Here is a 57,671-nt window from a genome sequence, read left to right on the forward strand (position 1 = left end):
CCGGTCGTTCTCGTGCACGTTCACGCTCGACCCGGGAGCAACGGCGCGGGTCGACATCCGTCTCTTCGCCGACCCGCTCAACGCACCCGATATCGCGACCCAGCAGATCGAAGCGGCCTCATCCCTCACCGGTCAGGGCAACGCGGTCACGATCTCGACGGATGTCGCCCGCAACCGAGACACCGACAGCTGGGCGGCGTCGCTCACGACGTTCGACATCACGACCTTCCCCGGCGCGTTCCTGCCGCTGCTGGCGATGCTGCTGCTCGCTCTCGCAGCGACCGCGGCAGAGGCCGAGCGCCGCCGTTCCGCTTCACGACCATCGACGACCGCAACCGAATCCAGACGGAGTGCATCATGACGAACCTCGACCGAACCGAGACCCGCCGTCGCCGCAATCCGGCGCCGATCATCCTCGGCGTCGTGCTGATCGTGCTCGTGGTCTACTACGTCGTCGTCGCGCTGTCGGGCGTGCTGCAGAGCAGCACCGACGTCAAGATCGACGGTGACAACGAGCCGACGAGCGCCGACTACCTGACCCTGCGCATCTCGACCCAGGACGTCGACCTCACCAATCGGGTGATACTCGCGAACGTGCAGCCCATCCCGCACGCCGACCTGGTCGGCGACAAGGCGGGTGAGATCGCCGAGAGCCTCCGCATCGAGGTCAACAGCGGCGGAGTGACCACCTCCGTGGTCACGTTCCCCGGGGAGTCGATCGTGGATCCGACGGCGCTCACCCTCAGCCTCGATCGCGGCGACAGCGACTATCCGTTCGACCAGCCGTTCGCGAACTTCAGCCTCAGCGTGCAGAACGACGAGACCGGCCGAGCCGTGCCGTTCGAACTGCAGATCTCGAACTCGGCGCGACCGTGGGTGCTGGCCGCACATCGGGGCGAGGCGTCGAACGAAGGGGACCGCACCCTCTACCCGGTCACCATCGACGGAAGTCGCGATGCGCTCACCGTGACACTCGTGCTCTTCTACGTGCTCGCGATCCTGCTGACCACCCTGATGGCGGTGGTCATCATCGGCAGCGCCATTCTTCGGCGCAAGCTCGAGTTCTCGAATGTCATCTGGCTGTCGGCGACCCTGCTCTCCTTCCCTGCGTTGCGCAGTGCGATGCCCGGCGCCCCGCCGATCGGCACGGCACTCGACTTCATCGTGCTGTTCCCGTGCCTCTGCCTCATCGCCGGCATGCTCGTCTGGACGGGCGCGTACCTGCTCTGGAAAGAGAGCTCTGTCCTCCGGCGCCGGCACCTCGACGACGATGATGCCGCGGCGGTGGCGGTCGCAGCAGCGGACTGAGTGCGCCGAACCGCGCCCCCCGGCGGTGGCGCCGTTCGGTGCTCGCGGCATGTCGGCGGCCGGTGCGAGACTGAGCCCGTGCTGCTCGATGAACTCGCGCTGACCGCCGACACCGTCGCGTCGACCCGTTCGCGCCTCGCGAAGGTCGACGCGCTCGCCGATGTGCTGCGCCGACTCGAACCCGACGAGATCGCTCCTGCCGTCGGCCTGCTCGTCGGCAAGCCCCGGCAGGGCCGGGTCGGCGTCGGATGGCGCGGCGTAGCGGCTGCGACTGCGGCGCCGGCAGACGAGCCCAGCATCACCGTCGGCGAACTCGACGCCGCGCTCGAACGACTGGCCGCGGCATCCGGTGCCGGGTCCTCGGGCGAACGCGCCCGTGAGCTGAGCGAGCTGATCGGCCGCGCGACCACGCGGGAGCAGGGGTTCATCGGTCGTGCGCTGCTCGGCGAGATGCGCACCGGCGCGCTCGAGGGCGTGCTCGCCGACGCCGTCGCGCGGGCGTCAGACCGCCCTGGTGAGGTCGTGCGTCGAGCCGCCATGCTCTCGGGCGACCTCGGCGAGACCGCACGGCTCGCGCTCACCGGCACCGAGGCCGAACTCGCCGCCGTCGGCCTCGTCGTGGGCCGACCGGTGCAGCCGATGCTGGCGGCCACCGCGTCGAGCGCGGCGGCCGCCCTCGAGACCACCGGCGAGGCCTCCGTCGAGTACAAGCTCGACGGGGCGCGCATCCAGGTGCATCGTTCCGGTGACGAGGTGCGGGTCTTCACCCGCAACCTCGCCGATGTGACGCATCGTCTGCCCGAAGTGGTCGACGTGGTGCGGGGGCTTCCCGTGCGCGACGTGATCCTCGACGGCGAGACGCTCTCACTCGACGAAGACGGCGTGCCCCGGCCGTTCCAAGAGACGATGTCGAGGTTCGGCGCCGACGCCGCGCGTGAGACCCTGCTGCATCCGTGGTTCTTCGACGTGCTGCACGTCGACGGGCGCGACCTGCTCGACGAGCCCCTCTCGACTCGGCTCGGCGAACTCGAGCGCATCGCACCGGGTCATCGCATCCCGGGCGAGGTGACCGCCGACGCCGACGTCGCCGAGCGGGTGTCGCGCGAGGCGCTGGCGGCGGGCCAAGAGGGCGTCGTGGTCAAGGCGATCGGTTCGCCGTACGCGGCCGGCCGTCGCGGGTCGAGCTGGGTCAAGGTGAAGCCCGTGCACACCTACGACCTCGTCGTGCTCGCGTGCGAGTGGGGTTCGGGGCGGCGCACGGGCTGGCTGTCGAACCTGCATCTCGGCGCGCTCGACCCGAAGGGCGAGTTCGGCGAGCCCGGCGACTTCGTCATGGTCGGCAAGACGTTCAAGGGGCTCACCGACGAGCTGCTGCGATGGCAGACCGAGCGGTTTCCAGAGATCGAGACGCGGCGCACCGCGAACACCGTGTGGGTCGAGCCGAGCATCGTCGTCGAGATCGCGATCGACGGAGTGCAACGCTCGACCCGGTACCCGGGCGGCGTCGCGCTGCGGTTCGCACGGGTCAAGCGCTACCGCGACGACAAGGCGCCCGGCGACGCCGACACCATCCAGACACTGCGGGCGATGCTCCGCGAGTGAGCGTCGCGAACTGCACTCGGGCTGCAATCGCCCGAGCCCGCTACGGCGTGATCGAGTCGACGAATATGTAGGCTTCGTCGACGATCGCGTGCCAGCGGTCGGCGCCGTCGCCGAACCGCACGACCGCCCACTCGCGCATCGGCCGGCCGCGCATCACCATGTTGTCGAGTTCGAGAGCCTCGATTCGCTCGGCAGGCAGCTTCACCACCAGGCCGCCGCTGTTCGCGACGAAGGCGAACAGCTTGCCGCGCACCGAGACGCCGTCGGAACCGAACATCCTGCCGATCGCGACACCCGGACGCGCGAGAAGTTCGGGCGCCATCTCGTCGAGCCGACGACGCCCCGCTTCGCGCTCGCCGACCGGCTCGTCGTTCATGCCTCGAGGCCCTCGGCGGCCATGTCGACGCCGGTGATCGGCTCGCCGGCCGGCGCGTACACGAGGTGGATCGCACCCTTCGGCGAGACCGTCGGGGGCTCCGCGAGCGTGAAGGCCGACGGCACCAAGCCGTCGCTCCAGAGCCGCTTTCCGCTGCCGAGCGTGATCGGATACACCCACAGGTTCAGCCGGTCGACGAGATTCGCCGCGAGCAGGCTGCGCACCAGGTCGCCGCTGCCGATGACGTGGATCTCGTCGAAGCGGTCGCGGATCGCGGCGACCTCGGTCGCGACATCCGACACGACCGTCGTTCCGGCCCAGCTCGGGTCGGTCAGCGTGCGCGAGGCGACGAACTTCGGCACCGCGTTGAACTTCGCCGCAATCGGCTCATCGTCGCTCACCCGCGGCCAGTAGTCGGCGAAGATGTCGTACGTCTTGCGCCCGAGCAGCAGTGCCTGCAGGCGATCGATGCCTTCGCCGATCGACGTGCCCGTCTCCTCGTCGAGGTACGCGCCCTGCCAGCCGCCGAGTTCGAACCCGCCGGACGTGTCTTCTCGGGGGCTACCGGGCCCCTGATACACCCCGTCGAGGGTGATGAAGAGGTCGGCGACGATGACTCCCATGATCTGCTCCTTCGAATGAGCGGCGGCGGATGCCGCGCCGACGTGCAGCTCGAACGGGGACAGGGCAGCGACGGCATCCCCGCTGACCAATGTTTCGCGATGCTCCTCGGCTGTCAACCCTCGGCGCACGCGACGCTCACTCGACCGCCACCGGCATCCAGACCCGCATGGTCGACGGGCCGCGGTTCGCCCAGTCCTTGTAGGGCCGGATCTTCGCCGTGAAGCGCTCGCCGAGCTCGTCGATCGTCGTCGCGTACGGCCACTCGTCGTCCGAGGTCGAGCGGTGGCGGAGGCCGATGATCGCGCCGTCGACGTCGTCGACGAGTCCGAAGGCGGCGTCGAGCTCCACGTGCTCGACGTCGATGCCGTCGGGCAGGTCGACATCTTCGAGGGCGAGCACGAGCGGGCCGCGCTCCACAGCGGCCTGGCCGCGTACGGCGTCGATGCGCGGGTGAGCGTGGATGAAGCGCGGCTCCATCGGCAGACGGAGCTCGATCACGTCGCCGGTCGAGAACACCCGCTCGACCGTGAAGACGGCGTCATTCGCCGTGATCGTCTCGCTCGCACCTCCGTTCACGCCGGCGAGGACGACCTCGGCCCGGCCGCGAGCCCAGAGGGGAACCCGCACCGTGATGGGCAGCGGGCGGGCGGGCGCGTCGACGACGGTGACCCGCACCGCCCCGTCGTTCGGGTAGTCGCTCTCGACGCTGAGCGCGACGCGCTCGCCGTCATCGAGTGTCGTGTCGACGGCGTACGAGCCGTATTGGTGCAACTGCACCCCGCTGCCGTCGGTCGTGGCGAAGTAGCCGCCGACGGATGCCAGCGTGCGGGCGATGTTCGTGGGGCAGCACGACACTTCGAACCAGGGCGCACGCATGCTCGCCTCGGCCCGCTCGCTGAGTTCGTCGTCGGTGGTCGCCGCACCGGCCGCACGCCGGTGCAGCGTGTTGGCGTAGTAGAACGCTCGGCCGTCGGCGCGCGGCGAGACGAGCACCGCGTTCAGCAGCGTTCGCTCCATCTGATCGGCATAGCGGGCGTCGCCCGTCTGGACGAGCAGTCGCCAGCTCAACATGACCGACGCGATGGCGGCACAGGTCTCGGCATAGGCGCGGTCCGACGGCAATTCGAAGTCGTCGCCGAACTCCTCGTTCTGGTGGTGGGCGCCGACGCCCCCGGTGAGGTAACTGCGGCGAGCGATGGTGCGCAGGTACTGCGATTCGACGGCGTCGAGCAATTCGTCGTCGCCCGTCTCGACCGCGATGTCGACGGCGCCGGCGGAGAGATAGAGGGCCCGCACCGCATGCCCCCGAAGCACCTCGGCATCGCGAACCGGAAGGTCGTCCTGGAAGTACTCGTGCCCTTGGAACAGGGTCGTGCCCAGCGTGCCGTGGCCTCGACGTTCGACGAACAGTCGCGCGAGTTCGAGGTACCGTCGTTCGCCGGTGGCGCGGGCGAACTCGGCGAGGGCGACCTCGATCTCCGGATGCCCGCACACCGCCGCCCGGCCATCGGGACCGAACTCGGCATACAAGTGGTCGGCGAGTCGGCGAGCGATTGCTGGCAGCTCATCGTCGTGTCCGGTGCGGAGCCGGGCGACGGCGGCCTGGATGAGATGCCCGTGGCAGTACAGCTCGTGCCCCCATTCGAGGTCGCTGTAGCGGGCGCGTTGCCCGGCATGGCCGAAGCTCGTGTGCAGGTACCCGTCGTCGTCTTGCGCCGCGCCGACCCGGGACACGATGGCCCGGTAACGCGCCTCCAGAGCGGCATCCGGTCGCCGCCCGAGCTCCCAGGCCATGGCCTCGAGGAGCTTGTAGACCTCGGAATCGACGAACTCGATACCGGAGTGCTCGCCCCGAGCGGTGCCGGCCACGCGATCGAAGTTCGCGACCCACCCGATGCGATCCATCCAACCGAGGCAGTGGTCGATGATGACGTCTGCATTCAGGGCCTGCATTCGGCCCCAGAGGCCGCCCGTGATCGTCACGTCGCCGAGGCCGAGCGGGCGCAACGCTCCTCGAGAGGGGGCGATCGGCCCGCCGATCGTGGTCGGCACGGAGGTGAGCTGGGCGGAGGCGGGGCTGTTCACGGCGTTGTGGGTCCTCATCGATCGTGCGAATCAGGTCAGGTGTTCCCGGGGACTTGTATTGTCGAACCGGTTCGACTACCGTAACGTCTTGTCCAGGCGGATTCAAGGCACTCGTTCGACGACTCGAAGCACTATTCTCGAGTTCGACGACACGATATGGCGGCGAATCAGCCGAAATCCGATGAGAATCATCGAATCGGTTCGAAGAAGAACGGAACGAGTGTGGCGACGATCGGCGATGTGGCCAAGGCGGCGGGGGTCTCCCGCAGCACCGTCTCGTACGCCCTGTCGGGCAAGCGCACGATCTCGAGTGAGACGCGCGAGCGCATCGAGTCCGCGATCGATCAGCTCGGCTTCACCCCGAACGCTGGGGCGCGAGCGCTGGCGACCTCGCAGACCATGGTCATCGGGCTCTTCGTGCAGTTCTTCCGAGACGAGTTCTCGCCCGCCATGCTGCAGTACGTGCTGCCGATCTCCGATGCCGCCCGAGAAGCGGGCTACGACATCCTCATGGTCACCGAAGACGACGGTCCACGGGCGTTGCGCCGCATCACCGACTCCGACATGGTCGACGGGGTGGTGCTCCTCAACGTGGCCCATGAAGACGAGCGCATCCCCCCGCTTCGCGCCGCGCGCCAGCCCGGGGCGCTCGTGGGCCTCCCGAAAGACACCGAGGGCCTCGATGTCTTCGACCTCGACTTCGGTGAGGCCGCACGCATGCTCGTCGATCACCTGCACGACCTGGGTCATCGCGAGATCGTGCTGATCTCCCCGCACGAGCACGTCGCCACCCGAGGCGGCGCCTACGCGTGGCGCTTCCGCGAGGCCGCGCTCGAGCGCGCGGCGCGATACGGGCTGCGCATCTATCCGCACAACGGCGAGACGGAGCAGCCGGCCATCACCGAGGCGCTGAACGCGATCCTCGATCAGCGGCCCACCGCAACCGCGATCATCGTGCACAACGACGCCATGATCGCCGGGCTCCCGCCCGTGCTGAACGCCCGCGGCGTGCGGGTTCCCGACGACCTCTCGGTCGTCGGGATCTTCTCCGAAGACTTCGGTCGACTGTTCTCGCTGCCGTACACGGCGATCGAGACGTCGCCCGACAAGCTGGGCCGCGCAGCGGTCCAGGCACTCGTGCAACGAATGCAGGACCCCCACAGCGCCGGTGCGCCCGTGGTCCGGTTCATCGCACCCGAACTGACGGATCGAGGCAGTACCCGCTGACCCGTCGTTCGCACGTCGGCGGCATCCGTCGGCTCGAACGTCGAACCGGTTCGACAGCACCAAGAATCACCACCGCATCATTCAAGGAGGAATATCGTGGCAACACTGCAGAAGGCCCGCGTGCTCGGCGCCGCCATCATCACCCTCGGCGTCGCAGCCGCTGCGCTCACCGGATGCTCGACGTCGGGCGACGGCACGGCAGCCGCGTCCGACGAGTACACGCTCTGGGACCCGTACCCCGACCGCGACGCCGAGTCGACCTGGGCCAAGGCCATCGACGCCTGCGCCGCCGACCTCGACATCACGATCAAGCGAAACAGCGGCAACACCGGCGACACCGTGAAGGACCTCACCACGGCGGCCGGAAACCTGCCCGACATCGCCATGGTCGACAACCCCAAGGTCGCGACGCTCGCCGACGCCGGCCTGCTGACGACGACCGACGACAACGGCTTCGACGTCTCGAGCATCGAGGAGAACATCCTCAGTGCCGGCGAGATCGACGGGAAGGTCTACGGCGTGCCGGTCGGCGCGAACACCCTCGGCCTCTACTACAACCCCGAGGTGCTCGAGGCCGCCGGCGTCGACATCGCATCGGTGACCGACTACGCGTCGCTCACCACGGCGCTCGAGCAGATCGTCGCAGCCGGGAAGAAGGGCATCACCTTCTCTGCCGTCGGCACCGAAGAGGGCACGTTCCAGTTCCTGCCCTGGTTCTGGGGAGCCGGCGCCGACCTCACGGCGCTCGACTCCGCTGAGGCGGAGAGCGCGCTGCAGCTGTGGACCGACTGGGTGAACGCGGGCCTCGCCCCGAACTCCGTCATCTCGAACACGCAGGGCACCAGCTGGGACGAGTTCCTCACCGGTGAGTACGGATTCGCCGAGAACGGCTCCTGGTTCAAGTCCGCCGCCGACGAGGCCGGCTACGAGTCCATCCAGATCCCCGGCATCGACGGTGGTGTCGCCCCGGCTCCGACCGGCGGCGAGTTCATCACGATCCCGGTGCAGAAGGACACCGCCCGCTACGAGACATCCGCGAAGATCGTGGAATGCCTGAGCAGCGGCGACACCGGTGCGACTGCGCTCGGCTACGTCGCGCCGACGGCCGACGGCCAGGCAGCCCAGCTCGAGGCCGACCCGACGCTCGAGTTCTGGGCCGGCGCAGTGGGCGACGCGAAGCCTCGCACGGCCGACAACCTCGGCATCTCGTACGGCGTGATCTCGGAGCAGCTCTACACCGCAGTGCAGAACGCGCTGAGCGGTGCGTCGTCTCCGGCGGACGCACTCGCCGAAGCGCAGGCGACGGCAGCCGAGAAGCTCGCGAAGTAGCCCGTAGGAACACCCGCACCGCCCCTCGATGGGAGAACGTCACATGACCGCGACGCACACCACCTCCACGGTGACGGTGCGCGGCGAAACGGGGGAGGCGGCGCAGATCGTTCGCGCCGCCTCGCCCGCCCGTCCGCTCCCTGCTCGCCCGCTTCGCAATCGGCAACGCCTGAGGGCGCAGTTGACGGCGTGGGCGTTCATCGCGCCCGTCGTCGTCTACCTCGCCGTGTTCTACGCCTACCCGCTCTACCGCAACCTCGACCTGAGCTTCCGCGACTACACGCTGCGTTCGTTCATCGACGGAACGGCGCCGTTCGTCTGGTTCGACAACTACGTCGAGGTCATCCAGAGCTCGACGTTCACGCCGGCGCTGATCAACACCGCGGTGTTCACGGTCGTGTCGATCGTGTTCCAATTCGCGATCGGCCTCGCGCTCGCGGTGTTCTTCTTCAAGCGATTCCCCCTCGCTGCGACCCTCCGAGCGCTCTTCCTGGTGCCGTGGCTGCTTCCCCTGCTCGTCTCCGCATCGATCTGGGCGTGGATGCTCAACAGCGAGTCGGGCATCGTCAACGCCGGCCTCGAGGCCATCGGCCTCACCCAGGTGAACTGGCTGACCTCCCCGCAGTGGGCGATGGTGTCGGTGCTCATCGCGAACATCTGGATCGGCATCCCCTTCAACCTCGTCATCCTCTACAGCGGGCTGCAGAACATCCCGGGGGAGGTCTACGAGGCGGCGTCGCTCGACGGCGCCAACGGCTGGCAGACGTTCTGGCGCATCACCCTGCCGCTGCTGCGGCCGGTGTCGGCGATCACCATCCTGCTCGGCCTCGTCTACACGCTGAAGGTCTTCGACATCATCTGGATCATGACGCGCGGCGGGCCCGGCACCTCGTCGACCACGTTCGCGATCTGGTCGTACCAGCTCGGCTTCGGCGGCGGATCGCCCGAGCTCAGCCCTGCGGCGGCCGTGGGCAACCTGCTCATCGTGCTCGCGTTCGTCTTCGGCCTCATCTACATCCGCACCCAGCGTCGATCGGAGCGCGCATGACCTCGGCGAAGAAGCTCGGGAACACCGTGATCGGCGTGATCCTCACCGCGCTGATGCTCTTCCCGCTCTACTGGATGATCAACGTGTCACTGACGCAGCCGACCGAGCTGCGGAAGGACCCGCCGAACCTCTTCCCGGTGAACCCGACCTTCGACGGGTACACGCGGGTGCTCAGCGAGCAGCTGCCCTACCTCGGCACGAGTCTCGTCATCGGGCTCGGAACGGTCGCCGTGACGCTCCTGCTCTCGGCGCCCGCCGCCTTCGCGCTCGCGAAGCTCCGCCCGCGCGGCGGCACGGCGCTGAACTTCGTGCTCCTCATCGCCCAGATGATCCCCGGCATCATCATGGCGATGGGGTTCTACCTCATCTTCCACAACTGGGGCATCCTCGACACCGTCCCCGGCCTGATCCTCGCCGACTCCACGCTCGCCGTGCCGTTCGGCGTGCTCATCTTCACCGCGTTCATGGCCGGGATCCCCGAAGAGCTGATGTCGGCCGCGAAGATCGACGGCGCCGGCCCGTGGCGAACCTTCCAGTCGATCGTCATGCCCATCAGTCGCAACTCCGTCGTCACGGTGTCGCTCTTCACCTTCCTCTGGGCGTGGTCGGACTTCATCTTCGCGTCCACGCTCAACCGGGGCGGTGAGTTCCAGCCGATCACGATGGGCATCTACAAGTACATCGGCAACAACACGCAGGACTGGAACGCCATCATGGCCACCGCGGTCGTCGCGTCGGTTCCGGCCGCGGTACTGCTCGTCGTCGCCCAGCGCTACGTCGCGGCCGGCGTCACGGCAGGGGCGGTGAAGGACTGATGGCGACCCTCGAGTTCTCCCTCGACGAGGTGCCGTTCAGCATGCGCGGCTCCTGGCTGTCGGTCTCGCGCGTGGTCGGGCTGCACCGCTCCGCCGAACTCATCCACCTCGTCTCGCACCAGACCGGCATGCACCCCGTGCTCTCCTTCCAGCCGCTGGCGGGTGGGGCACCGGTCGAGACGACCGAGTCCGCAGCGCCCGAACGGCTCCGCTGGGTCGGCGGCGCCGGTGAGTTCGCCGCCGCCTTCGCCGACGTCGGCACCGTCCGGGTACGCGGCACGGGCCTCGGCTTGCGCCTTGCGGATGCCTCGGACGGCCTGACGCCGTTCACCGGCACGTTCCTCTTCACCGCACCGCACGACGGTGCCGCAGTCTTCACCTCGTACGAGACCGGACGCCGCTACCGGGTCACCGCCCTCGCCGGTGCGTTCTCGGTGATCGGCTCCGAGCGCCTGGGCGCAGGGGAGCGGGCGGTCGAGGTCGGCGGCGACGGTGGCGAGTGGGAGATCGCGATCGAGGAGGTGAGCTCGGAGCCGGCTCCGTTGCGATCGACCGAGTCGTTCGATGAGCTGGTCACTGCGCGGGCATTGGAGTTCATCGCGTTCGCCGACGGCGTTGCGCCTCGGCCCGACGATCACTCCGGCGCCCTGCTGGCGGCGTACGTGATCTGGTCGGCAACGGTGCATCCGCTCGGGTTCGTCACCCGCGAGACCGTGCTGATGTCGAAGCACTGGATGGACAAGGTGTGGAGCTGGGATCACTGCTTCAACGCCCTCGCGCTCGCGCCGTCGCATCCCGAGCTCGCGATCGACCAGTTCCTCGTGGTGTTCGATCATCAGGTCGCGACCGGGGCGCTGCCGGATTCGGTCACCCACTCCGAGGTGCTGTACAACTTCGTCAAGCCGCCCATCCACGGATGGATGTGGGGGCAGTTGCGGCGACGCCTTCCCGGTGCGGTGCCCCCCGATGTGCTCCGCGAGGTCTACGGGCGGCTCGCGGCCTGGACGCGGTACTGGCTCGATCATCGTCGTGCCCCGGGTGCAACCCTTCCGTTCTACGAGCACGGCAATGACAGCGGATGGGACAACTCGACGGTGTTCGATCTCGATCGGGTCGTCGAGTCACCCGATCTCGCGGCGTTCCTGGTGCTGCAGCTCGACGAGCTCGCCGAGCTCGCCGACGAGGTGGCCCCGGATGCCGCAGCCGGATGGCGTCGCGAAAGCGAGCTGCTCCTCGGTGCGCTGATGACCGAGCTGTGGGACGGCGAGCGGTTCACCGCACGGTCCGTCGTCGGCCGGAGAGCGGGCAGCGCGTCGAGCCTGCTTACGGCGCTGCCGCTGCTCGCTGCTCATCGGCTGCCAGACGACGTGACGGCACGGCTCGTCGAGAAGGTCGCGGCGCACCTCACCGCCTTCGGTCCAGCGACCGAGCTTCCGAGCTCCCCGCGGTACGACGCCGACGGCTACTGGCGCGGGCCGATCTGGGCGCCGTCGACCATCATCGTCGAGGCGGGCCTGCGGGCTGCCGGCTACGACGACCTGGCCGACGACGTCAGCGAGCGTTTCCGCCGCCTGTGCGAGCGCAGCGGCTTCGCCGAGAACTTCGACGCGCTCACCGGCGCCGGACTCCGCGACCGGGCCTACACCTGGACGGCGAGCGCGTACCTGCTGCTCGCGGGGCAGGCGTCGGAGCGATCGTCGTCGAGGTCGGAGCTGGCGAGCGATCTGGCTGGAGGAACGTAGCAGCGGCGATCGGTGCGGGCGGCCGCGATCCCTCGAGGATCGCGGCTGCACGGCGTGCATCGCGCGCGGAAAAACCCAGATCAAGCCGCAGTTAATCACCCGCAACACCCTTGACCGCATCACGCGCGGCAGGCTAGATTCAGCGATCGAACCGGTTCGACATCGTTGGTGTCGAGCGGAACCTACGGGATGCGAGGAGGCAGACCATGAACCCTTCCAGTCGACGAAGCGCCATGCGGCGCGCGGGCATGGGAATGGGGGTGACGATCGCGCTCATCGGCTCGGGCGTTGCACTCGGTGCAGCACCGGCGATGGCCGCGGCATCCGACATCCCCGATGGCCACGAGGTGGTGCACTACGCATTCGACGATGCCGCCGGAAGCAGTGTGGTCGCCGACAGCTCGGGCAACGACCGCAACGCGACGCTCGTGAACCCGGCGACCGCGACCTCGGTCGAGGGCGCCGACGGCACGCAGGCCCTCGGCCTGCCGGGCGGCGCATCCAACGCCGCGGTCGCCTATGTCGACCTGCCCGCGTCGATCCTCCAGGGCCGCACCGACCTCACCGTCTCGACGCGCGTGAACTGGACCTCGTCGAACACCGCCTGGCAGTGGATGTACGCACTCGGCGACAACACGGCGCGCTACCTGTTCAGCACCCCGCGCAACGGCGACGGCCTGCTGCGTTCCGCGATCACGACGAACGGCGGCGGCGCTGCCGAGAACATCGTGACGGGATCGGCCGCGCTCCCCGGCGGCGAGTGGAAGACCCTCACGGTCACGCTCGACACCACCGCCGACCTCCTGACGAGCTACCTCGACGGCGTCGCGGTCGGATCCGTGCCGACCACCATCACGGCGTCGAGCCTGCTCACGTCGACGACGCGCGCGGGCTACATCGGCCGTTCCTTCTACCCCGACCCCTACTTCGCCGGCGCGGTCGACGACTTCGCGGTCTACGACATCGCACTCTCGCCCGAGCAGGTCGCGGGGCTCGTGGAGACACCGCCCAGTGCCACCGGCATCGCCGACGACACCCTCGACGTCCGCACCGCGGTCGGCACCGCGCCGGTGCTTCCCGCGACCGCGCTCGCCCACTACAGCGACGGCTACGACCGTCCGGCTCCGGTCGTCTGGGACGCCGTCGACCCCGCGTCGTACGCCCAGCGCGGAACCTTCGACGTGAACGGCGTCGCCGTCGGGCAGGACGTGACCGCCACGGTCACCGTCTTCGTCCCGGACGAGATCACCGTCGACCTCGGGAGCGACACCGGGGCGTTCCACGGCGGCGCATCCGGCACGCTCTACGGCGTCTACGGAGAGGACATCCCCTCCGACAACCTGCTCGAGGGCATCGACCTGCGCACCGTCTCGACGAAGGCGCAGGACGGGCCGCAGCATCCGGGCGCCGACGCGCTCGAGATCGTGAAACCGCTCGCCGATGCGACCGATGGCGACGTGTACATCTACATGACCGACATCCACCGCGGATTCCCGTACGAGTGGGCGGGCTCCACGCCCGCCGAGAAGCTCTCGATCTACTCGGAGAAGCTCGCGAAGCAGGTCGACCAGGTGCTCGAGCTGCCGGTCGAGTACCAGGACAACATCGTCTTCGTGCCGTTCAACGAGCCAGAGGGCAACATGTTCGGTACCGGCACGTGGAGTTACAACCGCGTCAGCTGGCTGAACAACCCCGCGGACTTCTTCGCCGCGTGGGACGACGCGTACCGGCTCATCAAGGGCAAGCTGCCGACCGCGCGCATCGCCGGGCCCAACACGAGCATCCTCTACTCGCAGGTGAAGGGATTCCTGCAGCACACCGTCGCCGAGAACACCGTGCCCGAGGTCATCACCTGGCATGAGCTCAGCAATCCGGCACAGGTGCGCTCGAGCGTCGTGAAGTACCGCGCCTGGGAGACCGAGGTCTTCGCCGGCACCGCCTTCGAGGGCACGGAACTGCCGATCAACGTCAACGAGTACGCGTTCAACTACCACACCTCGGTGCCGGGCCAGATGATCCAGTGGATCTCGGCCATCGAGGAGTCGAAGATCGACGCCGACATCGCCTACTGGAACATCGACGGCAACCTGAGCGACTCCGCCGTCGAGGCCAACCGCGGCAACGGCCAGTGGTGGCTGCTCAACGCCTACGCGCAGATGTCGGGTCACACGGTCGCGGTGACCCCGCCCTCGCCGAACACGAGCTACACCCTGCAGGGCGTCGCCACGCTCGATGAGGAGAAGCGGCAGAGCCGCGTCATCATCGGTGGCGCAGCGGGCGACGCCTCGCTCGCCGTGGCGAACGTGCCCGAGGGCGTCTTCGGGTCGACCGTGCACGCGCTCATCAGGGAGATCCCGTGGACGGGTCAGCTCGGCGACTCCGCTGAGCCCGAGGTGATCGCCGAGGCCGACCTCCCGGTCGAGTCCGGCGTGGTCGACTTCGGCTTCGGAGGCGGCGCCTTGCCGCAGTTGACGGAGAGCTCGGCGTACGAGATCATCCTGACGCCAGGCGGCCACTCGACGTCACCGTCGGTCGCGCCCAAGCTCTGGGCCTCCACGTACGAGGCCGAGGACGCCGCGCACAGCGGTTCGGGCTACACGAGGAACGGTCCCGAGGGCACGCCGTCCGACGTGAGCAAGTTCTTCACCTCGGGCCAGTACAACGTCGGCGGCCTGCGGACCGGTTCCGACACGGTCCTCGACTTCGAGGTGACGGTCCCGCAGGACGGCACGTACGACCTCTCGGTGTTCGCGAGCTCGCTCAACACCTACCCGGCCGCGGCCGAGCAGGGGCCGACGAACGTGTTCCTCAGGGTCGACGGCGGTGCCGAGCAGGAGCTGTTCCTCACGCTCGGGTACAAGTGGGTGGTCTGGGATCACACCGACACCACGGTCGAGCTGAGCGCCGGCACCCACACCATCAGCCTCGCGGCGCAGAGCCTCGACGGTGCCACGGTGACGAAGGGCGACGCGATCGTCGACAAGATCGACCTCTCGCTCGCCAACCCCGATGCGGCATCGATCTACGAAGCCGAGCACGCCGAGCTGCGCGGCACCCAGCCGAGCTACGACCACGACGGGGCATCCGGATCGGGTGCTGTGGCGCTCGACGAGGGTGACTCGGCGACGTTCTGGGTGTACGCCCGCGACGACGCTCCGGCCACGCTCGCGGTGCAGACGCTCGAGGGCGGCACGGCATCGCTCTCGGTCAACGGCGTCGACGTGACGGAAGTCTCGGCGTCTGCTGACGTACCCGTATTCCTCTCGGGCGGCGTCAACAAGGTCGTGCTCACGGGCCTGCAGGGAACCGCGCTCGTCGACCGGGTGCGGGTCGGCTCGTCGAACGAGGTGCTCGCGACGCAGCGCTACGAAGCAGAGGACGGCGCGCTCGCCGGCACCGCGCAGGTGAGCCCGCTGTCGCTGGCCTCCGGTGGTTCGGCGGTCACGGGCGTCGGCGGTGAGCCCGGAAACGGGAACACCCTCACCTTCGACGACGTCGAGGTCGCGCGCGACGGGACATACGCGCTGACGTTCCGCTACTCGAACGAGGAGCAGTCGCCGGCATCGCACTACAACCCCGACCCGCTCGCCCGTCACGCCGACGTCAGCATCAACGGGGAGCCGACGCGAGTGTGGTTCCCGCACTCGTTCCACCAGAACAACTTCTGGGAGCTCACCGTTCCGGTCGAGCTCGAGGCGGGATCGAACACCATCGTGGTCTCGTCGAGCGAGCTGCCGAACTTCGACGGCGAGACGTACATCTCGGACACGTTCCCCGATGTGCTCCTCCGATCGCAGCTGGCGCCGAACCTGGACTGGATCTCCGTGACCCCGTTCACGGCGACGGCGCCGACGGCACCGGATGCCCCGACCGCGGAGAAGGCGTCGTCGACGTCGATCGCCGTGCACTGGTCGGCTCCGGCCGATGCGGGCGGCAGCGCGCTCACCGGCTACCGCGTGTACGAGGTCGGTGGCACCGTACCGGTCTGCGAGGTCGCGGCGACCGTGACCGAGTGCGCCGTCGGGGGGCTCGCGCTCGCGAGCACCCACGCGTACGAGGTCGCGGCGGTCAATGCCGTCGGAGAGGGCTCGCGTTCCGAGGCATCGGCGGCGGTGACGCTCCCCGAGGTCTCCGATGACGACGGCGCCGTCACCGCTCCGGCCACTGCGAAGCTGTCGGCGAGCGGGGGGCCGAAGGACGGCGCCTTCACGGTGAAGATGACGCTGAAGAAGGGTGAGAACGGCTCGTTGTTCAAGCTCTACGAGAACGGCGTGCTCGTGTCGACGCAGGCGCTCACCCCGTCGAGCCCGAACCCGCAGACCGCTTCGGTCGACATCTCGGGTCTGCAGCGCGGCGTGTACCAGTACGTCGGCGTGCTCGTGAACTCGAAGGGCCAGGCGGAGACCAAGGCGCTGAAGGTCAGCGTCTCGGGGAAGTGAGGCCGCGGCCCACGCGCGGCTGAATGGGGTCCGTGGTCTTCCGACCGCGGACCCCGTTTTCGTCATGTGTCGAAGGCCACCAGCCCGACCTTCCCAATGTTGACGTCAACATGTACGCTCGTGCTCGGGCGTGTTGACGTCAACACGCCCGAACGACCGATCACTGATCTTCCAATGGCGAAAGAGGACGACGTCGATGACGATGTACGGCAGACGGCTCACCGCGCTCCTGACGAGCGCCGCGCTGACGGCGGTGGCACTCGCAGTGGTGCCGATCGCGGCGGCGCCCGCACCCGCTTCCGCAGCGGATGCGCTCACGATCACCCCCAACCCGGCGTACGCCGGCGAGGCGTTCGAAGGCTGGGGCACGAGCCTCGTCTGGTTCGCGAGCGCCACCGGCGGCTACCCCGCCGAGCTGCGTGAGGAGCTCTACCAGGCGGTCTTCGGCGACGACGGCCTCGACCTCAACATCGCCCGCTACAACATCGGCGGCGGCAACGCCTCCGACGTCACCGACTACCTGCGCCCCGGCGGCGCGGTCGAGGGCTGGTGGGCGCCGAACCCCGACGGCGATGACGGCACCTACGGCGGCGTCTCGACCGACTACGCCGACCGCAACGCGCTGCTCGCCGCCTGGAACGCCGACGACCCCGACTCGTACAACTGGTCGGCCGACGAGACCCAGCGCTGGTGGGTCGAGCGGCTCGCCGCCGAAGGCCAGATCACGCACTGGGAGACCTTCGCCAACTCGGCGCCGTACTTCATGACCGAGAGCGGCTACGTGTCGGGCGGGTTCAACTCCTCGGCCGAGCAGCTGAAGCCCGCCGCCGAGGCGCAGTTCGCGAAGTACCTCGTGAACGTCACCGAGCACCTCGAAGACGAGTACGGCATCGAGGTCGAGACGCTCGATCCGTTCAACGAGCCCAACACCAACTACTGGGGCACGACGCTGAGCAACGGCAAGCCCGTCGGCGGTCGCCAGGAGGGCATGCACATGGGGCCGGCCCGCCAGGTCGCGCTCATCGACGACGTGCGCGCCGCACTCGACGGCCCGGACTCCACGACCGAAGCCGGGCTCGCCGCGATGGATGAGACGAACCCGGGCATCTTCGCGACGAACTGGGCGGGCTACCCGGCCGCCACGCGCGAGATGGTCGACCGCATGAACGTGCACACCTACGGCACCTCGGGCCGGCTCGTGGTGCGCGACCTCGCCAAGCAGGCCGACACCGACCTGTGGATGAGCGAGATCGAGGGCAACTGGGTCAGCGGCTACAACCCCGTCAACATCGAGAACGGACTCGGCATCGCCGGCCGCATCATGGACGACCTGCGTGAGCTCGAGCCCAAGGCGTGGGTGCTGTGGCAGCCCGTCGAAGACCTCTACAACATGGAGCCGCAGGGCGAGAACCTGAACTGGGGATCGATCTTCATCGACCTCGATTGCCAGCCGTATGACGAGGCAGAGGGCACCGTCTGGAAGTCGGCTCGCCGGGTCGCCGATGCCGGCGGCGACTCGACCGCCGCCCCGGAGTGCGGCGTCGAGGTCAACTCGAAGTTCAACACCATCCGCAACTTCACGAAGTTCATCCACGAGGGCGACCACCTGATCGCCGTCGACGACGGCTCGAGCACCGCCGCCGTTCGCGCCGACGGCACGGGGGCGACGATCGTGCACCGCAACACCGCGGCATCCGACCGCCAGGTCACCCTCGATCTCTCGAACTTCGGCGACATCGCCGAGGGCGCAACCGTCACCCCGGTCGTGACCACCCAGGCTCCGTCGGCGGATGCCCCGACCGCGAACGCGCTCGTCGAGGGCACGCCCGTCGCCATCGACCGGGTCGCGCGCACCGCCACCGTGACGGTGCCGGCGAAATCGGTCACGACGTTCGTGATCGACGGCGTCACCGGCGTCTCGACGGATGCCCCGGCGCTCGTCGACGGGCACCGCTACCAGCTCGTCGGCGCGCAGAGCGGCAAGGCGTTCACCGCGGGGGGACCCACCGCAGCCACCTCCATCACCGGGCTCGCGACGGATGCCGCCAAGGCGGCGACCCAGGCCTGGACCGTGCACGAGGTCGCCGCCGGTGAACGCGAGGCGACGAAGCGCGTCGTGCTCGAGGCATCCGACGGCCGAGTACTCGGCGCGACGAGTGCCGGCACCGAGCTGCGCCAGGTGACGCCGGATGCCGCGGCGCTCGAGCCGGCGACCCGGTGGATCGTGAACACGACCGACGGGCATCGATACTCGCTCGTCAACGAGGCGCTCGGCCTCGCGTTGGAGGTCGGCGGACAGTCGACCGCCGAGGGCGCCGGCGTCGGAGTGTACGGCTCGAACGGCGGGGCGAACCAGTCGTGGGAGCCGCGGGACCTTGCACCACTCGCCGGGCAGACGGTCGCGGCGCGCACCCTCGTCGGCGTGCCGCCGGTGCTGCCCGAGACGATCGCGCCGCGATACACCTGGGGCGCGGGCGCACCCGTCGCCGTCGCCTGGCAGCTGCCGGATGCCGCGGCGTGGGCCGAGCGCGGTCGCGTCGAGGTGCCCGGCACACTGACCGACCTCTTCGGGCAGGCGCTCGAGGTCGCCGCGCTCGTCGACGTCGGCGGGCTGACGGGCACGGATCCCGTCTCGATCAACGTGGCCGAAGGCGCATCGCTCAGCGGCGTGCAGGGCGCAGCGCCCACCGTCGTGCCCGCTCGGGTCGGGGCTTCGGAGAACACGTTCGACGTGCCGGTGGTCTGGGACTGGTCCACGGTCACGGTCGACCGGTTCGCGGAGGTCGGCGTGGTGCACGTCGGCGGCGTCGCGACCGCCGACGGCGCAGAGCTGCCGGCGCAGCTCGCGGTGCTCGTGACCGAGGGGACGCTGCGCAACTTCAGCCCCGACGCCGGCAACTCCGCCTCGGCGAGCTCGACCGAGTCCGGGTACCCGGCCGACCGCACGCGCAACGGCGACATCAGCGACAAGGGCTGGTCGAACTGGGTCTCGAGCAACAAGCCGGCCCAGAGCACGCTGAGCTACGCCTTCGCGGTGGCTCACCAGGTCGAGCGCGTCGCGGTGCACTTCTTCCGTGACGGCACGAACAGCTGGGCGCAGACGATGCAGGTGCAGGTGCGCGATGAAGCCGGCGTCTGGGCTCCGGCCTCCGGCTGGGAGACCGCGCAACCGGTGGTCTCTCCGGCAGACGGCAGCGCCCCGGTCGTCGTCGCCGAGTTCGAACCGGTCACCGCCACCGGCGTGCGCGTGGTGATGAACGCCTACCCGAACACGCACCTCATCGTCTCGGAAGTCGAGGTGTTCGAGTCGACCGCGGCGGCCGCGGCAGTGAGTGAGCTCGCGGCGCTCCGGCTCGACGGCACGCTCATCGACGGCTTCGACCCGGCGACGATCGCGTACGAGCTCGACGTCGATGGCGGACGCCTGCCCGTCGTAGACGCCGTCGCGCTCGACTCCGATGCGAGCGTGCGAATCAACCAGCCGACGACCGAGAACGACGGGGTCGCGACGATCGTCGTGGTCTCGGCCGACGGCTCGAGCGAGACGGTGTACACGGTCGCGATCCGGCGCCACGCGGTCATCGCCGAGCTGCAGATCGTCGAGCGCCCGCGCGTCGGCACCCCGGTGCATGCGACCGCGACGATCGACCCGGGCGACGGCGAGATCACCTGGCAGTGGTACCTGAACGGCACGCCGATCGCGGGTGCGACCGGGCAGAGCTACACGCCGGTCACGAACCAGGCCGGCAAGCTGCTCAGCGTGCGAGTCTCGGTCGCGGCCGACGGCGTGGAGCCGGCGAACGCCGAGACCGAGTCGCAGCGCGTCGTCTCACTGCACTCCCGCAAGCCCTGAGCGACGACGCGAGCGTCCGGCCCCATCGGCCGGGCGCTCGCGTACGCCGGTGGATCGACGTGCGACCCTCGGGGATCGGGCCCGCTGCGGTCAGCGTGGCGGGCGCGCGGTGCTCTCGCGCACGACGAGCTCGGTGTCGACGTGCGTCATGCCCCGCGGCTCGCCGTCTTCGACCTCGTGCAGCAGCGCTTCGACCGACTGCGACCCGACTTCGCCGAAGAACTGACGCACGGTCGTGAGCGGCGGCCAGAAGCTTCGCGACTCCTCCATGTCGTCGAAGCCGACGACGCTGACGTCGGCGGGCACCGCGCGACCCGACTCGTGGAGGGCGCGGAGTACGCCCAACGCCATCTGGTCGTTGGCCGCGAAGATCGCCGTCACCTCTGGGTTGCGGGCGAGTTCGAGGCCGATCTCGTGGCCCGACTCGCTCGACCAGTCACCGACGCGCACCGGCGGCACCTCAGCGCCGTGGGCGCGGAGCGTCGCCTCCCATGAGGCGCGCCGCCGTTCTGCGGAGTACGAGCGCTCTGGTCCCGCGACATGCCAGACCGTGCGGTGCCCCAGTTCGAGGAGGTGCTCGGTCGCGAGCTTCGCGCCGTGCGCCTGGTCGGTGTCGACGACGGGATAGCGATCGCTTTCGGTGGAGTCGATCACCACCACCGGAAGCCCGGCGGGCAGCTCGACATCGCTCTCGTCGAGCAGGTGCGCTTCGACGACGATGATGACGCCGTCGACGGCCTCTTCGCTCAGCCGGTTGAACGCGACCGAGACCTCGCCTCGCGTCGGGTGGGGCACCGGGATCAGGGTGATCGAGTAGCCGGCGTTGGTCGCAGCGCTCGCGATGGCGTCGAGTGTGCGCATGTTGCCGAAGCTCGAGAGGGTGAACATGATCACGCCGATGCTGTGGAAGCGGCCGGTGCGGAGGGCGCGCGCCGCGCTGTTCGGGCGGTAGCCGAGCTTCTGCATCGCGGCGAGCACGCGCTCGCGGGTCTCGGCGTCGACGTTCTCGCGCCCGTTCGAGACGCGGGAGACGGTCTGGCCCGAGACGTTCGCCTCGCGCGCGACATCCGCCATCGATGGCCCGCGGCGTCGCGCTGTTGCCTCTGCCGTGCCGGTGGCGGTGGTCATCGCTGCTCCTTCGTCACGGGCGAATCCATGCTCATAGTGTTGCATGTTCACGTCAACATGCTACGGTGGCGACACAGCATGTTGACGTGAACATGCCCCGATTGGAAAAACGTGATGACAGCGACGTCCCTCCCGACACCGACGCGCGATGCCCCGACGCCTCGCCCACGTGACCTCCGTGTGCGCAACCGCAGCGAGTGGAAGGGCCTCGCATTCGTCGTTCCCTTCCTCGTGGTGTTCCTCCTGGTGTTCATCGCGCCGGTCGTCTACTCGATCTACCTCAGCCTGTTCCGCGAGCAGATGATCGGCGGCAACGCCTTCGTCGGCCTCGACAACTACGCCGAGCTCTTCGGCGACGCGCAGTTCTGGGAGGGCTTCGGCCGGGTCGCGCTCTTCCTCGTCGTGCAGGTGCCGGTCATGCTCGCGCTCGCACTGTTCGCAGCGCTCGCCATCGACAGCGCGCGTCTGCACGCCTCGGGCTTCTTCCGCATCGTGGTCTTCCTGCCCTACGCGGTGCCCGCCGTCGTGGCAGTGCTCATGTGGGGTTTCATCTACGGCGACAACTTCGGGCTCGCGGCGAACATCAACGACTGGCTCGGTTCCGACGTCATCACGCCCTTCGCGCGCGACTGGATCCTCGTCTCCATCGGCAACATCGTCACGTGGGAGTTCGTCGGCTACAACATGCTCATCTTCTACTCGGCGCTCCGCACCGTTCCCACCGATCTCTACGAGGCGGCCGAACTCGACGGCGCAGGCCCGATGCGCGTCGTCACCGCCATCAAGCTGCCGGCGCTGCGCGGCGCCATCGTGATCGCCACGATCTTCTCGATCATCGGCAGCTTCCAGCTGTTCAACGAACCGAACATCCTGCGCACCCTGGCCCCCAACATCATCACCACGTACTTCACGCCGAACATGTACGCCTACAACCTGTCGTTCGCCGGGCAGCAGTACAACGCCTCGGCGACGGTCGCGATCGTGATGGGTGTCATCACCGCGGTGATCGCCTACGTCGTGCAACTCCGCGGCGCACGGAAGGAAGAGCGATGAGCACCACGGCCACTCGCGCCCTGACCACCCCATCGACGCCGCGGCGTCGCGGCATCCGCCCCGATGCCCAGCGCAGCAGCGGCACCCGCCGGCGCGGCACCGCGCTGCAGCCGCGCAAGTCGATCGCCTTCACTCTGCTCATGCTGATCCTCGTCGTGTACAGCCTCGTGCCGATCCTCTGGCTCGTCATCAACGCCACCAAGACGCAGAGCGGCCTCTTCACGAGCTTCGGCCTCTGGTTCGATGATGAGTTCGTGCTCTTCCAGAACATCTGGGAGACGCTCACCTACCGCGACGGCATCTTCGTGCGGTGGCTCGGCAACACCCTGCTCTACGTCGTGCTCGGTGCCGGTGGCGCGACCCTGCTCGCGACCCTCGCCGGCTACGGGCTCGCGAAGTTCCGCTTCGCCGGGCGACGCGCGATCTTCGCCGTCGTGCTGGGAGCGATCGCGGTGCCCGGCACCGCCCTCGCGGTGCCGACCTTCCTGATGTTCAGCCAACTCGGGCTCACGAACACGCCGTGGGCGATCATCATCCCCTCGCTCATCAGCCCCTTCGGCCTCTACCTGATCTGGGTCTACGCGGTCGACTCGGTGCCGACCGAGGTGCTCGAGGCGGCCCGCATGGACGGTGCGGGGGAGTTCCGCACCTTCTTCACGATCTCCATTCGGCTGCTGGCGCCCGGCATCGTGACCGTGCTGCTCTTCACGGTCGTCGCGACGTGGAACAACTACTTCCTGCCGCTCATCATGCTGAGCGACCCGACGTGGTACCCGCTGACCGTCGGCCTCAACCAGTGGAATGCCCAGGCCACGGGCGCGGCCGCCCAGCCCATCTACAACCTCGTGATCACGGGCTCGCTGCTCACGATCATCCCCATCGTCGTCGCGTTCCTCGGCCTGCAGCGGTTCTGGCAGTCGGGACTCAGCGCCGGAAGCGTCAAGCAGTGACCGAGCGGCACCGCATGACGTACGCACCCACCTCGCTCACCCCGGAGCGTCCTGCCCCGGAACAGAAGGCACACAACGAAGTGAAGGGAAGCACCACATGACCATCGCCCGCACCGCCCTCCGGCGGACCCTGGCAGTCGCAGCGACCGCCGCGCTCACGGTCGGCGCACTCGCCGCGTGCGCGACCGACAGCGGCAGCAGCGCCGGCACCGGCACCGACCTCGACGCAGCGCTCGAGGCCGGTGGCAAGCTCACCTACTGGAGCTGGACGCCCAGCGCCGAGGCGCAGGTCGCCGCGTTCGAGAAGGCCTACCCGAAGGTCGACGTCGAACTCGTCAACGCCGGCACCAACACCGAGGAGTACACGAAGCTGCAGAACGCCATCAAGGCGGGCTCGGGCGCGCCCGACGTCGTGCAGGTCGAGTACTACGCGCTTCCGCAGTTCGCCCTCTCCGACGCGCTCGTCGACCTCAGCGAATACGGCCTCGACTCGCTCGAAGACGACTACAGCGCCTCCACCTGGGGCAGCGTCAACGTCGACGGCAAGCTCGTCGCCCTGCCGCAGGACTCGGGCCCCATGGCGCTCTTCTACAACAAGGCCGTCTTCGACCAGTTCGGCATCGCAGTCCCGACGACGTGGGACGAGTACATCGCCGCTGCGAAGCAGCTGCACACCGCCGACCCGACGAAGTACATCACTGCGGACACGGGCGACGCCGGATTCGCGACGAGCATGATCTGGCAGGCCGGCGGCCGGCCGTTCGGCATCGACGGCACCGACATCAGCGTCAACCTCGCTGACGAGGGCACGCAGCAGTGGACCGGCGTCTGGAACCAGCTCGTCGAGGGCGACCTGCTCGCCACCACCCCCGGGTGGAGCGACGAGTGGTTCAAGGGCCTCGCCGACGGGTCGATCGCGACGCTGCCGATCGGCGCCTGGATGCCGGGCGTGCTCGAGTCGAGCGTGGCCGACGCCGCAGGCGACTGGCGCGTCGCGCCGATGCCGACCTACGACGGCACCCCCGTGACGTCGGAGAACGGCGGCGGTGGCCAGGCGGTCACGAAGCAGAGCAAGAACCCGGCGCTCGCCGCGGCCTTCCTGCGCTGGTTGAACAACGACCCGGCGTCGATCGAGGTCTTCCTGGAATCGGGCGGGTTCCCTTCGACCACCGCCGACCTCGAGGACCCCGAGTTCAAGGCCTTCGAGTCGGAGTACTTCGGCGGCCAGAAGATCAACGAGGTGCTCACCCAGGCCTCGGCTGACGTGGCACCCGGCTGGTCGTACCTGCCCTACCAGGTGTTCGCGAACAGCATCTTCGGTGACACCGTCGGGCAGTCGTACGCCAACAAGGTCGATCTCAACGAGGGCCTCGCCGACTGGCAGAGCCAGCTCGTCGAGTACGGCAACAAGCAGGGCTTCTCGGTCTCCGAGTAACCGCTGCGCGGCGGGGCCGGCCGAGTCCGCTCGACCGGCCCCGCTCATCTCACCTCCCTGCGCGGCCGCCCGCGCCATCACCCAGAACGGATGCCCCGTGACCGCCCCTTCCCGCTTCGCCATCGGCGCCACCGACTTCGAACTCGATGGCCGGCCGCACCAGATCCTCGCCGGGGCGTTGCACTACTTCCGCGTGCACCCCGAGCTCTGGGCCGACCGCATCCACAAGGCGCGGTTGATGGGCCTGAACACGATCGAGACCTACGTCGCGTGGAACGCCCACGAGCTGCACCGGGGCGACTGGCGGGCCGACGGCGGTCTCGACCTCGGCCGGTTCCTCGATCTCGTGGCAGCCGAGGGCATGCACGCGATCGTGCGCCCGGGGCCGTACATCTGCGCGGAATGGGACAACGGCGGGTTGCCCGCCTGGCTGTTCCGCGACCCGGAGGTCGGCGTGCGGCGTTCGGAACCCCACTACCTGACCGCGGTGAGCGACTACCTGCGGCATGTCTACGAGATCGTCGCCCCACGCCAGATCGACGCAGGCGGTCCCGTCATCCTTGTGCAGATCGAGAACGAGTACGGCGCGTACGGCACCGACAAGGCGTATCTCGCCGAGCTCGTGCGGGTCACTCGAGAGGCGGGCATCACCGTGCCCCTCACGACGATCGACCAGCCGACCCCGCAGATGCTCGCCGATGGCGGCCTGCCGGGCCTGCACCTCACCGGATCGTTCGGGTCTCGCGTGACCGAGCGCCTCGAGACGCTGCGCGAGTTCCAGCCGACCGGGCCGCTCATGTGCATGGAGTTCTGGTGCGGGTGGTTCGACGACTGGGGCTCGCACCATCACACGACGGATGCCGCGGCATCCGCTCATGAGCTCGACACCCTGCTCGCGGCGGGCGGCTCGGTGAACATCTACATGTTCCACGGCGGCACGAACTTCGGCCTCACGACCGGAGCCAACGACAAGGGGCGCTACGCGCCCATCACCACGAGTTACGACTACGACGCCCCCCTCGACGAGGCCGGCAATCCGACGGCGAAGTTCTGGGCGTTCCGCGAGATCATCTCCCGATACGCGGAGGTTCCCGACGAGGTGCCGCCCGCCCGCGAGCCGGCCCCCGAGATCGAGGCGCCGCTGCACGCCGGCCGGTCGCTGCTCGAGCTCGCACCGTCGCTCGGCGGAACCCGCGCGTTCGACACGATGCCGAGCTTCGACGAACTCGAGCACGACCGCGGAGTGGTGCTGTTCACGACGACGCTCGAGCGGGGCGGCCCCGGCACGCTGACGATCGGCGAGGAGGTGCGCGACCGCGCGTGGGTGCTCGTCGACGGTGTTCCCGTCGGGGCGCTCGCCCGGGATGCGCACGAGCGGGCGATCACGCTGCCCGAGGCTCGCGGCGAGCTCTCGTTGGTCGTCGAAGACCAAGGGCGTGTCGACTACGGCTCCCGCATCGGCGAGCACAAGGGGCTCATCGGCGGAGTCGCGCTCGACGGCGTCGAGCTCACCGGCTGGATGGCGCGGCCCATCGACCTCGACGTCGTGCCCGGGTTCGGGTCGGCGCTGCTCGGTGCAGAGGCCCCGCGCGGCGGAGCGCTCGCGGCGCTCCTTCCTGCGTCATCGTCCGAGGCGGTACCGTTCCCCGCAGGGCCGTTCCTGGCCGCAGGCGAATTCACGCTCGACGCCCCGGCCGATCTCTTCCTCGACACCCTGCACTGGGGCAAGGGCCTCGTCTGGGTCAACGGGTTCCTGCTCGGCCGCTACTGGCGTCGCGGCCCGCAACGCACCCTCATCGTGCCGGCACCGGTGACGCGCGCCGGCCGAAACGAGGTCGCGGTGCTCGAGTTCGAGGCGATCGCCGAGCCCGTGATCCGCACGCTCGCGGCGGCGGAGCTGGGCCATACCGAGATCTGAGCGCAGCGAGTCACGAGTCGAGCGCTGCGCGAATCTCCTCCTCGATGAGGTCGGCGTTGATCGCGGCGCCGGCGAAATTGCCCGCGCCCGCCGCGAGCGGCACGGAGGCCCCGGGGTTCACGACGTTGCCCGCCGCCCACAGCCCGGGCACGCTCGTGCGGCCGGTGGGGTCGACGCCGACCCAGTCGCCATCGCCGAAGGCCGGAGCCGAGGCGGCGCCGAGGCTGAGCAGCAGCGCATCGTTCGGCACGAAGCGCGGGCCGAGGAAGATCGAGTCCAGCGGCACCTCGGTGTCGTCGGCGAGGCGGATGCCGCGGAGTCGCCCGTCATCGTCGGCGAGCACCGCCGCCCATGGCCGGTCTTCGACGTCGATGCCTCGAGCGATCACGCCGGCCAGGTCGTCGGGCGCGACATCCGTGCCGTTCGTGAAGAAGACGACCGACGCAGACCATTGCCGCAGCAGCTGCACCTGGTGCACGCTTCGCTCGCTGGTGGCGAGCACGCCGATGCGCCGGTCGCGCACCTCCCAGCCGTCGCAGTAGGGGCAGACCACGGCGCCGGTGCCCCACTGCTCGGCGAGGCCGGGCAGATCGGGCAGCTCGTCGCGCAGACCCGTCGCGACGAGGAGGCGTCGTGCGGCGTGCTCTTCACCGGAGTCGAGGGTCACGGTGAAGCCGCGTTCTCCGGTCGCCGAGCCGACGGTGTCGGCGACCTCGGCGGAGGCGACCTTCGCGGAGGCGACCTCACCGGCGCGAACGACGCCGCCGTACCGCTCGACCTCCTCACGGCCGTGCGCCAGCAGCTCGAGCGGCGACCAGCCGTCGCGGCCGAGCACGCCGTGCATGTGTGCGGCGAAACGGTTGCGCGGTGCGCCGCCGTCGAGCACGAGCACCCGGCGCCGGGCGCGCACGAGCATGAGGGCGGCGCTGAGACCGGCGCTGCCGCCGCCGACGATGATGACATCCCATGATTCACGTTGCATGACTCCACCCTCGCGATACGCTGGCCAGAACGCAACGCGCGTTGCTGAATCAGCAAGGGAATCGAATGAGCGACGACATCGAAGCCATGCTCGACGGAGTGGCGCCGCGACTGCGGGAGCTCCGACACCGCCGCGGCTATACGCTCGCCGAACTCGCCGCCGAGACCGGAATCTCCACGAGCACGCTCTCACGGCTCGAGTCGGGCCTGCGTCGACCCACCCTCGAACTGCTCATCCGCATCGCGGCCGCGTACCGGGCGAACCTCGACGACCTCGTCGGTGCACCCCAGATCGCCGACCCGCGCATCCACCCGAAACCCTTCTACCGCGGTGGGCGCGCGATCATTCCGCTCACCCGGCAGAACCCCGAACTCGCGGCGTTCAAGATGGTGCTGCCGGGGCATCCGACCGATGAGCCGGTCACGCAGGGCGCACACGAGGGGTACGACTGGATCTACGTGTTGAGCGGCCGGGTGCGTCTCGCGCTCGGCGACGAGGAGATCATCCTCGAGGCCGGTGAGGCCGCCGAATTCGACACGCGCATTCCGCACGGTCACGTGAGCGCCTCGAACGAGCCCGCCGAGATCCTCAACCTGCTGAGCGTGCAGGGCGAGCGCATGCACCTCCGCACCGACGCCGAGCGCAAAGCCGAGTGAGGCGCACGCCGCCGCGGCTGTGGCACGCCACCCGGCGGGTTCCGACCGTGGCCATGGCGAATTGACAGCGGGCGCACAGCTGAGACCCGAACCCGATCGTCAGGGTGGCCGCATGCCCATCGAGAGGAGCACCCCATGACGACCGACCCCCGCTGGCTCGACGAGCACGGCGCCGAGATCGACGAGGACCATCGCGGGCTCGTCTACGACATCCGCACCCTCGTCGACCGCAGGCGCATGCTCGGCATCTTCGGCGGCATCGGGCTGACCACCCTGCTCGCCGCCTGCGCAGGCCCCGATCCGACGCCGAGTGCGACGGCCTCCGGAACGACGAGCACGACGGAGACACCGACACCGTCGGCGGCGGCCTCGTCGACGGGCCCGCTCGACGAGGTGCCCGACGAGACGGGCGGGCCGTACCCGGCCGACGGCTCGAACGGCGTGAACGTGCTCGACGACTCGGGGATCGTGCGCAGCGACATCCGCTCGAGCTTCGGTTCGTCGACGACGATCGCCGAGGGCGTGCCGCTCACGATCGAGCTGACGGTGCGGGATGCCGCGACGGGCGGCGCTCTCGTCGGTGCGGGCGTCTATCTCTGGCACTGCGACCGGTCGGGCGGCTATTCGCTCTACAGCGACGGGCTCGAGAGTGTGAACTACCTGCGCGGCGTGCAGGAGACCGATGCGATGGGTACGGTGCGCTTCACCTCGATCTACCCCGCGTGCTATGCGGGGCGCTTCCCGCACATCCACTTCGAGGTGTACTCGGATGTCGCGAACGCCGTCGCTTCGGGTCCGATCGTGAAGACCTCGCAGATCGCCCTGCCTGCCGAGGTCAACGGGCTCGTCTACGCCACCGCGGGCTACGAGCAGAGCGTGCGCAACGTCTCGCAGGTGAGTCTCGCGAGCGACAACGTGTTCGGTGACGACGGCGGCATCCACCAGATCGCGAGCATGTCGGGCTCGGTCGCGAGCGGCTACACGGCGGCGCTCACGATCGGGGTGTGAGCGCCTCGACGTCGGGGCGAAGCATCTCGTGCTCAGCGGGCGACTGCGAGGCGCTCGCGGATCGCGGTCTGGTTCGCCTGATCACCGGCGGAGTCGGCGAACTCGAGCGCCTGCTCGAGCAAGCGATTCCGTTCGGCCGGCTCCGCCCGATCGGCCTGCAGAATCAAGCTGCGCGTCGTGCAGCGCACGTCGCCGAGCCGGCGGAAGACGTCGACCAGTTCATCGAGCCCGCTCATGACCTCCGGAACCTGGAGCGTCTGCTGCACCAGCTCGGCGTGCGCGAGCTCGTGCACGTTGCCGGTGGCGCGCGCGTACTCGGCGCACTCGGCGGCCCAGATGACGGCTCGATCGCGCTCGATCCCCGACACGGCCGCCGTGTGGGCCATCATGTACCGGGCATTGCTCACATGGGTCGCATCGCCGGCTCGCGCATATCCGCGCATTGCCGCGTCGAACTCGGCGATCGCACGCGAAGCCTCGTCGTTCGACGGTCCGCGGAGTGCGATGCCGCGCATCTGGTGCACGGCGGCGAGCTCCCACTCGTCGCCGAGGGCCACTGCGAGCCGCTCCGCCGCAGCGAGATGCACGATCGCGGAGTCGGTGCGACTTCGGTACGCGTCGGCGATGCCGGCGAGGTGATGGGCGGCGAGCTGCGACCGGTCGTCGTCGGCGATTGCGAGGGCCCGCTCGGCGAGTTCGTCGACGAGCTGCACGTCGAAGTACGAGAGCCCGTTGCCGATGACCAGCAACTGCTCGGCGGATGCCGCGGCCAGCAGCCGCTTGTCACGCGCCGCCATCGCGAGGGTGCGCACACTGTCGACATCCGACCCGTACTGTTCGATGCCGATCGCGAGGTCGGCGGCAAGCACGAGGGCGCACGGATGCCCCGCCGCAAGCGCCCAGCGAAGCGCCGCGTTCACCTCGGGGCAGACGCGGGCCGACAGGCTCATCGCCTCGGCGCTGTCATCGATGCGTGCACGAACGATGAATTGGGATGCGAGGTCGGCGTAGTACACCGCATGGCGTTCGAGCACCTCGCGCACGGTGGCGGTATCGGTGCGTGCGAGGACGAACTCCCGCATGACCGCGAGGAGTCGGAACCGGCGCGGGTGCCCGCCCGTCGGTACGAGCATCGAGTGGTCGAGCAGCCGCAGCACCACACCCTCGGCGCCTGGGTGCGTGACCGCCGCGGCGAGATCGACGTCGAACGTTCGGGGGAGTGCGCCGAGACGGCAGAGCACCTCTCGCTCATCGTCGGTGAGCAGGTCCCACGTCCATTCGAACGCCGTGTCGAGCGTGCGGTGACGCCCCATCGGCACGGCGCGGTCGAGTGTCACGAAGTCGCGCTCGAGGCGCGAGGCGAGTTCGGCGAGCGAGAGATGTCGCGCGCAGGCGGCCGCCAGCTCGATCGCGAGCGGCAGCCCGTCGAGCCGTGTGGCGATCTCGCCGGCGAGGTCGCGTTCGGCGGGAGTGGTGAGTGTTCCTCGATCGCCGAGGCGGTCGAGGAACATCTCCGTCGCCGCGGCATCCGTGCCCTCGACCGCGAGCGGCGCGAGCGTGTGCACCTGCTCGGCCGCAACGCCGATCGGGGTGCGCGAGGTGGTCAGCGCCCTGAGGCTCGGCGTCGTCGCCTGCAGGAACGCCGCCATCTCGCCGACGGCCGCACCGACCCGATCGATGTTGTCGAGCACGAGCAGGTAGGGGCGGGCGCCCAGGGCGACGGCGATCGAGGCCGAGACGTCGGTGCCCGGTGCCGACTCGAGGTCGAGCGCCCGCGCGATGCGGGCGACCACATCGTCGGGCTCCGCGTGCTCGAGCTCGACGATGACGGGGGCGCGCTCGCCGTGGCGCGTCTTCGCGAACTCGAGCGCCAGCCGGGTCTTGCCGACACCGCCGGGGCCGACGATGGTCACCCAACCGTGGCGATCGATGAGATCGGCGACGGCGACGAGATCGGCGGCACGCCCCAGGAAGGCGTTGCGTGGCAGGTGAACGGATGCCTCATGGCGGTCGCCCGCCGCAGCCATGAGCGCGGCCCGGCTGTCGACGCCGAGCTTGCGGCGAAGGCTCGCCACGTGGCTTTCAACGGTGCGCACGGAGATGAACAACTCCGTGGCGATCTCGGGGTTGCTGAGGCGCCGCTCGATGGCGGCGAGCACCGCGCTTTCGCGTGGCGTGAGCGGATGGCCGGCCACGACGCCCAGTGTAGGCCTGGGCGTCGTGCGCCGCACCGGTGCTTCCACGTCGGAATCGGCAGCGGCCCGAGTCACGAGGTGATCGGAGTGGGGCCGCCGCCCGGTGACACGTTGGTCAGGGGGTGCGCAGTCCCGCTGAGGCGTTGCCGCCAGCGCACGAGGAACGGCGGTCGCGCGACATCCGTCACCTGCAGCTCTGCGTCCTCAGCGGCGCGTTCGGCGATGACGCGACGGAGCTCGAGCTCCCGCATGAGGCGTTCTTCGCCTCGTTGGTGCAGTTCGAAGACGTAGTAGTCCTCACTCTGGTACATGACATGCTCCTTCGGGTGGGGCCGCGAAGCGTCAGCTTCGGCGCGCGGTGACCAGCAGGTACTCCCACTGCATCGCATCGCCGGCTGCGCGGAGGCCGTGCGATCGGGCGAGCTCGACGAGAGCGTCGTCGAGAGCCCGAACCTGGTCGGCGTCTTCGGCGATGCGGCGGTACACCGCGATCGTCGGGCCGTAATTCTGCTTGAAGTACTCCCGGAACGCTTCGGGTGAGTCGAACCGGTCGATGGTGACGCTTTCGCGCCGTGCCGCGAACTCGACGACCTCGTCGCCGAGCAGTTCGCGCACATGCTGTTCGTCGCCCCAGAGCGGCGCCGGCTCGGCGCCTTCGGGCAGGGGCGGCGCGTACGGCTTCATGGTCCGGAACATCTGGCCGATGAATCCGGCGGGTGTCCAGCTGAGCAGGCCGATGCGACCGCCGGGGCGAGTGACGCGCAACAGCTCGCCGGCGGCCCGGCGGTGATGCGGCGCGAACATCACGCCCACGCAGGAGACGACCACATCGAACGCGGCGTCGTCGAACGGCAGCGCCTCCGCGTCGGCCGCCCGCCACTCGAGCGCGGCGCCGGCTTCGGTCGCGCGGCGGCGGCCGACGTCGAAGAGCTCGGGGGTGAGGTCGCTCGCCACGACGGTGCCGCCTCGAAGTGCTGCGGGGATCGCCGCGTTTCCTGAGCCGGCCGCCACGTCGAGCACACGGTCGCCCGGTGCCACCCCGACCGTGTCGACGAGGGTGGCGCCGAGACTCCAGATCAGATCGGATGCCAGTGTCGGGTAGTCGCCCGACGCCCACATCGCGCGATGCTTCGCCTTGAGGGTCTGGTCGGCGGCAGCGATCGCATCCCGCGCAGGGGGCTCGGGTGAGCTGGCAGTGGCGGATGTGGTCTGTGCTGGGGGTGAATCGGTCATCATCGTCTCCTTGACGCACTCGAATGGAATCGGGTGCGCCAAGCGTGCGCGCGTCGGGCGGCTGCCGCATCCGTGCAAGACACTGAAGTTTCCTCAGTGTTAGCGCTGACGTCGGGGTCGTCGCCACGCGTTCAATTGGGTAAGGTAAGCCTTACCGAACTTGGAGGTCCAGTGGCGATCAGCAACATCGAGATCACGCACGCGAAGAGCGGCGTCGTCGAAGGCGAGATCGCGCGCGCGGCGCGCATCTCGCCGCACTTCGTCCGCTTGACCGTCGCCGGCGACGATCTGGCCGGATGGCGCCATCTCGGCTTCGACCAGTGGTTCCGCCTGGCCGTGCCGATGGCCGAGGGCACCCGGTTCGACAACCTCTCGGGCACGTACGACATGGCCGGCTACCTTCGCTACCTCACGCTGCCGCGAGCCACCCGGCCGGTGATCCGCAACTACACCGTGCGCGACTTCCGGCCCGATTCCCTCGAGCTCGACATCGACTTCGTCGTGCACGGCGACGACGGGGTCGCCGGACCGTGGGCGGGAAGCCTGCCGGTCGGTGCATCCGTCGCCCTCATCGACCAGGGCTGCGGCTACCAGCCGGTGCCGGCCGACCGCACCCTGCTCGTCGGCGACGAGAGTGCGCTGCCCGCGGTGCTGGGCATTCTCCGCGACCTGCCGCGCGATGCGCGCGGGCACGCCCTGGTCGAACTCGGCGACATCGCCGACCGGCAGCCCGACGATGCGCCCGACGGGGTCGACGTGCACTGGATCGTGCGACGGCCCGACCAGGCTCCCGGCGCGGCAGCCCTCGAGCATCTGCGGCAGCTGCCGACGTTCGACGGTTCCGTCTACGCGTTCGCGGCCGGGGAGTCGAAGCTCGCCACCGGAGCCCGCCGGCACCTCGTGAACGAGCGCGGCGTACCGAAGGGCAACGTCACCTTCTGCGGCTACTGGCGCACGAACTGAGTGCGCGGCCCCGTCCGCTCACTCGGCGAACTCCTGCTCGATGATGTCGGAGGCGTGGATGCACACCATGCGCAGCCGGCTCTCGCCGATCGCGACGAACCGGTGCCAGGCTCCGGCCGGGGCGGTGGCCGTGTCACCGGCGCCGGCGGTGAACTCCTCGCCGTCGATCGTGATGCGCACCTCGCCCTCGATCACCGTCCAGGTCTCGGGGTAGGGGTGACGGTGCAGCTCGGGGCCCTGACCGGGCTCGCTGTCGACGAAGAAGAACGAGACGCCAGAGCCGTGCTCGCGCCCGACGAAGCGGAGGGTGCGGCCGCTGCCGATGCGAATGGCGTCGGCGGGCACGACGGGTGGAACCGACCTCGTCGGCGCGTTGATCGTCGGCGCTGAGCCGGGTGCTGCAAGGGGTGCGCCTGGCTGGTTCATGCGGGGTCCTGTTCGTCGGGGATGATCGGCGCCATCCGGTGAGTACAGGCTCCGCCCGCGGCATCCGACTCGATAGCATTTCGATGTGGATCGAAAGTACGTCGACTTCCAGCTCGCGCCCGATGACATCTCGTCGATCAGGTTCGGCGTCTCACCGGGGCACGAGCTGACCCATGCGCTTCGCGTGCTGCAGCGGCCCGGCGAACAGCCGCTGCAGTGGGGGTGGCTCCGCAGCGTGCGCGACCGCGTGCCGCAGGAGCCGTTCGAGCTGATGGCAGTGATCATCGGCGTCGAGGGGTACTTCCCCGACTTCCTCACCGCGACGCCGGGCTGGGACATGACACCGGCCGACGAAGCCGAACGCCTCGCCGCGGTGCGCCCCGAGCTGCTGCGTGCCGACCTCACGAAGATGCTCGCCAGATCGACCGGCGCCCGCAACGCGGCGATCGCCCGCATGATCGAGCACCCGTTGCGTGCCCGCGCGATGATCTCCGAGGCCTGGGGTGAGCTCTGGGAGGCCATGCTCGCACCGGTCTGGCCCCAACTCGACCGGCGCCTGCGCGCCGACATCGCCGTGCGCGCCCGCCGCATCGCGACCGAGGGCATCGCCGTCATGGCGGCCGGCCTGCACGAGTCGGTCACCTGGCACGGCGACACGGTGCGGGTGCGCATGCGCAAGCACAGCGAACTCGTCGACTGCCGGGGGAGCGGCCTCGTGCTCGTGCCATCGGTGATGGGCGGCACCGGCTGCGCCGTACTCACCGAGCCGCCTGCCCAGCCGACGCTGTTCTACCCCGCGCAGGGCGTCACCGAGACCTGGGCGCGCGACTCGACCGAGGCCGCACGGTCACTCGGCGCGCTCATCAGCCCGGCGCGTGCCGAGATCCTGCTCACCTCGCACGACCCGCGCACCACGAGCCAGGTCGCCGCCGACAGCGGCATCGCCGTCTCGACCGCCTCGCACCACCTCACCGTGCTGCGCGAGAGCGGTCTCGTCGCGAGCGTACGCGACGGAGCCCGCGTGCTGCACTCGCGCACCCCGCTCGGCGAGGCGATGGTCGGCGCAGCGATCTGAGCGAGCGGATGCCGCGGCATCCGCTCGCCGGTTCGATCAGTCGACCGGCCGCGCAGCCACCGCGACGCGATCGAGGTCGATCGTCACGCGCTCGCCGAACTGCAGCTGCTCACGCGCGGAATGCTGCATGCGCACGAGCGCGCCGTTCTCGGTGCGCAGCAGGGTGCGACGGATGCTTCCGAGGAAGGTGCTCTCCTGCACGACCGCGGCGATCGGCCCGCCGAGGCGCACGTTCTCGGGTCGCACGAAGACCTCGGCCGGGCCGTCGGGGAACCGGCCGATCGTCGGCAGCTCAACGCCGAGCACGGATGCCTCGCCGCCGGCCACCGTCGCAGGCAGCACGCTCGACAGGCCCACGAACTCGGCGACGTGAGCGGTGGCCGGACGGAGGTAGAGCTCCTCGGGCGTGCCGAGCTGGTCGATACGGCCGGCATCCATCACCGCGATACGGTCGGAGACGGCGAGCGCCTCCTCCTGGTCGTGGGTCACGAAGACCGTCGTGATGCCGAGGCGCAGCTGGATCCGGCGGATCTCGTCGCGCAGCTGCACCCGCACCTTGGCGTCGAGCGCCGAGAGCGGCTCGTCGAGGAGCAGCACCCGAGGCTCCGTGACCAGCGCCCTGGCGAGCGCGACGCGCTGCTGCTGCCCGCCCGAGAGCTCGTGCGGGAACCGCTCGGCGAGGTGCGCGAGCCCCACGAGGGCGAGCGCATCGCGCACCCGATCGGATGCCTCCGTCTTCGCGACCTTGCGCATCCGCAGCCCGAACGCCGTGTTCGCGGCCACGTCGAGGTGGGGGAACAACGAGTAGGCCTGGAACACCATGCCGAGGTCGCGGCGATTGGTGGGCACTCCCGAGACGTCGGCGCCGCCGATGCGCACGGTGCCGCCGTCGGCGCGCTCGAGCCCGGCGAGGACGCGCAGCGCGGTGGTCTTGCCGCACCCCGATGGTCCGAGCAGTGAGACGAACTCGCCCGGTTCGATCGCGAGGTCGACGCCGTGCAGCACACGCGTGCTGCCGTAGTCCTTCACGACGCCGTCGAACTCGACGGCCGTGCCCTCACCGCGGGCGGCGAGGATCGAGTTGTCGCCGGTGGCGACGTCGGCGATGGTGGTGGAGTCGGTCATGGGCGGGAGTCCTTCGAGAGTCGGCGAGTGGAGCCGCGGCCGGCGCGGCCGATCACGAGCAGCAGCACGAACGCGAACACGAGCGCGAGCAGCGAGAGGATCACCGAGGCGTACGGGTCCTGCTTGCCGACGACGACGAGCGCGGTCTGGAGGTTCTGACGGTTCAGCAGCGAGGCGATCGTGAACTCGCCCATCACGACGGCGACCGAGATGAGTGATGCCGCGATCAGCCCCGGCCGGAGGTTCGGCGCGAGCACGCGAAGCAGCACGGCCGGCCAGCTCGCGCCGAGCGATCGAGCCGCTTCAGCGAGCGTGCGCACGTCGGTGGCGTCCATCGAGGCCTGGATCGAACGGTAGGCGAACGGCAGCACGGTGATGCCGTAGGCGAAGGCGAGCGTCCAGACGCCGGTGCCGAACGTGCGGCCGATCACGAGGTAGACGGGGGCGAGGCCCACGACCAGCACGATCGCGGGGATCGTGATGGGCAGCAGCATGAGGAACTCGAAGGGCCGACGAAGTGCGGGAAAGCGGAGCGCCACGAGCACCATCGTCGGCGCGAGCAGGAGCAGCACGATCGCGACGGTGACGATCGCGAGCACGAGCGAGTTGCCGAGCCCGATCCAGATCGGCCGGTACTTCGCCGCGTTGGCGGGGTCGAAGAGTGCGGCCCAGTGGGTGAACGAATGGCCGTCGAGATCGCGCAGGGTGTACTCGGCCATCGAGAAGATCGGGATCGCGAACACGCCGACGACGACGATGCCGATGATCCAGCGCGTCGCCGGGTGCGGCGCGAGCCCTCGAGCGCTCATCGCTGCCACCGAGCGGCCCTTCGCTGAACGAGGGAGTAGAGCCACATCGTCGCGGCCATCACCACGATCATGCCGAGTGCGAGCGCGCCCGCGAGGTTCTCGCGGCCGAGCATCGTCTCGCTGGTCAGGGCGGTGCGGATCTGCAGGGGCACGATCTGCGAGCCCTGGCTGGCCAGTGCGGCGGCGGTGGCGTACGACGAGAACGCGTTCGCGAACAGCAGGAGCAGGCTGGCGAAGAACGAGGGCGCCAGCACGGGGATGCCGACGTGCAGCCAGAAGCCGCCACGGGTGCCGCCGAGGGTGAGGTTCGCCTCGGCCCACTGCGGCTTCAGTGCACTCATCGCGGGCATGAAGGTGATGATCATGAGCGGGACCTGAAAGTAGATGTACGGCAGGATGAGCCCGGGCAGGCCGTAGATCCACGCGCCCTCGGCGAAGATGTCGATGCCGAAGGTGTCGCGCAGCAACACGGTGATGACGCCCTGGATGCCGATCGTCGCAATGAACGCGAAGGCGAGCATGACGCCGCCGAACTGGGCGAGCACGCCGCTCGCCGCATCGACGAGGCTGCGGGCGCGGCCCTGCTCGAGCCCGACGAGTGCGTAGCAGGCGAGTGCCCCGATCAGGGCGCCGACGACGGCGGTGAGCACCGAGAGCCAGGCGGAGTTGACGAACGTCTGCACGATGACGGGGTCGGCGAGCGCGGCGACGTTCGCCAGGGTGAAGCCGCCGTCATCGTCGAAGAATCCGCTTGCCACGGCGAGCACGGTCGGCAGTGCGAGGAAAGCCAGCACGTAGGCGGCGAACGGCACGAGACCGAGTGCTGCGGGGATGCCGGGGCGGCTGCGCCGCCGAGGCGGAGCCGGGGATGCCGGCTCCGCCTCGGCGGTGGGTGCCGCGAGAGCGACGGCGGTCATCAACCGACTGCCGCTGCCCACTTCTCGCCGAGCAGGGTGCCGGCGTTCGTGCTCTGCTCCTCGGTGGGAACGACGGTCTCATCCGGCACGGCCGGAAGCTTCGAGAACAGCTCCTCGTCGATCGTTCCGGCCTCGGCCATCGCGTCGGCGCGCACGGGGCGGGCGCCGCCCTTGAGCCACAGGTTCTGCGCCTCGTCGCTGTAGAGGAACTCCTGCCACAGGCGGGCGGCGGCGGGGTTCGGAGCATCCGCGTTGATCGCCTGGTTGTAGTAGCCCGCGTAGCCGGTGCCCGGAAGGATCACGACCTCCCAGTTCGGGTTCGCCTCACGGTGCGAGGCGTTGAGGTAGTCCCAGTCGAAGACGACCGGCGTCTCGCCCGAGGTGACGGTGGCGGTCGTGACGTCGACCTTCAGGAGGTTGCCGGCCGTGTTCAGCTCGGAGAAGAAGTCGATGCCCGGCTGGAAGTCGTCGAGCTCGCCACCCGACTGCACGGTCGCGAGACCGACGGCGGCGAACGCAGCACCGGCCTGGGTCGGGTCGCCGTTGATCGCGACGGAGCCCTTGTAGTCGGCGCCGAGCAGGTCGTCGAGCGAGGCCGGAGCCGGGAACTTCGACGAGTCGTAGCCGACCGACATGTATCCGCCGTAGTCGCCGACGAACAGGCCGCTCGGCTCCTTCAGCTCGTCGGGGATGTCGCTCCACGTCGCCACCTGGTACGGCGCGAAGTGATCGGTGTTCTGCAGGGCGACGGTGAGCCCGAGGTCGAACACGTCGGGGGCGGTGTCGAGGCCCTCGTTCGTCTCGGCGGCCTGGATCTCCTCGGCGCTCGACGCGTCGGGCGACGCCTCGTTGATCGTGATCTCGGGGTACTTCGCGGCGAACGCGTCGAGCACCTCGCCGTAGTTCGCCCAGTCGCGCGGGAGCGCGATGACGTTCAGCTGCCCTTCGGCCTTCGCTGCGGTCTCGAGCGCCGCGAGGTCGCCGAAGTCGGCGAGGCTCGTCGCCGTCGCGGCATCGGTTCCCGCTTCACCGGCGTCGGCCGGCGTGCCGGCGCAGCCGGTCAGACCGAGCGCCACGGCCGTCGAGAGTCCGACCGCCGCGAGGGTGAGTTGCTTCTTCAACACGTGTCCTCCGTTTGGCGTCCTCCGGCCGCCCATGCTGTGGGACGGGCGTGCAGAACCGGGGAGCCGAGGCAACGCTAGGCATCGCGCTCGTCGAGAACGGGCCGGCACGGTGAATCGCACGTGAACCCGGGGCGACGGTTCGGGGCGCCGCCGCGGGCGGCCCGCCGTCGGTCCACTGCGGCTTGTCGTGCGGATCATCGGCAGAGCACGGTCGTAGACTTCGGAAATGGAGGCCCCGGCCAGCACCACCGTGGTCGTCGTCGGCGAAGAGACGGCGAGTGCCATCCACGCCCTCGAGGGGTTCGCGAACGTCCGGGCGGCGTCGCTGCACGATGCATCCGATGCCGAGGTCGCCCGCTGGTCTGCTCGCGTCGCGGCACCGTACGTCGTGCACGACCACGACCCCCTCGAGCACGTCGCCGCCGCATGGGTCGAGTTCTTCGACGACCAGACGAGCTACGGCGTGCTCGAACTCGAGATCGAGCGTGCGGTCGAGGCGGCCGTGCGCCACGACTTCAGCGTGCCCGACTACTACGTGGTGCTGCACCCCGAGGTGCTGCCGACGACATGGAAGCACTGGTGGCTCGGGGTGCTCGCAGCTGAGTCGCCGAGCCGGGTGATCCCGTGGCCCGCCGAGGCACCACTCGCGCAGTTGCTGCGTCGCCTGCCCACCGCGAGGGCCTGGCCCGAGATCGAGTCGTGGCTGCCCGGCGTGGCCGGAGCGGTGCCCGACCGCGTCGGCCTGCCCTGACGGCGGTTCGTCGACGCCGGATCAGCGCAGCTCGAGGTCGACCCAGACGAGTCGGTGGTCGCTCGACGGGAACGGGAAGACCCCGGTGAGCTGCGACAGCGGGTCGGCCTGCACCGGCCAGAACACGCCCGCGCCCGCGACATCGAGCTTGCGCGACGGCAGCACGTAGTCGGCCCGCAGGTTGCCGGGCGCGCCGTCGGCGAAGTCGGCGGTGTCGAAACTCGGGTCGCCGCGGTGCGCCGCGTTGGCTCCGCCCTGCAGCACGGATGCCTCAGCGGCACCCTCGGACGTCGGAAGCGGGTCGACGATGCGCTTGTGGTCGAGCAACTGGTCGATCGCCGTGTCGACCGAATCGCCGTCGAGCGGGTCGGCGTTCTGGTCGCCCATGATGACGAACCGCTCGCTGGGCTTCAGGCCTCCGGTGGCGCCGGCGTCATCGGCGATGTACCGCGAGGTCTTGCCGGGAGTGACGTAGTCGGCCCAGAACCGGATCTCGTCGTGATTGCGGAGCCCGTTGCGGTCTTCGGGGCCGTCGAAGGTGGGCGGGGTCGGGTGCGAGGCGAGCACGTGCACGGTCGTGCCGTCGACGTCGATCGGCACGTCCCAGTGCGACTTGCTCGACAGCCGGACGACCTCGAGCTCCTCGGCCGAGTACCAGTCGGCAGGTGCGGCCGTGGCGGGGTCGTCGGGCAGGAGCGCGCCGGGCATGTCCTTCCAGAGGAAGTGCTGGAAGGTGCGCACCGACTCGGTGTCGATCGGGTACTTCGAGAGGATCGCCATGCCGTATTGGCCCTCGAACGCCCCGAAGCCGAAGGCATCGTCGCCACCCGCGATCACGCCGTTGTTGTTCAGGTCGAAGCCGCTCGGCACGCCCGTGTTCGACGGTGCCACGAAGGCGTAGGGGTACTCGACCGGATCTGCGCCGCCTTGCGAGACCGCGAGGTAGTTGTCTCGGAAGAGGTCGGCGGCGAGGCCGTCGGGCACGTAGTCGAATTCGTTCAGGAGCACGACGTCGGGGTTCGCCCGCTGGATGATCTCGGCGACGGTCTGCGCCTGCTCGTCATCGCCGTCGGCAAGGTCCGCCTCGAGCTCACCGGCGACCGTGCGGTTGAGTGAGAGGTTGAAGGTGGCGACGCGCAGCGTCGAGGCATCCGGCCCGCTGTTCGTCGACCGGGCGGTCGACGATGCGGTCGGCGCTGCAGTCGCGGCGCCGACACTGAGGGCAGCAGCGGCGAGTGCGCCGATGGCCGTCGCCGTCAGCGCGATGGTGAGCGGTCGTTTCGTGGACATTCGTTCTCCTTCGAGGCGCCGTCTGCCGGGTCATCGGCCGACGCACCAACGCTACGGGCGACGAGTGACGAGCGGAAGAACCGGATGCGGCCACTCGTCGACGACCCGGGTGCGGGTCGGCGTCGCCTCGGATTGCCCACGGCGCCGATGACGGGTAATACTGCACGAGTGACCCTCGAACCCGACCCGATCGCGACGCTCGTCGTCGCGGGGCCGCCCACTGCCCCCACTCCTCGCTCGCGTGGCACCGTCGCCTGGCTCATCGTGGGGGTCGCGCTCTTCCTCCTGTTCTCCGCGGCGATCCTCGCGGCGCACGCGATCGCGAACCTCAGGTTCGATGCAGCGGTCTCCGCGCACCACGTGGCCGTCATGGATGCGAAGTCGGTCGATTCGTCGACCGGTGCGGTGGCAGAGGAAGCCGCGGCGACCGGGGAGATCGCGACCGCGCTGCTCGCCGCACCCGACGCGTACGTCGACACCGTCGCGAAGGCGGCACTGTCGACCGCCGCGACCGAACTCGGCGCGGCCATCGAGGAGGCGCCCGCATTCGAGGTCGCCGCCTCCGACTCCTCGGGTCCCTCGCCTCGACCGGTCTGGTTCGGCGATCTCTCGAGCGCCACCGACGCGCTCAACGCCGAGACCGAGCGGCTGCACGACGGCGTCGACGCGCTCGACTCCCACGCCGAGCGACTGGTCGTGGCCGATGGTGCCACGGCCGACGCCGGGGTCGCGTTCGTCGAGGCGATCGCACCCGTCGCCGCGTCGATCGAGGCGGCGAACGGGTCGGCGCGCAACGTCGAACGCATCGAATACCGCAACGCCGTCGAGCAGCTCACGGGCACCACCTGGGGCCACGACGCCCCGGCGCGGGTCGACGAGTACGTCGCCACTGCGACCGCGTTGCAGGCCACGCACGCCGCCGAAGAGGCGGAGAAGTCCGGGCCGCTCTACGAACGGCGGGTCGCCGTCGAGTCGTTCGCCCGGTCGATCGCCGGCGGCGTGCTGCTCGAGTTCGACTGGGCGCCGATCGTGATCGGGTACGGCGACAACGGCTCGGCCGGCGGCACCGCCACCTGGGACACGTGGGAGGGCGGCCTCTCGACGATCACCCTTTCGAACAGCATCGCAGAGCAGTGGGGCGACCCGGTGATGGTGGCGCTCGTCGCGCACGAGGTCGGCCACGCGATCACCTCGAAGTGCTACGACATCGTGGGCGAGTACGCCGACGACAACGAGCCGTGGGCGACCGCCTGGGCGATCGGCCTCGGCCACACCGACCCGAACGGCAACGGCGAGTGGCTCTACGGTCGCCCGTCGGACGAGCTCATCGAGCGCTCGAAGTCCTGCCGGTGAGCCGGGCGCCGGGCTCGATGCCGGCGCCATCGTCTGCGCTCGCGTCGGCGCCCGCATCGACACGTCTCGCTCGGTCGTATTCGTCTCGGGCGACGCTGATCGCCTCCTGAGAGCGCTCGGTCCACTCCACGAAAGCCTGCACGGTGCCGCCGAGCGACTCGCCGAGCGGCGTGAGCCCGTAGTCGACCCGCGGGGGCACGACCGGGAACACCGTGCGGGTGATGAGGCCGTCGCGTTCGAGATGCCGGAGCGTCACGGTGAGCATGCGTTGGCTCACCCCGTCGATGCGGCGACGCAACTCGGTGAACCGCAGTGGGCCCTCGGCCAGCAGCGCGAGGGTCAGCAGCGACCACTTGTCGGCGATGCGATCGAGGATCTGCCGGACCTCGCAGTCTTCACGGAAGTCCCACTGGTGCGCGTCGGTCCATGCCGATGCCGGGCCCGTCGTCGGTGCCGGGCCACTCCCGGCGGAGCTGCGCACGGTGCCCTCGAGGGAACCGAGTGACGTTGAAGTGCCTACTTCCATAGTTCCCAATGGTGACTCACAATGAGGTCAGTTACAAGAGGGAACCGAAGGAGAAGATGTGACCATCGATACGGCGACCAAGCCGACCGACGCGATCAGGGGTCGTTCGCTCGCCGTGCTGCTCGTGATGTGCGGCGCGATCTTCATCGAGGGCATCGACGTCGGCATGTTCAACGTCGCGCTGCCGTCGATCCGTGCTGAGCTGCCGATGAGCACCGGTGAGCTGCAGTGGATCATCAGCGCGTACATCCTCGGCTACGGCGGGTTCATGCTCGTCGGCGGGCGAGCCGCCGACCTCTTCGGCCGTCGCCGGGTCTTCCTCATCGCCCTCACGGCGTTCCTCGCCTTCTCGGGGCTCGGTGCACTCGCCAGCGACGGCTGGGTGCTGATCCTCGCCCGTGGCGTGACGGGCATCGCCGCGGCGTTCATGGCGCCGGCCGGTCTCTCGATCGTCACCACGAGCTTCGAGGGCCGCGCCCGCGACCGAGCGGTGCTCATCTACTCCGGCGTCGGCGCGGGCGGATTCACGATCGGCCTGGTCGCCGGGGGCCTGCTCACGATCCTCGGCTGGCGCTGGGTCTTCGTCGCGCCGCTCGCGATCGCCGCCGTGCTGCTGGTGCTCTCGATCAAGTTCATCCCGCGCTCGGCCGACGAGCGTATCGGCAAGGGCACGCTCGACGTGTTCGGTGGCCTCACCGTGACCGCGGCGCTCGTGCTGCTCGTCGCGGGCATCGAGGGGGCGGCGCATCAGCCGGTCGCGATCACGGTGGCGACGATCGGCTCCGGTGTGCTGCTGCTCGGCGTCTTCGCGATCATCGAACGCCGGTCGCGGCATCCGCTCGTTCGCCTCGGCATCTTCCGCAATCCCGGTCTCGTGAGGTCGAACCTCTCGACGGCGATGCTCGCCGGCGGGTTCCTCGGCTTCCAGTTCCTCGTCGTGCTCTTCCTGCAGGAGGAACTCGGCTGGACCGTGCTCGAAACCTCGCTCGCGATGCTCGTGATGGGTCTCGACGTGATCGTGGCGCCGCTCGTGACACCCAAGCTCGTGGAGCGGTTCGGTCATCGACGCGTCGCCTTCGGCGGCCTCGTCTTCGCCCTCCTCGCCTATGCACTGTTCCTGCCGCTCTCACCCGACTGGACGTACGCCATGATGCTGCCGAGCTTCCTCGCGCTCGGGCTCGCATTCTCGTTCGCCTACGGACCACTCACGATCGGGGCGACCGACGGCACCGACGAAGCCGAGCAAGGCCTGGCCGGGGGATTGATGTACTCCTCGTTCCAATTCGGTGGAGCGATCGGCCTCGCGGCGGTGTCAGCCGTGCTCGTGGCACTCGCCGAGACCGATGCGTCGGACATCGACGTCTACCGCGGCGCCGTTCTGGTGCCGCTCGTGGTCGCCGCCATCGCGGTGGCCGTGGCGTCCAGCGGCATCGGCCCCTGGAGCCGGCGCCGAACCGCCGTCGGCCGAACCGCCGTCGGCGGCGATGCCGGCGTCGGAGTCGGTGTCGGTTCGGCCTGAACCCGAGCGCCCGCCGCTACGACTCGCGTGCGGCCCGGGCGTACCGTTCGCTGTACGTCAGCAGCACCGCCCGCAGTTCGGCGGGGGAGTCGACGGTGAAGTCCATGCCGAGCATGCCGATGTAGGCCGCGATCGTGTCGAGCGAGTCGGCGCCCGTCACGAGCACGGACTCGGAGTCGGAAACCGCTTCGACCACGCCGACCGCGTGATTGATGCGCGCGAGCACGGCCTCCGCCGGTGCCGCGATAGGCAGGCGCGCGTGCACCTTCCAGCCGCTCGCGGCGATCGAGCGCATCGCGAACGCCGTGAAGTCGCCGCCCGGCAGCGGCACCGGCTCGAAACGGCGTCGCGTGGGCATGCGCGGTTCCATCCAGTCGACGCGGAAGGTGTGCCACTCATCGGCAGAGGGGTCGCGTCCCACGAGGTACCACCGGCGCTGCCAGCTGAGCAGCCGGTAGGGCTCGATGAGGCGCGCATCGCCCTGGTAGTCGAACCTGATCCACTCGACGTCGCGGATCGCGGCCGCCACCGCCGTGAGCAGGGCGGCATCGACCTCGGGGTCGGGCGCGTCGGTGTCGGTGTTCTCGGGGGCTCGCTCGACGACGGCAGCGAGCGCCGCGACCGTCGGGCGAAGCCGAGACGGCAACACCTGCTCGAGCTTGGAGAGCGCCCTGGAGCTCGACTCCTCGACGCCCGAGATGCCCGTCGCCGCTCGCAGGCCGATCGCCACGGCTACCGCCTCCTCGTCGTCGAGCAGCAACGGCGGCAGCTTCGCCCCGGCGCCGAGCCGGTAGCCGCCCACCGCTCCACGCGTCGCATCGACCGGGTAGTCGAGTTCGCGCAAGCGGTCGATGTCGTTGCGGATGGTGCGCGGAGTCACCCCGAGGCGAGCGCCGAGCTCGGTGCTCGTCCAATCGGGCTTCGTCTGCAGGAGGGCGAGCAGGGCGAGCAATCGAGCGGCGGTGTCGGCGATGACGCGGGCCTTTCAGGAGGTCGGCTCACTTTTTCGAGAAGCCGGAACTATTAGGAACTAGGTGTGCCTATATGCACCGTACCGTCGAAGACATGACGAACACCACCGCAACCGCAACCGACATCCGCCCCTTCCAGATCGAGGTCGCCCAGGCCGAGATCGACGACCTGATGGAACGGCTCGCCCGCACCCGTCTGCCGCAGCCCGCACCGACCGACGACTGGGACGCGGGCACGCCGAACTCCTACCTGCGCGAGGCGCTCGACGCCTGGAAGGCCTTCGACTGGCGAGCAGTCGAGGCCCGCATCAACGCGTTCCCGCACTTCGTGACCGAGATCGACGGGCAGGACATCCACTTCATCCACGTGCGGTCGGCGCACCCCGGTGCGACCCCTCTGCTGCTCGCCCACACGTACCCCGGTTCATCCGTCGACTACCTCGACCTCATCGACCAGCTCGTCGACCCGGTCGCGCACGGCGGTCGCGCCGAAGACGCCTTCGACGTCGTCATCCCGGATGCCCCGGGCTACGGCTTCTCGAACCCGGTCGTGGAGTCGGGCTGGGACGTCGCCCGCGTCGCCCGCGCCTACGACGGGCTCATGCGCCGTCTCGGATATGCCGAGTACGGCATTCACGGCTCCGACAACGGGGCGATGGTCGCCCGCGAACTCGGGCTGCTCGATCCCGAGGGCTTCCTCGGCCTGCACGTGCTGCAGCTCTTCTCGTTCCCGTCGGGCGACCCGAGCGAGTTCGAGCGACTCGAACCGCAGGACTACGCCGGACTCGAGCACATGCAGTGGTTCCAGTCGGTCGGCGGCTACAACACGATGAACTCGAGCCGCCCGCAGACCGTCGCGGTAGGCCTCAGCGACTCGCCGATCGGGCTGCTCGCCTACAGCGAGCTGTTCAACTCCTTCGGAAACGGCACCTCGCTCGTCACGCTCGAGCAGATCATCACCGAGGTGAGCGTGAACTGGTTCGCGAATGCCGCGGCGGGCATGAGCCGCAGCTACCTCGACAACGCCCGCGCCGGCGCCGAGCCGCAGGTCAGCGCCGCACGCACGGGAGTCGCCGTCTTCAAGGACGACTTCCAGACGATCAAGGTGTTCGCCGAGCGCGACAACTCGAACATCGTGCACTGGAGCCGTTTCGAGCAGGGCGGCCACTTCGCGGCCCTCGAGGTGCCCGAACTCGTCGCCGGCGACCTCCGCGCGTTCTTCGCCGCATCGAAGGCGGGTCGCGACGACTGATCCGCACGGCTCGAATGAACGGATACCCCGTGGCCGGGCCGACCACGGGGTATCCGTTCGGTCCAGCGCGGATCGCCCTACGCGTGCGACGGGCGTGCGCTTCGCCATGAGTTCAATCGGCGGTCACATGCAGTCGGGCGCCTGTTCACCCGTCGCCGCGACCGTGGGGTCGCCGCCGATGGACTCTCGGCGGCATCGTTCGTTTCATCGATTGGACCAGAGTGAACCTCGCCCCACCCGAGCATCCGCCGTCCGTCTCCAACCGTCGACGCGCCCGTGTCGCTGCAGCCCTCGTCGCGACGACGACCGTGGCCACCCTCTTCACGGCACCCGCCGTCGCAGCATCGGCCGAAGAGACCGAGCTCGCATCGCGCTTCACCCTCGCCGTGCTCCCCGACACCCAGTTCTACTCCCGGTACTCGGCCGACCAGTTCATGCCGCGGTACGGCTCCGATCCATTCGTCACGCAGACCGAGTGGCTCGCCGAGCACCGCGACGAACTCAACATCCCGTTCGTCGCCCACCTCGGCGACGTCGTCGACCGGGTCGGCACGGAAGCCGAATGGGTCGCCGCCGACAACGCCATCACGGCGCTCGAGGATGGTGCGCTCCCGTACTCGATCCTCGCCGGCAACCACGATGTGCTGAATTCCGCCGACAACTGGTACGACACCGACTACGACCTCGCGCAGGAGCCCTTCCTGCGCTGGTTCGGCCCGACGCGCGCAGCGGATGTCTCCACCTACGGCGGCAGCGACCCGACCGGCTTCAACCAGTTCCACGTCTTCGAGGCGGCCGGGCAGGAGTTCCTGGTGCTCGCCCTCAGCTGGCGCGCATCGGACGCGACGCTCGCGTGGGCGCAGCAGGTGCTCGACGCGCATCCGACGCTGCCGGCGATCCTGACGACGCACGCGCTGCTGAACGTCGAGCCCGACACGGTCACGCCCAAGGAGGACGCGTACGGCACTCGGCTGTGGGAAGGACTCATCCGGGGGAACGACCAGATCTTCCTGACGTTCAACGGCCACTTCCACGGCTCCGCGCAGCTCACGCGCATGAACGACGCCGGTCACTCCGTCACCAACGTGCTGATGGACTACCAGATGGCGTACGAGGGCGGCAACGGCTACCTCGGGCTGCTGGAGTTCGATCTCAGCAACGACCGCATCTCGGTGCAGACGGCATCGCCCTGGGTCGTCGACAAGCCGGGGGAGGCACTCACGAGCTACGACCAGCCGTTCCTCGAAGGGCCGAACCAGCAGTTCGTGCTCGACGTCGACTTCGCCGAGCGCTTCGCCGGATTCGCACCCGAGTTCGGCCCCGGTGCCGCCGACCAGCCGTCGCTCACGCAGCGGGCGCGGGACATCCTGCTCGACGGGTTCGAGGGCCCCGACCCGATCGATCTCGATCAGCCCGGCTCGCGCGAGGACTTCGTCCCCGTCGACGGCACGCTCGCCCACTGGCGATTCGGCGACACTCCCGGTGTCGTGCAGGAGGGCCAGGTCTTCGAGGACATCGCCGGCGACGCCGACCTGCATCGGGTCGCGATCGCGGAGTCCGGTTCGCCGACCGCGACCGTCGAGGACGTCACGATCTCCACCGATGCGAATCCGTTCTCCTCCGACGGCGGTGCCGTGTGCTTCGCCGACTCCGACAAGACCGCGGGCCGGTTCAGCTACCTGCAGACGGCGACGGATGCCGCGGTCAACGACGCGCACCTCGAGAACGGGTACACCGTCGAGACGTTCCTGAAGATCGATGGATCGTGGACGGCCGACGAGAACGCCTGGATGAAGGCCATCACGCGCTCCGGCAACCGCTCGACCATCCCTGGCATGCCCTGGTCGCGCTGGGACTACACGGCGTCGCCGACCGCGCTCGGACTCTCGAACCTGAAGGAGTTCCAGTGGACCGAGGTTCCGGTCGAGACGACCAAGGGCGACCGCACTTCCTGGTCGGGCGAGATCATCCTCGATCGCTGGGTGCACGTCGCGCTCGTGAACGACCCCGAGACGTCTCGCACGACGATGTACGTCGACGGTGCACCCGTGCTGCGCAACGCGACCGACACCCTGGGCCACAGCCTCAACGGCGGCATGCCGTGGATCTTCGGCGCCGACTGGGTCGACGACCGCGCGCTCAACGGGTGGGCGGGATGCATCGGCGAGACCCGGGTGATCGACCACCCGACGACTCCCGAGCAGTGGCTCACCGCGCGTCCCGACCTCGGCTCCTTCTCGACGACCGCGCCGAGCGGTGAACTGCCGGCCGGCACCGTTGTCGATGAGCTGAGCGGCACCGGAACGCCGAACGCGACGGTCGCGCTCGCCGGAGACCTCACGGGCTCGGCGGTCGTCGGCGCCGACGGCACGTGGACGATCCCGCTCGGTGCGCCAGTCGGTGCGGCCGGCGGGTCCGGCTCAGCCGGGCAGGGGCGCGCCCCAGCCATGGTCGGCCCGGTGCGCGCCGCACTCGAGCCCGGCAGCTACTCATTCGAGCTCCGGCAGGGATTCGGCGAGCGGGTCTCCGAGCCGGTGGCCGGTTCCTTCTCGATCGCCGCGCTGCCGACGGAACCCGGTACGGGCGGCGGAGGCGGAACTCCCGGAGACGGCGGCGCCGGCAACGGGCAGGCGGGTACCGGGGCCGACCGTGGTGACGGACTCGCGAACACGGGCTTCGACGGCACGCTGCTCGCCGGCCTCGCCGCCGCCCTCATGGCGATCGGCGCGATCGTCGTGATCGGTCGCCGCAAGCGGGCGCGGGCGGCGGCGTGATCAGCTGAGCGAAGCGACGTCGGCGGTGACGCCGTCGACGTCATGAGCGAGCGGATGCCTCGGAGCCGAACCGGCTTCGGGGCATCCGCTCATCTCGTCGGTTCGCCCTCGCCGGGCGTGTGAGCGTCGAGTGCCGCGCGAGCGAGCATCGTCGACCCGGCCACGGCGGCCGGCATGGTGGCGATCGCACCGAGCGGCACCATGAAGCAGAGCTGCGTCGCGACGCCGAAGCCGAGCAGCTGGGCCCGGTGGGGTCGGAGCACGTCCGCGCGCGCGGACGAGGTGATGCCTCTCGCCTCGAAGGCCCGGGCGGTGAGCTCGCGTGCGAGCAGCCGGCCCGAGAGCGCGATGCCGAGCACGGGCGCGGCCACCGAACCGATCAGCGGCACCAGTCCGACCAGGCCGACGACGAGCGCGGAGACGAGGCCGAGCGCGATGAGGCCGATCGCATCCGCTGCCGCGCTCCAGAAGCCGGCGCCGCGATCGGGCACCTCCCCGCCGAGCTCGAGCTCGACGGCTCGCCAGATGCGCTCGTAGAACGGGTCGCCGACGGCGAGCGTGACCGCAGTGAAGGTGACGGCGGCCAGGAGCACGGCTCCGGCGAACGTCACGGCGGCGACGGCGATGCGCAGCGACGCGGACCAGAACTCATCCCACGCGTCGGCGAACGGGGTCGCCCAGTCGACCAGGGCCGGCAAGTGGATGCCGAGGGCGATGAGGGCGGCGGTCACGAGGGCGAAGACGATCGCCGCGGGAATCAGGCCGAGCAGCATGACGCCCGGTTGCCGCCGCCAGAAGCCGAACCCGCGCATGAGCAGGCCGGCGCCCGAGAGGAATCGGCTGAGCATCGAACCAGCTTAGAAGGTGCACGCGCACGGTGCGCCGACGACGAGGCCGGCGGGCGGCGCCCCGGAATGGTCAGCTGCGCGCGCTGGAGGCCGAGGCGTCGTCGACCGTCGTCTGCGAGGACTCGCGCACGATCAGCTCGGGAAGCGCCTGCACGCGCTGCACCGGTCGACGCGGGCCTTCGACGAGCCGGCTGAGCAGCGTCTCCACCGCGAGCCGACCGATGTGCGCCTTCGGTGGGCGCAGCGCGGTGATCGGCGGTTCGCCGTTCTCGGCGATCTCGTCGTCGTAGGCCACGATCGCCAGATCCTCGGGGATCCGGAGGCCGCGATCGATGCAGTGGTGTTCGAGGTGGATGGCCTGCGGGTCGGAGTGCACGAACAGCGCCGTCGTGCCGGTGGCGATGCACCGGTCGACGAGTTCGCTGAGGTTGCGGTCGCGCAGCTCGCCGTCGGGGTCCTCGAGCAGGTGCTCGATGAGCGACGACGGGTCGAGGCCGAGCTCAGCGAGTGCGCGAGACCATCCGCGCTGCAGGTGCCCCGAGGTCGGCGAGTTCTTCGCCACCGCGATGCCGATGCGGCGGTGCCCCGCCTGGTACAGGTGGTGCGCCGCGAGGATGGCGCCGAACTCGTGGTCGGTCGTCACCCACTCGAGCCGTCGCAGCGCGAGTGCGGTCGGAGCGCGCCGCTCGACGAGCACCACCGGGATGTCGAGGTCTTCGAGCCAGGTGAGGATCGCGGCACCGTCGTGCCCGGCGGTCTCTGGTGCGACGACGAGCCCGTGCACCGAACCCGACTCGACGAGCGCGGAGATCTGGCGGCGCTGGTCGGCTGGGTCGTAGGAGGCCCCGCGAAGCACGAGCTGCGCCTGGGTCGCCGTGGCGGCGGCCCGGGCGCCGCGCACGATCTGCGGCCAGTAGTAGCCGAGCGATGGCACGACCATGCCGATCCGATAGCGGGAGTGGTTGCCGTCGGTGCCGCGAGCGACCGTGCGATCGAGCGGGCTGCGAAGCGTCGCCCCGCCGTGCACGCGGGTGACCAGCCCCCGCTCGGCGAGGGCGGTGATGTCGCGCCGAACGGTGATCTCGGTGACGGCGAGCGACTCCGCCAGCTGCTTGACGGTCACCGAGCCGTGCTGGCGCAGCTCGTCGAGGATGTGCTCGCGTCGCTCGATCGCGAACAACGGGTGCGGGTCGCTCATCGGGTCTCCTCGTCGGCTGCGCGGAATCGCGTCGTCATGCTTCGGGCGCCTGCCGCGGGCCGCAGCCGCAGCCGCGTGATCCGCTCTCCCCACGAGCGGGCGATCACCGCGTCATCGATCGTGCGCTCCTCGAACTCGACGTCGGCGGCGTCGTGTTCGATGAGCAGGTCGCGCGCGCCCGGCCGCGGTCGGCGCACGCGGATGCATCCGTCGCCTTCGACGCCGGCCTCGCCCCACACCAGCCAGGTCGTGCGCGTGCCGGGGTGGTCGTCGAGCGTCCAGTCATCGCGCACCTCGCCCGACGAGGCGACACGGTCGAGCCGGATGCTGCGCGTCCACGACTCCCCGTCGGCGAGCGGCCAGGCCCGATCGAGTGCGAGCGACCACTGGGCGTCGGCCCCGTCGTCGGTGCCCGTGAGCTCGACGGCGCGCCATTCCGCCCCGGCGGCCTGCAGCGCGCCCCGTGGTTCGGGCACCGAGTGCCAGTCGCTCCGCATCGTCCACAGCGTGTACCGTTCGGGCCCGAAGGTACGCCGGTCGTACTCCGGCCGGCCGACGTCGATGACGGCGGGGACGCCGTCGAGTGTCACCGTGACACTGCCGAGATCGTTGTGGTTGTGGTTCTCGTCGTTGTGGCCGCCCTTCAGCGAGATCGCGAGTCCCCGCTCGCCGTGCTCCCGCGCCAGTGCGAGCGAGAGGGAGTCGAGCACCACGGATGTCGGCAGCGGCGGGTTCGCCACGGCCGCCGCCGCCCAGTCCGCGTCGGCGAGCGCACCGAGGATCCGACCGAGGCCGTTGTTCGGTGCGGCGGCTGCCGGTGCGCCCCGCTCGAACCCGCTCGCGTGCGCCACGACGTCGGGCAGCCCCAGCCGCCGGCCCCACGCATGTGGGATTCGCCAGGGTGCCGATTCGGCGGGGTGCGCCGATGCGTCGGCGAACGAGAGCACCCACTCGCGCCCGAGCTGCATGCGCAGCGGAAACCGCAGCAGTTCGGCGAGCCCGGGCAGCGCGGTGAGGTCGAGGGTGCCGCCGGAGGCGCGCTCGAGCACCTCGAGAGCGTCGAGGGCTCGTGCGGCGCCGTTCCACCAGTACGCGACGCCCTCGTCGATGCCGCCGTCGGCCGGCAGGGCGGCGAGGTAGCGGTCGATGCCGTCGACCGAGCGGTCCACGATGTCGCGTGCGCGCTCGGGTTCGGAGAACGCCGCGGCCGCGACCAGCACGTTGCCGTGGATCCACGGGTTCCAGTTGTGCAGCTTGCCGTCGAGTCCGAGCCACGGCCAGTCCCGGCGGTCGAGGAACGGCATCAGCACGCGCCGCTCGACCTCGGTTCGCATGCGCTCCTGCAGGCCGGGGACACGCGACTCGAGGCGCTCACCGAGCGCGAGTCGAGTCCAGGCGAACAGGCCGGCGATCTCGCCGGCCCCGAGATCGAGGTACGGTCGGTTCGGATCGGCGACGACGCCGCCCGTGCGCTCGAAGACGTCGTCGTGCGCGGGCCAGCACCAGGTTGACTGTTCGCAGAGCAACTGGATGCCGTCGGCGGTCTCGTCGAGGTGCTGCTGCGATCCGGTGGCGTGCGCCGCCGCAGCGGCGGTCGCGGTGCGATCCATTCGCCTGAACACGGCGCCCTCGTAGTCGGCGCGATCGCCGTCGCGCGGGTACCTCGCGAAGTCCGAGAGCAGTGGGGTCGGCCATGGCATCGCGGCCGCGACATCCGCGCGCTCGACGAATGCGGCGACCGAGACGTCGGTCGCGTCGATCGGCACGACGGGGGAGAGCAGCTGAGGGCGCCATTCGGCCGCGGCCCACGCGCGACTGAGATCGCCACGAGCGATGATGCCGGTTCTGTCGCGCGACACGCTACCTCCATGTAGGCGTTCCTGATCGAGCATGTTCGTTTGTGTTCGAACGCTTTGACTGCGATCGCAATGGAGTATTCACTATGTTTCAGCCCGGCCGCAACCACGAGGACCGGATCTCAACGAGGAGCAGCATGACCCGCGAGCCACGACCCGCCGCGCTGATCGCGATGGCACCCGCGGTGTTCTTCCAGCAGTTCGACGAGGCCGGCCTACGCCGCATCGAATCGCTCGTCGACCTCGTGCATCCCGGACCCGTTGCCGACCTCGACGACCCGGCGCTCGCCGGCGCGCTGGCGCGTGCCGAGGTGCTCATCACCTCATGGGGTGCGCCGCAGCTGACCGGGGAGCGGCTGGAGCGCATGCCGGCGCTGCGCGCCGTCTTCCATGCCGCAGGCACGGTGCGCGGCATCACGACCGATGCCTCATGGCAGCGCGGCATCACGGTGACGAACGCCGCCGAGGCGAACTCGATTCCCGTGGCCGAGTTCACGTTCGCGTCGATCGTGCTCGCAGGCAAGCGGGCCCAATTCCTCTCCCGCGACCCGTTCGCACACCGCGACGATTGGCAGGGCCGACTCGCGACGTCGGCGTACTCGAACCTCGGACGCGTCATCGGCATCGTCGGCTTCAGTCGAATCGGTCGTCGGGTGGTCGCCCTCCTCCAGCAGCTCGAAGAGGTCGAGGTGCTCGTCGCCGACCCCTACGCCGATGCGGCGGCCGTCTCCGCGGCCGGCGCTCGCCTCGTGAGCCTGCCGACGTTGCTCGAACGCGTCGACGTGCTGAGCCTGCACGCACCGGAACTGCCCGAGACCCACCACATGATCGGCGCCGCGCAGCTCGCGATGCTGCGCGATGGCGCCACGGTCGTCAACACCGCGCGCGGCAGCCTCATCGACACCGAGGCGCTCACCGCCGAGTGCAGCACGGGCCGTCTCGACGCGGTGCTCGATGTCACGGACCCCGAGCCGTTGCCCCTCGATTCGCCCCTCTATCACCTCGCCAACGTGTCGATCACGCCGCACATCGCCGGGTCGCTGGGCACCGAGACCCGGCGCCTGTCGGATTCGGCGCTCGACGAACTCGAACGCTGGATCGCCGGGTCGCCGCTGCAGAGCGAGGTCGTGCTCGCCGATCTCGGGATGAGCGCATGACCGCGATCGATCCGCTGGCGCCGATCACCGGCTGGGGCCGGAACGACTGGCTCGAACTCGCCGACCGCATGCTCGGTGCGGCCAGGCAGGTCGCTTCGCCGCGCCACGCCAAGCTGACCTTCCCCGGTGCGCCCGGCGGGTACGGCACCGACGTCGACGCCCTCGAGGGATTCGCGCGCACGTTCATGCTCGCGGCGTTCCGCATCGCCGGCTCGCCCGAGACGACCGGGGCGCTCGCCGCCTGGTACGCCGAGGGCTTCGACGCCGGCACCGACCCGTCGTCGCCCGAGCGGTGGCTGCGGCCCGACGAGGTCGACCAGGCCAAGGTCGAGGCCGCTGCGCTCGCGATCGGCCTGCACTTGACCCGCGACGTGCTGTGGGCGAACCTCGCGCCCCGCGTGCAGGGGCAGATCGTCGACTACCTCTCCACCTTCATCGGCGGCAGCTACCCACCGAACAACTGGGCGTGGTTCCGCATCGTCGTCGAGCAGTTCCTCGCGAGCGTCGGAGCGGAGTACTCCCGAGACGACATCGAGCACGACCTCGAGCTGCTCGACACCTTCTTCCGAGCAGACGGCTGGGTCGCCGACGGCGCCGGCCGCTCCTTCGACCACTACACGGGCTGGGCGCTCCACCTCTACCCGCTGATCTGGGAGTCGATGCTCGCCGCCGACGACCCGTTCCGGCAGCGGATGCCCCGCTACCGCGAAGCGCTCGACCGGTACCTGCTCGATGCCGTCGCCCTCGTCGGCGCCGACGGCGGTCCGTTGATCCAGGGTCGCAGCCTCACCTACCGCTTCGCGGCCGCCGCTCCGTTCTGGGCGGGCGCGTTCGCCGGCTCGACCGCCGTGGAAGCGGGCATGCTCCGCCGGGCGGCGAGCGGCATCGTGTCGCACTTCGCCGACCGCGGAGCCCCCGACGCCGACGGCCGGCTCTCGCTGGGCTGGCACGGCGCGTGGCGCCCGATCGCGCAGAACTACTCGGGCACCGGCTCGCCCTACTGGGCCGCGAAGGGAATGCTCGGCATCGCCTTGCCCGACACCCATCCCGTCTGGACCGCCGCCGAGCTGCCGTTGCCCGTCGAGCAGGGCGACTTCGTGCGTCCGATCACGGCTCCCGGATGGCTCGTGGCCGGCACGAGCGCCGACGGCATCGTGCGCGTCGTGAACCACGGCACCGACCACGGCGAGGCGGGCCTGCTCGGCCACGATGCACCGCTCTACGCGAAGTTCGGCTACTCGACGGCGACTGCGCCACTGCTCGCCGGGGCATCCGCCGAGGCCCGTCCCGACCAATCGGTGGCCCTCGTCGTCGACGGGGTCGCTGCCGACCGTTCGGGCTTCACGACCGGCGATCTCGATCTCGTCACGTGCGACGACGGCTCGAGCGCCGGCTGGGCCGTCTCGACGGCGGTGACGCACCGGGTGCTGCAGCGGCCCGAGCATCCCGACCACGGAACACCGTGGCCGGGCGGCAAGGTGCAGCGCGGCGCCCGCATCACCACGGCCTCGCTCGTGCGCGGCGCCTGGGAGGTGCGGTTCATGAGCGTCGAACACGACGCTGGCGTCGAGCTCACCGGCGAGACGTTCCGGGTGAGCGGCTGGCCGGTCTCGGGCGAGGAGGTCGTGTCGGAGGTCGCAGCTTCCGCCGACCGCTCGGACGCCGCCGCCGCCGCGATCGCGGGCGACCTCGTCTCCGACATCCGATCGCTCGCGGGTTTCGACGCAGCCGGAGTGCAGATCGACGTCGACGCGACCTTCCTCGGAGCGCGCACCGGCACCCCGTGGCTCACCGCGCCAGTGCCTGCCGACGCCGGCTGGCACATCGCCGCCATCGGACTCGCGCGCGGCGCCCTCGGATCGGCGCCCAGCGTCGCCCTCGATGGCGACGCCGCGACCGTGCACGTCGTCTGGGACGACGGCGCACGCATCTCGGCCACCCTCCCGGAGGTGGGCTGACACATCCTGCATCACCGGGCGCCAGCCCTCCTGGCGTCGACTACCATCGCCAAGTCAAAGGAGATCACGCAATGAAGCGCACCATCACCGCAGCGGCCGCCACGGCGGCCATCGCGGCCCTCGTCCTCTCGGGATGCGCCGGCCAGCCGGCAGCCCCCGCCGAAGAGGAAGGTCCGGTCACGCTGACCGTCTCGGTCTGGAACTACGAGCAGACTCCCGAGTTCAAGGTCCTGTTCGATGCATTCGAAGCCGAGAACCCCGACATCACGATCGAGCCGGTCGACATCCTCGCCGAGGACTACCCCGACAAGCTCACCACGATGCTGGCGGGCGGTGACACGACCGATGTCCTCACCATGAAGACCGTCACCGACTACCTGCGCTATGCGCAGCGCGGCCAGCTCGTCGAGGTCACCGACACGGTCGAGGCGCTCGACGCCGACACCGTCGCGGGCCTCGATCCGTACGACGTCGACGGCAAGTACTTCGCCGTGCCGTACCGTCAGGACTTCTGGCTGCTCTACTACAACAAGGGCCTCTTCGACGCGGCCGGCCTCGACTACCCCGAGCACATCACGTGGGACGAGTACGCCGAGCTGTCGGAGCAGCTCACCGATGCCGCGGCGAGCCCGAAGGTGTTCGGCAGCTACCAGCACATCTGGCGCTCGACCGTGCAGGCGACTGCAGCGGCGCAGACCGGCGGCGACCTCGTGAGCGGCGACTACGCGTTCATGGCCGACCAGTACAACCTGTTCCGCGACCTGCAGACGGGC

45 protein-coding genes (2 of these 45 only partly in view) are annotated in these 57,671 nt (G+C 69.7%); 26 read left to right on the forward strand and 19 right to left on the reverse strand.

Going from position 1 to position 57,671, the window contains the following annotated elements:
- The 3 genes from AC6CH0_RS09180 to AC6CH0_RS09190 all read left to right on the forward strand — a co-directional run.
- Positions 1-361, forward strand: the final stretch of a protein-coding gene (locus tag AC6CH0_RS09180; RefSeq protein ID WP_498099943.1) for a hypothetical protein. 1,262 nt of this gene lie to the left of the window's left edge; only the last 361 of its 1,623 coding nucleotides appear in the window; its start codon lies off the left edge, out of view; the stop codon is at positions 359-361.
- On the forward strand, positions 358-1,308 hold the full coding sequence (locus AC6CH0_RS09185; protein ID WP_498099945.1) for a DUF4436 family protein: 951 nt from the start codon (positions 358-360) through the stop codon (positions 1,306-1,308). Before AC6CH0_RS09180 ends, AC6CH0_RS09185 begins: the two co-directional genes overlap by 4 nt.
- 78 nt (positions 1,309-1,386) lie before the next feature.
- A complete protein-coding gene (locus tag AC6CH0_RS09190; RefSeq protein WP_498099947.1) occupies positions 1,387-2,910 on the forward strand; it encodes an ATP-dependent DNA ligase in 1,524 nt (507 codons plus the stop codon).
- Between the two features lie 40 nt (positions 2,911-2,950).
- On the opposite strand, the gene AC6CH0_RS09195 is transcribed toward AC6CH0_RS09190, so the two are convergent.
- From AC6CH0_RS09195 to AC6CH0_RS09205, 3 genes are all read right to left on the reverse strand, one after another.
- Positions 2,951-3,286 carry a hypothetical protein gene (locus tag AC6CH0_RS09195; protein ID WP_498099949.1) on the reverse strand — a complete coding sequence of 112 codons (336 nt, stop codon included), beginning with the start codon at positions 3,284-3,286 and terminating at the stop codon, positions 2,951-2,953.
- Positions 3,283-3,909: a dihydrofolate reductase family protein gene (locus AC6CH0_RS09200; protein WP_498099951.1), complete on the reverse strand. Its 627-nt coding sequence runs from the start codon at positions 3,907-3,909 to the stop codon at positions 3,283-3,285. Before AC6CH0_RS09200 ends, AC6CH0_RS09195 begins: the two co-directional genes overlap by 4 nt.
- A 136-nt stretch (positions 3,910-4,045) precedes the next feature.
- On the reverse strand, positions 4,046-6,013 hold the full coding sequence (locus AC6CH0_RS09205; protein ID WP_498099952.1) for a glycoside hydrolase family 127 protein: 1,968 nt from the start codon (positions 6,011-6,013) through the stop codon (positions 4,046-4,048).
- A gap of 204 nt (positions 6,014-6,217) precedes the next feature.
- Between AC6CH0_RS09205 and AC6CH0_RS09210 the strand changes: the two genes are divergently transcribed.
- The 7 genes from AC6CH0_RS09210 (at position 6,218) to AC6CH0_RS09240 (ending at position 20,448) form a co-directional block, all read left to right on the forward strand.
- Positions 6,218-7,222: a LacI family DNA-binding transcriptional regulator gene (locus AC6CH0_RS09210; RefSeq protein WP_498099953.1), complete on the forward strand. Its 1,005-nt coding sequence runs from the start codon at positions 6,218-6,220 to the stop codon at positions 7,220-7,222.
- Positions 7,223-7,318: 96 nt separating this feature from the next.
- Positions 7,319-8,551: a sugar ABC transporter substrate-binding protein gene (locus AC6CH0_RS09215; RefSeq protein ID WP_498099955.1), complete on the forward strand. Its 1,233-nt coding sequence runs from the start codon at positions 7,319-7,321 to the stop codon at positions 8,549-8,551.
- 43 nt (positions 8,552-8,594) lie between these two features.
- Positions 8,595-9,599 (forward strand): carbohydrate ABC transporter permease, encoded by a 1,005-nt coding sequence (locus AC6CH0_RS09220; protein ID WP_498099957.1) that lies wholly within the window; start codon positions 8,595-8,597, stop codon positions 9,597-9,599.
- On the forward strand, positions 9,596-10,414 hold the full coding sequence (locus AC6CH0_RS09225) for a carbohydrate ABC transporter permease (RefSeq protein WP_498099959.1): 819 nt from the start codon (positions 9,596-9,598) through the stop codon (positions 10,412-10,414). Before AC6CH0_RS09220 ends, AC6CH0_RS09225 begins: the two co-directional genes overlap by 4 nt.
- On the forward strand, positions 10,414-12,156 hold the full coding sequence (locus tag AC6CH0_RS09230; protein WP_498099961.1) for an amylo-alpha-1,6-glucosidase: 1,743 nt from the start codon (positions 10,414-10,416) through the stop codon (positions 12,154-12,156). The genes AC6CH0_RS09225 and AC6CH0_RS09230 overlap by 1 nt, the downstream gene beginning before the upstream one ends.
- A 206-nt stretch (positions 12,157-12,362) precedes the next feature.
- Positions 12,363-16,595 carry a LamG-like jellyroll fold domain-containing protein gene (locus AC6CH0_RS09235; protein WP_498099963.1) on the forward strand — a complete coding sequence of 1,411 codons (4,233 nt, stop codon included), beginning with the start codon at positions 12,363-12,365 and terminating at the stop codon, positions 16,593-16,595.
- 196 nt (positions 16,596-16,791) lie between these two features.
- The gene (locus AC6CH0_RS09240; protein ID WP_498099965.1) at positions 16,792-20,448 is read left to right on the forward strand and encodes a glycoside hydrolase; all 3,657 of its coding nucleotides are present in this window, start codon (positions 16,792-16,794) and stop codon (positions 20,446-20,448) included.
- A 90-nt stretch (positions 20,449-20,538) separates the two neighbouring features.
- Here AC6CH0_RS09240 and AC6CH0_RS09245 read toward each other — a convergent pair whose 3' ends face one another.
- The gene (locus tag AC6CH0_RS09245; RefSeq protein ID WP_498099967.1) at positions 20,539-21,576 is read right to left on the reverse strand and encodes a LacI family DNA-binding transcriptional regulator; all 1,038 of its coding nucleotides are present in this window, start codon (positions 21,574-21,576) and stop codon (positions 20,539-20,541) included.
- Positions 21,577-21,690: 114 nt separating this feature from the next.
- On the opposite strand from AC6CH0_RS09245, the gene AC6CH0_RS09250 reads away from it, so the two are divergent.
- The 4 genes from AC6CH0_RS09250 (at position 21,691) to AC6CH0_RS09265 (ending at position 26,932) form a co-directional block, all read left to right on the forward strand.
- Positions 21,691-22,629, forward strand: coding sequence for a carbohydrate ABC transporter permease (locus tag AC6CH0_RS09250; RefSeq protein WP_498099969.1), 939 nt, complete (start codon positions 21,691-21,693; stop codon positions 22,627-22,629).
- Positions 22,626-23,579, forward strand: coding sequence for a carbohydrate ABC transporter permease (locus AC6CH0_RS09255; protein WP_498099971.1), 954 nt, complete (start codon positions 22,626-22,628; stop codon positions 23,577-23,579). The genes AC6CH0_RS09250 and AC6CH0_RS09255 overlap by 4 nt, the downstream gene beginning before the upstream one ends.
- 97 nt (positions 23,580-23,676) lie before the next feature.
- Positions 23,677-25,014 (forward strand): ABC transporter substrate-binding protein, encoded by a 1,338-nt coding sequence (locus AC6CH0_RS09260; RefSeq protein WP_498099973.1) that lies wholly within the window; start codon positions 23,677-23,679, stop codon positions 25,012-25,014.
- 97 nt (positions 25,015-25,111) lie between these two features.
- Positions 25,112-26,932 (forward strand): glycoside hydrolase family 35 protein, encoded by a 1,821-nt coding sequence (locus tag AC6CH0_RS09265; protein WP_498099975.1) that lies wholly within the window; start codon positions 25,112-25,114, stop codon positions 26,930-26,932.
- Positions 26,933-26,942: 10 nt separating this feature from the next.
- Here the strand turns inward: AC6CH0_RS09265 and AC6CH0_RS09270 are convergent, their stop codons facing one another.
- Positions 26,943-27,914 (reverse strand): NAD(P)/FAD-dependent oxidoreductase, encoded by a 972-nt coding sequence (locus AC6CH0_RS09270; RefSeq protein WP_498099977.1) that lies wholly within the window; start codon positions 27,912-27,914, stop codon positions 26,943-26,945.
- A 65-nt stretch (positions 27,915-27,979) separates the two neighbouring features.
- Between AC6CH0_RS09270 and AC6CH0_RS09275 the strand changes: the two genes are divergently transcribed.
- Together AC6CH0_RS09275 and AC6CH0_RS09280 are read left to right on the forward strand one after the other, a co-directional pair.
- Positions 27,980-28,570 carry a helix-turn-helix domain-containing protein gene (locus AC6CH0_RS09275; protein ID WP_498099979.1) on the forward strand — a complete coding sequence of 197 codons (591 nt, stop codon included), beginning with the start codon at positions 27,980-27,982 and terminating at the stop codon, positions 28,568-28,570.
- A gap of 135 nt (positions 28,571-28,705) precedes the next feature.
- Positions 28,706-29,578 (forward strand): dioxygenase family protein, encoded by an 873-nt coding sequence (locus tag AC6CH0_RS09280; RefSeq protein ID WP_498099981.1) that lies wholly within the window; start codon positions 28,706-28,708, stop codon positions 29,576-29,578.
- Between the two features lie 32 nt (positions 29,579-29,610).
- Here AC6CH0_RS09280 and AC6CH0_RS09285 read toward each other — a convergent pair whose 3' ends face one another.
- From AC6CH0_RS09285 to AC6CH0_RS09295, 3 genes are all read right to left on the reverse strand, one after another.
- Positions 29,611-31,773: an ATP-binding protein gene (locus tag AC6CH0_RS09285; protein WP_498099983.1), complete on the reverse strand. Its 2,163-nt coding sequence runs from the start codon at positions 31,771-31,773 to the stop codon at positions 29,611-29,613.
- A gap of 71 nt (positions 31,774-31,844) precedes the next feature.
- Positions 31,845-32,084, reverse strand: coding sequence for a hypothetical protein (locus AC6CH0_RS09290; protein WP_498099985.1), 240 nt, complete (start codon positions 32,082-32,084; stop codon positions 31,845-31,847).
- 31 nt (positions 32,085-32,115) lie between these two features.
- The gene (locus AC6CH0_RS09295) at positions 32,116-32,892 is read right to left on the reverse strand and encodes a class I SAM-dependent methyltransferase (protein ID WP_498101086.1); all 777 of its coding nucleotides are present in this window, start codon (positions 32,890-32,892) and stop codon (positions 32,116-32,118) included.
- Positions 32,893-33,177: 285 nt separating this feature from the next.
- On the opposite strand from AC6CH0_RS09295, the gene AC6CH0_RS09300 reads away from it, so the two are divergent.
- Positions 33,178-33,969 carry a siderophore-interacting protein gene (locus tag AC6CH0_RS09300; protein WP_498099987.1) on the forward strand — a complete coding sequence of 264 codons (792 nt, stop codon included), beginning with the start codon at positions 33,178-33,180 and terminating at the stop codon, positions 33,967-33,969.
- An 18-nt stretch (positions 33,970-33,987) separates the two neighbouring features.
- Here AC6CH0_RS09300 and AC6CH0_RS09305 read toward each other — a convergent pair whose 3' ends face one another.
- Positions 33,988-34,395, reverse strand: a complete 408-nt coding sequence (locus AC6CH0_RS09305) for a cupin domain-containing protein (RefSeq protein WP_498099989.1) — start codon at positions 34,393-34,395, stop codon at positions 33,988-33,990.
- An 85-nt stretch (positions 34,396-34,480) separates the two neighbouring features.
- Here AC6CH0_RS09305 and AC6CH0_RS09310 point away from each other — a divergent pair, with 85 nt between their 5' ends.
- Positions 34,481-35,470, forward strand: coding sequence for an ArsR/SmtB family transcription factor (locus AC6CH0_RS09310; RefSeq protein ID WP_498099991.1), 990 nt, complete (start codon positions 34,481-34,483; stop codon positions 35,468-35,470).
- Between the two features lie 36 nt (positions 35,471-35,506).
- Here AC6CH0_RS09310 and AC6CH0_RS09315 read toward each other — a convergent pair whose 3' ends face one another.
- The 4 genes from AC6CH0_RS09315 to AC6CH0_RS09330 are packed head-to-tail and all read right to left on the reverse strand — an operon-like array spanning position 35,507 to position 39,445.
- Positions 35,507-36,595, reverse strand: coding sequence for an ABC transporter ATP-binding protein (locus tag AC6CH0_RS09315; protein WP_498099993.1), 1,089 nt, complete (start codon positions 36,593-36,595; stop codon positions 35,507-35,509).
- A complete protein-coding gene (locus AC6CH0_RS09320) occupies positions 36,592-37,404 on the reverse strand; it encodes an ABC transporter permease (protein WP_498099995.1) in 813 nt (270 codons plus the stop codon). Before AC6CH0_RS09320 ends, AC6CH0_RS09315 begins: the two co-directional genes overlap by 4 nt.
- The gene (locus AC6CH0_RS09325; protein WP_498099997.1) at positions 37,401-38,321 is read right to left on the reverse strand and encodes an ABC transporter permease; all 921 of its coding nucleotides are present in this window, start codon (positions 38,319-38,321) and stop codon (positions 37,401-37,403) included. The genes AC6CH0_RS09320 and AC6CH0_RS09325 overlap by 4 nt, the downstream gene beginning before the upstream one ends.
- Positions 38,321-39,445, reverse strand: coding sequence for an ABC transporter substrate-binding protein (locus tag AC6CH0_RS09330; protein ID WP_498099999.1), 1,125 nt, complete (start codon positions 39,443-39,445; stop codon positions 38,321-38,323). The genes AC6CH0_RS09325 and AC6CH0_RS09330 overlap by 1 nt, the downstream gene beginning before the upstream one ends.
- 226 nt (positions 39,446-39,671) lie before the next feature.
- Here AC6CH0_RS09330 and AC6CH0_RS09335 point away from each other — a divergent pair, with 226 nt between their 5' ends.
- Positions 39,672-40,196 (forward strand): hypothetical protein, encoded by a 525-nt coding sequence (locus tag AC6CH0_RS09335; RefSeq protein WP_498100001.1) that lies wholly within the window; start codon positions 39,672-39,674, stop codon positions 40,194-40,196.
- Between the two features lie 21 nt (positions 40,197-40,217).
- On the opposite strand, the gene AC6CH0_RS09340 is transcribed toward AC6CH0_RS09335, so the two are convergent.
- Positions 40,218-41,486, reverse strand: coding sequence for an endonuclease/exonuclease/phosphatase family protein (locus AC6CH0_RS09340; RefSeq protein ID WP_498100003.1), 1,269 nt, complete (start codon positions 41,484-41,486; stop codon positions 40,218-40,220).
- Between the two features lie 168 nt (positions 41,487-41,654).
- On the opposite strand from AC6CH0_RS09340, the gene AC6CH0_RS09345 reads away from it, so the two are divergent.
- Complete coding sequence (locus AC6CH0_RS09345) at positions 41,655-42,839, forward strand: hypothetical protein (RefSeq protein ID WP_498100005.1); 1,185 nt, start codon at positions 41,655-41,657, stop codon at positions 42,837-42,839.
- Here the strand turns inward: AC6CH0_RS09345 and AC6CH0_RS09350 are convergent.
- Complete coding sequence (locus tag AC6CH0_RS09350) at positions 42,811-43,365, reverse strand: winged helix-turn-helix transcriptional regulator (RefSeq protein ID WP_498100007.1); 555 nt, start codon at positions 43,363-43,365, stop codon at positions 42,811-42,813. The two genes, AC6CH0_RS09345 and AC6CH0_RS09350, sit on opposite strands and share 29 nt — an antisense overlap.
- 58 nt (positions 43,366-43,423) lie before the next feature.
- On the opposite strand from AC6CH0_RS09350, the gene AC6CH0_RS09355 reads away from it, so the two are divergent.
- Complete coding sequence (locus AC6CH0_RS09355) at positions 43,424-44,884, forward strand: MFS transporter (RefSeq protein ID WP_498100009.1); 1,461 nt, start codon at positions 43,424-43,426, stop codon at positions 44,882-44,884.
- Between the two features lie 16 nt (positions 44,885-44,900).
- On the opposite strand, the gene AC6CH0_RS09360 is transcribed toward AC6CH0_RS09355, so the two are convergent.
- Positions 44,901-45,836 carry a helix-turn-helix transcriptional regulator gene (locus AC6CH0_RS09360; protein WP_498100011.1) on the reverse strand — a complete coding sequence of 312 codons (936 nt, stop codon included), beginning with the start codon at positions 45,834-45,836 and terminating at the stop codon, positions 44,901-44,903.
- Between the two features lie 113 nt (positions 45,837-45,949).
- On the opposite strand from AC6CH0_RS09360, the gene AC6CH0_RS09365 reads away from it, so the two are divergent.
- Both AC6CH0_RS09365 and AC6CH0_RS09370 read left to right on the forward strand, forming a co-directional pair.
- A complete protein-coding gene (locus AC6CH0_RS09365) occupies positions 45,950-47,107 on the forward strand; it encodes an epoxide hydrolase family protein (protein WP_498100013.1) in 1,158 nt (385 codons plus the stop codon).
- A 221-nt stretch (positions 47,108-47,328) separates the two neighbouring features.
- Positions 47,329-49,881, forward strand: coding sequence for a LamG-like jellyroll fold domain-containing protein (locus AC6CH0_RS09370; RefSeq protein ID WP_498100015.1), 2,553 nt, complete (start codon positions 47,329-47,331; stop codon positions 49,879-49,881).
- Positions 49,882-49,970: 89 nt separating this feature from the next.
- On the opposite strand, the gene AC6CH0_RS09375 is transcribed toward AC6CH0_RS09370, so the two are convergent.
- From AC6CH0_RS09375 to AC6CH0_RS09385, 3 genes are all read right to left on the reverse strand, one after another.
- Positions 49,971-50,729 (reverse strand): EI24 domain-containing protein, encoded by a 759-nt coding sequence (locus AC6CH0_RS09375; protein ID WP_498100017.1) that lies wholly within the window; start codon positions 50,727-50,729, stop codon positions 49,971-49,973.
- Positions 50,730-50,799: 70 nt separating this feature from the next.
- Positions 50,800-51,927, reverse strand: a complete 1,128-nt coding sequence (locus AC6CH0_RS09380) for a LacI family DNA-binding transcriptional regulator (RefSeq protein WP_498100019.1) — start codon at positions 51,925-51,927, stop codon at positions 50,800-50,802.
- Positions 51,924-53,786, reverse strand: a complete 1,863-nt coding sequence (locus AC6CH0_RS09385) for a hypothetical protein (protein WP_498100021.1) — start codon at positions 53,784-53,786, stop codon at positions 51,924-51,926. Before AC6CH0_RS09385 ends, AC6CH0_RS09380 begins: the two co-directional genes overlap by 4 nt.
- Before the next feature lie 134 nt (positions 53,787-53,920).
- On the opposite strand from AC6CH0_RS09385, the gene AC6CH0_RS09390 reads away from it, so the two are divergent.
- The 3 genes from AC6CH0_RS09390 to AC6CH0_RS09400 all read left to right on the forward strand — a co-directional run.
- Positions 53,921-54,940: a hydroxyacid dehydrogenase gene (locus tag AC6CH0_RS09390; protein ID WP_498100023.1), complete on the forward strand. Its 1,020-nt coding sequence runs from the start codon at positions 53,921-53,923 to the stop codon at positions 54,938-54,940.
- Entirely contained in the window at positions 54,937-56,898 is a 1,962-nt protein-coding gene (locus AC6CH0_RS09395) for a DUF2264 domain-containing protein (protein ID WP_498100025.1), read from the forward strand. Before AC6CH0_RS09390 ends, AC6CH0_RS09395 begins: the two co-directional genes overlap by 4 nt.
- A gap of 71 nt (positions 56,899-56,969) precedes the next feature.
- Positions 56,970-57,671 carry the 5' portion of an ABC transporter substrate-binding protein gene (locus AC6CH0_RS09400; protein ID WP_498100027.1) on the forward strand. It continues 564 nt past the right edge of the window, so 702 of the gene's 1,266 nt are visible here — the first part of the coding sequence; its start codon is at positions 56,970-56,972; its stop codon lies off the right edge, out of view.

It is taken from the genome of Agromyces sp. GQ35 (genome assembly GCF_059758475.1).

Excerpts from the sequence above, each read along its gene's own strand:
- AC6CH0_RS09185 (WP_498099945.1), top strand. The coding sequence starts at position 358 with ATGACGAACCTCGACCGAACCGAGACCCGCCGTCGCCGCAATCCGGCG.
- AC6CH0_RS09195 (WP_498099949.1), bottom strand. The coding sequence starts at position 3,286 with ATGAACGACGAGCCGGTCGGCGAGCGCGAAGCGGGGCGTCGTCGGCTC.
- AC6CH0_RS09200 (WP_498099951.1), bottom strand. The coding sequence starts at position 3,909 with ATGGGAGTCATCGTCGCCGACCTCTTCATCACCCTCGACGGGGTGTAT.
- AC6CH0_RS09205 (WP_498099952.1), bottom strand. The coding sequence starts at position 6,013 with ATGAGGACCCACAACGCCGTGAACAGCCCCGCCTCCGCCCAGCTCACC.
- AC6CH0_RS09220 (WP_498099957.1), top strand. The coding sequence starts at position 8,595 with ATGACCGCGACGCACACCACCTCCACGGTGACGGTGCGCGGCGAAACG.
- AC6CH0_RS09225 (WP_498099959.1), top strand. The coding sequence starts at position 9,596 with ATGACCTCGGCGAAGAAGCTCGGGAACACCGTGATCGGCGTGATCCTC.
- AC6CH0_RS09230 (WP_498099961.1), top strand. The coding sequence starts at position 10,414 with ATGGCGACCCTCGAGTTCTCCCTCGACGAGGTGCCGTTCAGCATGCGC.
- AC6CH0_RS09235 (WP_498099963.1), top strand. The coding sequence starts at position 12,363 with ATGAACCCTTCCAGTCGACGAAGCGCCATGCGGCGCGCGGGCATGGGA.
- AC6CH0_RS09240 (WP_498099965.1), top strand. The coding sequence starts at position 16,792 with ATGACGATGTACGGCAGACGGCTCACCGCGCTCCTGACGAGCGCCGCG.
- AC6CH0_RS09245 (WP_498099967.1), bottom strand. The coding sequence starts at position 21,576 with ATGACCACCGCCACCGGCACGGCAGAGGCAACAGCGCGACGCCGCGGG.
- AC6CH0_RS09250 (WP_498099969.1), top strand. The coding sequence starts at position 21,691 with ATGACAGCGACGTCCCTCCCGACACCGACGCGCGATGCCCCGACGCCT.
- AC6CH0_RS09255 (WP_498099971.1), top strand. The coding sequence starts at position 22,626 with ATGAGCACCACGGCCACTCGCGCCCTGACCACCCCATCGACGCCGCGG.
- AC6CH0_RS09260 (WP_498099973.1), top strand. The coding sequence starts at position 23,677 with ATGACCATCGCCCGCACCGCCCTCCGGCGGACCCTGGCAGTCGCAGCG.
- AC6CH0_RS09270 (WP_498099977.1), bottom strand. The coding sequence starts at position 27,914 with ATGCAACGTGAATCATGGGATGTCATCATCGTCGGCGGCGGCAGCGCC.
- AC6CH0_RS09275 (WP_498099979.1), top strand. The coding sequence starts at position 27,980 with ATGAGCGACGACATCGAAGCCATGCTCGACGGAGTGGCGCCGCGACTG.
- AC6CH0_RS09280 (WP_498099981.1), top strand. The coding sequence starts at position 28,706 with ATGACGACCGACCCCCGCTGGCTCGACGAGCACGGCGCCGAGATCGAC.
- AC6CH0_RS09290 (WP_498099985.1), bottom strand. The coding sequence starts at position 32,084 with ATGTACCAGAGTGAGGACTACTACGTCTTCGAACTGCACCAACGAGGC.
- AC6CH0_RS09295 (WP_498101086.1), bottom strand. The coding sequence starts at position 32,892 with ATGTGGGCGTCGGGCGACTACCCGACACTGGCATCCGATCTGATCTGG.
- AC6CH0_RS09305 (WP_498099989.1), bottom strand. The coding sequence starts at position 34,395 with ATGAACCAGCCAGGCGCACCCCTTGCAGCACCCGGCTCAGCGCCGACG.
- AC6CH0_RS09315 (WP_498099993.1), bottom strand. The coding sequence starts at position 36,595 with ATGACCGACTCCACCACCATCGCCGACGTCGCCACCGGCGACAACTCG.
- AC6CH0_RS09320 (WP_498099995.1), bottom strand. The coding sequence starts at position 37,404 with ATGAGCGCTCGAGGGCTCGCGCCGCACCCGGCGACGCGCTGGATCATC.
- AC6CH0_RS09325 (WP_498099997.1), bottom strand. The coding sequence starts at position 38,321 with ATGACCGCCGTCGCTCTCGCGGCACCCACCGCCGAGGCGGAGCCGGCA.
- AC6CH0_RS09335 (WP_498100001.1), top strand. The coding sequence starts at position 39,672 with ATGGAGGCCCCGGCCAGCACCACCGTGGTCGTCGTCGGCGAAGAGACG.
- AC6CH0_RS09340 (WP_498100003.1), bottom strand. The coding sequence starts at position 41,486 with ATGTCCACGAAACGACCGCTCACCATCGCGCTGACGGCGACGGCCATC.
- AC6CH0_RS09350 (WP_498100007.1), bottom strand. The coding sequence starts at position 43,365 with ATGGAAGTAGGCACTTCAACGTCACTCGGTTCCCTCGAGGGCACCGTG.
- AC6CH0_RS09365 (WP_498100013.1), top strand. The coding sequence starts at position 45,950 with ATGACGAACACCACCGCAACCGCAACCGACATCCGCCCCTTCCAGATC.
- AC6CH0_RS09375 (WP_498100017.1), bottom strand. The coding sequence starts at position 50,729 with ATGCTCAGCCGATTCCTCTCGGGCGCCGGCCTGCTCATGCGCGGGTTC.
- AC6CH0_RS09380 (WP_498100019.1), bottom strand. The coding sequence starts at position 51,927 with ATGAGCGACCCGCACCCGTTGTTCGCGATCGAGCGACGCGAGCACATC.
- AC6CH0_RS09390 (WP_498100023.1), top strand. The coding sequence starts at position 53,921 with ATGACCCGCGAGCCACGACCCGCCGCGCTGATCGCGATGGCACCCGCG.
- AC6CH0_RS09395 (WP_498100025.1), top strand. The coding sequence starts at position 54,937 with ATGACCGCGATCGATCCGCTGGCGCCGATCACCGGCTGGGGCCGGAAC.